At 72.2% G+C, this 57,247-nt stretch carries 51 protein-coding genes (1 of these 51 cut by a window edge); 31 read left to right on the forward strand and 20 right to left on the reverse strand.

Annotated elements, in window-relative coordinates:
* The 9 genes from H0H10_RS05095 to H0H10_RS05135 all read left to right on the forward strand — a co-directional run.
* Nucleotides 1–2,701 (forward strand): ATP-binding protein (locus H0H10_RS05095; RefSeq protein WP_188179605.1); only part of this gene is annotated, 2,701 nt, incomplete at its 5' end.
* 363 nt (nt 2,702–3,064) lie between these two features.
* The gene (locus H0H10_RS05100) at nt 3,065–3,739 is read left to right on the forward strand and encodes a response regulator (RefSeq protein ID WP_188179606.1); all 675 of its coding nucleotides are present in this window, start codon (nt 3,065–3,067) and stop codon (nt 3,737–3,739) included.
* Nucleotides 3,740–3,880: 141 nt separating this feature from the next.
* Nucleotides 3,881–6,634 carry a DNA translocase FtsK gene (locus H0H10_RS05105; protein ID WP_188179607.1) on the forward strand — a complete coding sequence of 918 codons (2,754 nt, stop codon included), beginning with the start codon at nt 3,881–3,883 and terminating at the stop codon, nt 6,632–6,634.
* Nucleotides 6,635–6,900: 266 nt separating this feature from the next.
* Nucleotides 6,901–7,737 carry a helix-turn-helix domain-containing protein gene (locus H0H10_RS05110; protein ID WP_188179608.1) on the forward strand — a complete coding sequence of 279 codons (837 nt, stop codon included), beginning with the start codon at nt 6,901–6,903 and terminating at the stop codon, nt 7,735–7,737.
* Between the two features lie 93 nt (nt 7,738–7,830).
* Nucleotides 7,831–9,303: a 30S ribosomal protein S12 methylthiotransferase RimO gene (gene rimO / locus H0H10_RS05115; protein ID WP_188179609.1), complete on the forward strand. Its 1,473-nt coding sequence runs from the start codon at nt 7,831–7,833 to the stop codon at nt 9,301–9,303.
* Entirely contained in the window at nt 9,300–10,100 is an 801-nt protein-coding gene (gene pgsA, locus H0H10_RS05120) for a CDP-diacylglycerol--glycerol-3-phosphate 3-phosphatidyltransferase (protein ID WP_188179610.1), read from the forward strand. Before rimO ends, pgsA begins: the two co-directional genes overlap by 4 nt.
* Nucleotides 10,097–10,642 carry a CinA family protein gene (locus H0H10_RS05125; RefSeq protein ID WP_188179611.1) on the forward strand — a complete coding sequence of 182 codons (546 nt, stop codon included), beginning with the start codon at nt 10,097–10,099 and terminating at the stop codon, nt 10,640–10,642. The genes pgsA and H0H10_RS05125 overlap by 4 nt, the downstream gene beginning before the upstream one ends.
* A 109-nt stretch (nt 10,643–10,751) precedes the next feature.
* Nucleotides 10,752–11,132: a helix-turn-helix domain-containing protein gene (locus H0H10_RS05130; protein WP_030825954.1), complete on the forward strand. Its 381-nt coding sequence runs from the start codon at nt 10,752–10,754 to the stop codon at nt 11,130–11,132.
* Between the two features lie 219 nt (nt 11,133–11,351).
* Complete coding sequence (locus H0H10_RS05135) at nt 11,352–11,822, forward strand: Dps family protein (RefSeq protein ID WP_188179612.1); 471 nt, start codon at nt 11,352–11,354, stop codon at nt 11,820–11,822.
* A gap of 660 nt (nt 11,823–12,482) precedes the next feature.
* Here H0H10_RS05135 and H0H10_RS05140 read toward each other — a convergent pair.
* The 3 genes from H0H10_RS05140 to H0H10_RS40480 form a co-directional block, all read right to left on the reverse strand.
* The gene (locus H0H10_RS05140) at nt 12,483–13,067 is read right to left on the reverse strand and encodes an NlpC/P60 family protein (protein ID WP_223179399.1); all 585 of its coding nucleotides are present in this window, start codon (nt 13,065–13,067) and stop codon (nt 12,483–12,485) included.
* 81 nt (nt 13,068–13,148) lie between these two features.
* Entirely contained in the window at nt 13,149–13,814 is a 666-nt protein-coding gene (locus tag H0H10_RS05145) for a CHAP domain-containing protein (RefSeq protein WP_188179614.1), read from the reverse strand.
* Between the two features lie 268 nt (nt 13,815–14,082).
* Nucleotides 14,083–17,958, reverse strand: coding sequence for an nSTAND1 domain-containing NTPase (locus H0H10_RS40480; RefSeq protein WP_188179615.1), 3,876 nt, complete (start codon nt 17,956–17,958; stop codon nt 14,083–14,085).
* Nucleotides 17,959–18,121: 163 nt separating this feature from the next.
* On the opposite strand from H0H10_RS40480, the gene H0H10_RS05155 reads away from it, so the two are divergent.
* Together H0H10_RS05155 and H0H10_RS05160 are read left to right on the forward strand one after the other, a co-directional pair.
* Entirely contained in the window at nt 18,122–18,499 is a 378-nt protein-coding gene (locus tag H0H10_RS05155) for an ArsR/SmtB family transcription factor (RefSeq protein WP_188179616.1), read from the forward strand.
* Nucleotides 18,496–18,981 (forward strand): SRPBCC family protein, encoded by a 486-nt coding sequence (locus H0H10_RS05160; protein WP_188179617.1) that lies wholly within the window; start codon nt 18,496–18,498, stop codon nt 18,979–18,981. The genes H0H10_RS05155 and H0H10_RS05160 overlap by 4 nt, the downstream gene beginning before the upstream one ends.
* Nucleotide 18,982: 1 nt before the next feature.
* Here H0H10_RS05160 and H0H10_RS05165 read toward each other — a convergent pair whose 3' ends face one another.
* Together H0H10_RS05165 and H0H10_RS05170 are read right to left on the reverse strand one after the other, a co-directional pair.
* The gene (locus H0H10_RS05165) at nt 18,983–19,825 is read right to left on the reverse strand and encodes an Fpg/Nei family DNA glycosylase (protein WP_188179618.1); all 843 of its coding nucleotides are present in this window, start codon (nt 19,823–19,825) and stop codon (nt 18,983–18,985) included.
* Nucleotides 19,826–19,998: 173 nt separating this feature from the next.
* Entirely contained in the window at nt 19,999–25,008 is a 5,010-nt protein-coding gene (locus H0H10_RS05170; RefSeq protein WP_188179619.1) for an ATP-dependent helicase, read from the reverse strand.
* Between the two features lie 120 nt (nt 25,009–25,128).
* Between H0H10_RS05170 and H0H10_RS05175 the strand changes: the two genes are divergently transcribed.
* Genes H0H10_RS05175 through H0H10_RS05185 form a run of 3 tightly spaced genes read left to right on the forward strand, consistent with a single transcriptional unit; the run spans nt 25,129 to nt 27,028 of the window.
* Entirely contained in the window at nt 25,129–26,085 is a 957-nt protein-coding gene (locus H0H10_RS05175; RefSeq protein WP_188179620.1) for an AraC family transcriptional regulator, read from the forward strand.
* Nucleotides 25,992–26,723 (forward strand): AzlC family ABC transporter permease, encoded by a 732-nt coding sequence (locus tag H0H10_RS05180; RefSeq protein WP_188179621.1) that lies wholly within the window; start codon nt 25,992–25,994, stop codon nt 26,721–26,723. The genes H0H10_RS05175 and H0H10_RS05180 overlap by 94 nt, the downstream gene beginning before the upstream one ends.
* Nucleotides 26,720–27,028 (forward strand): AzlD domain-containing protein, encoded by a 309-nt coding sequence (locus H0H10_RS05185; protein WP_188179622.1) that lies wholly within the window; start codon nt 26,720–26,722, stop codon nt 27,026–27,028. The genes H0H10_RS05180 and H0H10_RS05185 overlap by 4 nt, the downstream gene beginning before the upstream one ends.
* A gap of 11 nt (nt 27,029–27,039) precedes the next feature.
* On the opposite strand, the gene H0H10_RS05190 is transcribed toward H0H10_RS05185, so the two are convergent.
* On the reverse strand, nt 27,040–27,984 hold the full coding sequence (locus H0H10_RS05190) for a prenyltransferase/squalene oxidase repeat-containing protein (RefSeq protein ID WP_188179623.1): 945 nt from the start codon (nt 27,982–27,984) through the stop codon (nt 27,040–27,042).
* A gap of 81 nt (nt 27,985–28,065) precedes the next feature.
* Between H0H10_RS05190 and H0H10_RS05195 the strand changes: the two genes are divergently transcribed.
* Nucleotides 28,066–28,260 (forward strand): DUF3046 domain-containing protein, encoded by a 195-nt coding sequence (locus tag H0H10_RS05195; protein WP_188179624.1) that lies wholly within the window; start codon nt 28,066–28,068, stop codon nt 28,258–28,260.
* 59 nt (nt 28,261–28,319) lie between these two features.
* Nucleotides 28,320–29,588, forward strand: a complete 1,269-nt coding sequence (locus H0H10_RS05200) for an AI-2E family transporter (protein ID WP_188179625.1) — start codon at nt 28,320–28,322, stop codon at nt 29,586–29,588.
* A 39-nt stretch (nt 29,589–29,627) separates the two neighbouring features.
* On the opposite strand, the gene H0H10_RS05205 is transcribed toward H0H10_RS05200, so the two are convergent.
* A complete protein-coding gene (locus H0H10_RS05205) occupies nt 29,628–29,828 on the reverse strand; it encodes a type II toxin-antitoxin system VapB family antitoxin (protein WP_188179626.1) in 201 nt (66 codons plus the stop codon).
* A gap of 269 nt (nt 29,829–30,097) precedes the next feature.
* Here H0H10_RS05205 and recA point away from each other — a divergent pair, with 269 nt between their 5' ends.
* A complete protein-coding gene (gene recA / locus H0H10_RS05210) occupies nt 30,098–31,219 on the forward strand; it encodes a recombinase RecA (protein ID WP_188179627.1) in 1,122 nt (373 codons plus the stop codon).
* Between the two features lie 3 nt (nt 31,220–31,222).
* On the forward strand, nt 31,223–32,077 hold the full coding sequence (recX, locus tag H0H10_RS05215) for a recombination regulator RecX (protein ID WP_188179628.1): 855 nt from the start codon (nt 31,223–31,225) through the stop codon (nt 32,075–32,077).
* A gap of 187 nt (nt 32,078–32,264) precedes the next feature.
* On the opposite strand, the gene H0H10_RS05220 is transcribed toward recX, so the two are convergent.
* From H0H10_RS05220 to H0H10_RS05250, 8 genes are all read right to left on the reverse strand, one after another.
* On the reverse strand, nt 32,265–32,651 hold the full coding sequence (locus tag H0H10_RS05220) for a rhodanese-like domain-containing protein (RefSeq protein ID WP_188179629.1): 387 nt from the start codon (nt 32,649–32,651) through the stop codon (nt 32,265–32,267).
* Nucleotides 32,648–33,199: a cupin domain-containing protein gene (locus H0H10_RS05225; RefSeq protein ID WP_188179630.1), complete on the reverse strand. Its 552-nt coding sequence runs from the start codon at nt 33,197–33,199 to the stop codon at nt 32,648–32,650. The genes H0H10_RS05220 and H0H10_RS05225 overlap by 4 nt, the downstream gene beginning before the upstream one ends.
* Before the next feature lie 76 nt (nt 33,200–33,275).
* The gene (locus H0H10_RS41155) at nt 33,276–33,362 is read right to left on the reverse strand and encodes a putative leader peptide (RefSeq protein WP_311605579.1); all 87 of its coding nucleotides are present in this window, start codon (nt 33,360–33,362) and stop codon (nt 33,276–33,278) included.
* Between the two features lie 106 nt (nt 33,363–33,468).
* Nucleotides 33,469–35,079, reverse strand: a complete 1,611-nt coding sequence (locus tag H0H10_RS05230; RefSeq protein WP_188179631.1) for an FAD-dependent monooxygenase — start codon at nt 35,077–35,079, stop codon at nt 33,469–33,471.
* Between the two features lie 196 nt (nt 35,080–35,275).
* Nucleotides 35,276–36,172 (reverse strand): amino acid ABC transporter permease, encoded by an 897-nt coding sequence (locus tag H0H10_RS05235; protein WP_188179632.1) that lies wholly within the window; start codon nt 36,170–36,172, stop codon nt 35,276–35,278.
* Entirely contained in the window at nt 36,169–36,834 is a 666-nt protein-coding gene (locus tag H0H10_RS05240) for an amino acid ABC transporter permease (RefSeq protein ID WP_188179633.1), read from the reverse strand. Before H0H10_RS05240 ends, H0H10_RS05235 begins: the two co-directional genes overlap by 4 nt.
* A gap of 84 nt (nt 36,835–36,918) precedes the next feature.
* Nucleotides 36,919–37,758 (reverse strand): glutamate ABC transporter substrate-binding protein, encoded by an 840-nt coding sequence (locus H0H10_RS05245; RefSeq protein WP_188179634.1) that lies wholly within the window; start codon nt 37,756–37,758, stop codon nt 36,919–36,921.
* An 88-nt stretch (nt 37,759–37,846) separates the two neighbouring features.
* The gene (locus tag H0H10_RS05250; protein ID WP_188179635.1) at nt 37,847–38,623 is read right to left on the reverse strand and encodes an amino acid ABC transporter ATP-binding protein; all 777 of its coding nucleotides are present in this window, start codon (nt 38,621–38,623) and stop codon (nt 37,847–37,849) included.
* A gap of 288 nt (nt 38,624–38,911) precedes the next feature.
* On the opposite strand from H0H10_RS05250, the gene H0H10_RS05255 reads away from it, so the two are divergent.
* Nucleotides 38,912–39,598: a response regulator transcription factor gene (locus H0H10_RS05255; protein WP_188179636.1), complete on the forward strand. Its 687-nt coding sequence runs from the start codon at nt 38,912–38,914 to the stop codon at nt 39,596–39,598.
* Nucleotides 39,599–39,607: 9 nt separating this feature from the next.
* Nucleotides 39,608–41,035 (forward strand): sensor histidine kinase, encoded by a 1,428-nt coding sequence (locus tag H0H10_RS05260; RefSeq protein WP_188179637.1) that lies wholly within the window; start codon nt 39,608–39,610, stop codon nt 41,033–41,035.
* Here H0H10_RS05260 and H0H10_RS05265 read toward each other — a convergent pair.
* Entirely contained in the window at nt 41,025–42,020 is a 996-nt protein-coding gene (locus tag H0H10_RS05265) for a TAXI family TRAP transporter solute-binding subunit (protein ID WP_188179638.1), read from the reverse strand. The genes H0H10_RS05260 and H0H10_RS05265 overlap by 11 nt on opposite strands.
* 171 nt (nt 42,021–42,191) lie before the next feature.
* Between H0H10_RS05265 and H0H10_RS05270 the strand changes: the two genes are divergently transcribed.
* Nucleotides 42,192–42,599 (forward strand): pyrophosphohydrolase domain-containing protein, encoded by a 408-nt coding sequence (locus tag H0H10_RS05270; RefSeq protein ID WP_188179639.1) that lies wholly within the window; start codon nt 42,192–42,194, stop codon nt 42,597–42,599.
* Between the two features lie 43 nt (nt 42,600–42,642).
* Here the strand turns inward: H0H10_RS05270 and H0H10_RS05275 are convergent, their stop codons facing one another.
* Both H0H10_RS05275 and H0H10_RS05280 read right to left on the reverse strand, forming a co-directional pair.
* Complete coding sequence (locus tag H0H10_RS05275; RefSeq protein WP_188179640.1) at nt 42,643–43,869, reverse strand: cation:proton antiporter; 1,227 nt, start codon at nt 43,867–43,869, stop codon at nt 42,643–42,645.
* Between the two features lie 4 nt (nt 43,870–43,873).
* Nucleotides 43,874–44,359 carry a cation:proton antiporter regulatory subunit gene (locus H0H10_RS05280; RefSeq protein ID WP_188179641.1) on the reverse strand — a complete coding sequence of 162 codons (486 nt, stop codon included), beginning with the start codon at nt 44,357–44,359 and terminating at the stop codon, nt 43,874–43,876.
* Between the two features lie 93 nt (nt 44,360–44,452).
* On the opposite strand from H0H10_RS05280, the gene H0H10_RS05285 reads away from it, so the two are divergent.
* From H0H10_RS05285 to H0H10_RS05300, 4 genes are all read left to right on the forward strand, one after another.
* Complete coding sequence (locus H0H10_RS05285) at nt 44,453–45,505, forward strand: sensor histidine kinase (protein ID WP_188179642.1); 1,053 nt, start codon at nt 44,453–44,455, stop codon at nt 45,503–45,505.
* Nucleotides 45,505–46,164, forward strand: coding sequence for a response regulator (locus H0H10_RS05290; protein ID WP_188179643.1), 660 nt, complete (start codon nt 45,505–45,507; stop codon nt 46,162–46,164). Before H0H10_RS05285 ends, H0H10_RS05290 begins: the two co-directional genes overlap by 1 nt.
* Nucleotides 46,165–46,231: 67 nt before the next feature.
* Complete coding sequence (miaB, locus tag H0H10_RS05295; RefSeq protein WP_188179644.1) at nt 46,232–47,749, forward strand: tRNA (N6-isopentenyl adenosine(37)-C2)-methylthiotransferase MiaB; 1,518 nt, start codon at nt 46,232–46,234, stop codon at nt 47,747–47,749.
* 98 nt (nt 47,750–47,847) lie between these two features.
* Nucleotides 47,848–48,561, forward strand: coding sequence for a class III extradiol dioxygenase subunit B-like domain-containing protein (locus tag H0H10_RS05300; protein WP_188179645.1), 714 nt, complete (start codon nt 47,848–47,850; stop codon nt 48,559–48,561).
* A gap of 185 nt (nt 48,562–48,746) precedes the next feature.
* Here H0H10_RS05300 and H0H10_RS05305 read toward each other — a convergent pair whose 3' ends face one another.
* Together H0H10_RS05305 and H0H10_RS05310 are read right to left on the reverse strand one after the other, a co-directional pair.
* Nucleotides 48,747–49,058 carry an antitoxin gene (locus H0H10_RS05305; RefSeq protein WP_188179646.1) on the reverse strand — a complete coding sequence of 104 codons (312 nt, stop codon included), beginning with the start codon at nt 49,056–49,058 and terminating at the stop codon, nt 48,747–48,749.
* Nucleotides 49,059–49,082: 24 nt separating this feature from the next.
* Nucleotides 49,083–49,361, reverse strand: coding sequence for a hypothetical protein (locus H0H10_RS05310; protein WP_188179647.1), 279 nt, complete (start codon nt 49,359–49,361; stop codon nt 49,083–49,085).
* A gap of 183 nt (nt 49,362–49,544) precedes the next feature.
* Between H0H10_RS05310 and miaA the strand changes: the two genes are divergently transcribed.
* From miaA to hflX, 6 genes are all read left to right on the forward strand, one after another.
* Nucleotides 49,545–50,483 carry a tRNA (adenosine(37)-N6)-dimethylallyltransferase MiaA gene (miaA, locus tag H0H10_RS05315; RefSeq protein WP_188179648.1) on the forward strand — a complete coding sequence of 313 codons (939 nt, stop codon included), beginning with the start codon at nt 49,545–49,547 and terminating at the stop codon, nt 50,481–50,483.
* 107 nt (nt 50,484–50,590) lie between these two features.
* Nucleotides 50,591–51,115: a hypothetical protein gene (locus H0H10_RS05320; RefSeq protein WP_188179687.1), complete on the forward strand. Its 525-nt coding sequence runs from the start codon at nt 50,591–50,593 to the stop codon at nt 51,113–51,115.
* A gap of 92 nt (nt 51,116–51,207) precedes the next feature.
* Nucleotides 51,208–52,077, forward strand: coding sequence for a diaminopimelate epimerase (gene dapF, locus H0H10_RS05325; protein ID WP_188179649.1), 870 nt, complete (start codon nt 51,208–51,210; stop codon nt 52,075–52,077).
* A 213-nt stretch (nt 52,078–52,290) separates the two neighbouring features.
* On the forward strand, nt 52,291–54,459 hold the full coding sequence (locus H0H10_RS05330; protein WP_188179650.1) for a RelA/SpoT family protein: 2,169 nt from the start codon (nt 52,291–52,293) through the stop codon (nt 54,457–54,459).
* Nucleotides 54,460–54,552: 93 nt separating this feature from the next.
* The gene (locus H0H10_RS05335; RefSeq protein ID WP_188179651.1) at nt 54,553–56,073 is read left to right on the forward strand and encodes a M1 family metallopeptidase; all 1,521 of its coding nucleotides are present in this window, start codon (nt 54,553–54,555) and stop codon (nt 56,071–56,073) included.
* Nucleotides 56,074–56,246: 173 nt separating this feature from the next.
* Nucleotides 56,247–57,247, forward strand: partial view of a GTPase HflX gene (gene hflX / locus H0H10_RS05340; protein ID WP_188179652.1) — the 5' portion only. Its footprint extends 493 nt past the window's final position; the window shows 1,001 of its 1,494 coding nt (coding positions 1–1,001); its start codon is at nt 56,247–56,249; the stop codon falls past the right edge of the window.

Below are 57,247 nucleotides of genomic sequence, written 5' to 3' on the forward strand. Positions count from 1 at the left end.
GGTGGCCCGTGAGGTGGGCACGGACGGCATCCTCGGCGGCCAGGCGCACGTACCGGGCGTGGCCGGCACGTGGAAGGACCTCACCGAGTCGGTGAACCAGATGGCGTCCAACCTGACCGGTCAGGTGCGCAACATCGCGATGGTCACGACCGCCATCGCCAAGGGCGATCTGACCAAGAAGATCGACATCGACGCGCGCGGGGAGATCCTGGAGCTGAAGACGACCATCAACACGATGGTCGACCAGCTGTCCTCCTTCGCCGAGGAGGTCACCCGCGTGGCCCGCGAGGTCGGCACCGAGGGACAGCTCGGCGGGCAGGCACGCGTGCGTGACGTCGACGGCACCTGGCGGGACCTGACCGAGTCGGTGAACGAGATGGCCGGGAACCTGACCCGGCAGGTGCGCGCCATCGCGCGCGTGGCGACCGCGGTGACCCGCGGCGACCTGAACCTGAAGATCGACGTGGACGCCTCCGGGGAGATCCAGGAGCTCCAGGACTACATCAACAAGATGATCGCCAACCTGCGCGACACCACGATCGCCAACAAGGAGCAGGACTGGCTCAAGGGCAATCTCGCCCGGATCTCCGCGCTGATGCAGGGCCGGCGCGACCTCCAGGACGTGGCCTCGCTGATCATGAGCGAGCTGACCCCCGTGGTCTCGGCGCAGCACGGCGCGTTCTTCCTCGCCATGCCCCTCGTCGACGGCCAGGAGCCGGCCGCCGCCGACGAGGACCAGTACGAGCTGCGCATGCTCGGGTCGTACGGCTACTCGATGGGCTCCATGCCCACGTCGTTCCGGCCGGGTGAGGCGCTGGTCGGGACGGCCGCCCAGGAGAAGCGCACGATCCTCGTGGAGAACGCGCCGACCGGCTATCTGAAGATCTCCTCCGGGCTCGGGGAGGCCCCGCCGGCCCAGGTGATCGTCCTTCCGGTGCTGTTCGAGGGGAAGGTGCTCGGCGTGATCGAGCTGGCGTCCTTCACCCCGTTCACGCAGATCCAGAAGGACTTCCTCAACCAGATCGCCGAGATGATCGCCACGAGCGTCAACACCATCTCCGTCAACACCAAGACGGAGGTGCTGCTCAAGCAGTCGCAGGAGCTGACCGAGCAACTGCGCGAGCGGTCGGAGGAGTTGGAGCAGCGGCAGAAGGCGCTGCAGTCGTCCAATGCCGAACTGGAGGAGAAGGCCGAGCTGCTGGCGCAGCAGAACCGCGACATCGAGGTGAAGAACACCGAGATCGAGGAGGCGCGGCAGGTCCTGGAGGAGCGCGCCGAGCAGCTCGCCGTGTCGATGCGCTACAAGAGCGAGTTCCTCGCCAACATGTCGCACGAGCTGCGTACGCCGCTCAACTCGCTGCTCATTCTGGCCAAGTTGCTCGCCGACAACGCCGAGGGGAACCTCTCCCCGAAGCAGGTCGAGTTCGCCGAGACCATCCACGGCGCCGGCTCCGACCTGCTCCAGCTCATCAATGACATCCTGGACCTGTCGAAGGTCGAGGCGGGCAAGATGGACGTCTCCCCGACGCGCATCGCGCTCGTCCAGCTCGTCGACTACGTGGAGGCCACGTTCCGGCCGCTGACCGCGGAGAAGGGCCTGGACCTGTCGGTGCGGGTGTCCCCGGAGCTGCCCGCCACGCTGCACACCGACGAGCAGCGGCTGCTGCAGGTGCTGCGCAACCTGCTGTCCAACGCGGTGAAGTTCACCGACTCCGGATCGGTCGAGCTGGTCATCCGGCCCGCCCGCGACGACGTCCCGCAGGCGATCCGGGAGCAGCTGCTGGAGGCGGGTTCGGTGACCGATCCGGACGCGGATCTGATCGCGTTCTCCGTGACCGACACCGGCATCGGGATCGCGGCCAGCAAGATGCGGGTCATCTTCGAGGCGTTCAAGCAGGCCGACGGCACCACCAGCCGCAAGTACGGCGGTACGGGCCTGGGGCTGTCGATCTCGCGGGAGATCGCGCAGCTGCTCGGCGGAGAGATCCACGCGCAGAGCGAACCGGGCCGCGGCTCGACGTTCACCCTGTACCTGCCGCTGCACCTGACCGAGCTGCCGCCGCACGGCTACCAGCAGGCCCTGCCGCCCCTGGAGGCGGGCGAGCTGGTGGCGTCCGCGGCTCCCGAGCTGCCCGGGGTGCCGGAGGCGCAGGCGGAGACGCCGGCCGAGGTGAAGTCGTACCAGGAGACGCAGAACGGCGCCGCCGCGCTCTTCCGGCGCCGCCGCAGGGCCGTGCCCGAGGCCGAGCAGCGGCCCGCGCCGCAGGAGCCGCGGCCGGCCGCCGAGCAGGAGGCGGCGCCGCAGTCGCGCCGCGGCATCCGGTTCGGCGGCGAGAAGGTGCTGATCGTCGACGACGACATCCGCAACGTGTTCGCGCTCACCAGCGTCCTGGAGCAGCACGGCCTGTCCGTGCTCTACGCCGAGAACGGCCGCGAGGGCATCGAGGTGCTGGAGCAGCACGAGGACGTGGCGGTCGTCCTGATGGACATCATGATGCCCGAGATGGACGGATACGCGACGACCACGGCGATCCGCCGGATGCCGCAGTTCGCGGGGCTGCCGATCATCGCCCTGACCGCGAAGGCGATGAAGGGCGACCGGGAGAAGGCGATCGAGTCGGGCGCGTCCGATTATGTGACCAAGCCGGTCGACCCCGACCACCTGCTCACGGTGATGGAGCAGTGGATGCGCGGGGAGTGAGGAGTACGGTCGGACGCGGACGCGGATACGGATACGGATACGGACGCGGCCGGTGCGGCATGCGATCGTGGTGTGTGCGAACGTGGCGGGAACCTTCGGTGTTCACACGGAGTTGCTGACTGAGTGTGCCCGAAGCCGTGTAGAAGTACGGGATTCCGGGAACCTTCTGGTCTCCCGCTGCGTTTCTGCTACGTGCACAGTGACATCGCGGTGACAGGGTGTGGCGACAGGCGGGGTGCGGCTACGATGACCGGCACAAGGACGGGCGGCGCAAGGGAGTCGTCCCCTGGGGCGGCACCCGCCGGTGCTTCCCCAAGTCCTGCGGACAGGGGAGGCCCCACGCCGGGGCGAGGAGGGCGGGCCATGGTGCAGAAGGCCAAGATCCTCCTGGTCGATGACCGGCCGGAGAATCTGCTGGCGCTGGAGGCGATCCTCTCGGCGCTCGATCAGACGCTGGTGCGGGCATCGTCCGGGGAGGAAGCGCTCAAAGCACTGCTCACGGACGACTTCGCGGTCATTCTGCTGGATGTCCAGATGCCGGGAATGGACGGTTTCGAAACCGCCGCGCACATCAAGCGACGGGAGCGGACGCGGGACATCCCGATCATCTTCCTCACCGCGATCAACCACGGACCGCATCACACCTTCCGCGGGTACGCGGCGGGCGCGGTGGACTACATCTCCAAGCCGTTCGACCCGTGGGTGCTGCGCGCGAAGGTCTCGGTCTTCGTCGAGCTCTACATGAAGAACTGCCAGCTGCGGGAGCAGGCGGCTCTGCTGCGGCTCCAGTTGGAGGGCGGCGGCAAGGCCGGCGGCGCTGAGGGCAAGGAGCCGGCCGGGCTGCTCGCCGAGCTGTCGGCGCGGCTGGCGGCCGTGGAGGAGCAGGCCGAGGCACTGTCCAAACAGCTGGGCGACGAGTCGACGGACGCGGCGGCCGTGGCCACGGCGGCTCATCTGGAGCGCAAGCTCACGGGCCTGCGGCGGGCGCTGGACGCCCTGGAGCCGGGCTCCACCGGAGACCAGACCGCGGTGAACTGAGCCGGGCGGCGGAGCGGCCGTGAGGACACGTCAGGGCCCCTGCCGGACGCGTCAGTTCCGGGACCCCCGGACGGACGACACGAACGGGTGAAGCAGTAGCCACACGTGTCGACCGCCGTCTCCACCGGTAACCTCACACCCATGGCCTCACGTCCCTCCGCAGCCAAGAAGCAGCCCGCGAAGAAGACGGCGGCTCCCGCGAAGGCTCCGGCGAAGAAGGCCGCGGCGAAGAAGGCGCCCGCGAAAAAGGCTCCGGCGAAGAAGGCGCCCGCCAAGAAGGCGGCCGCGGCGAAGAAGGCCGCGCCCAAACCGGCCCCCAGCCCCACCGGGGGCGTCTACCGACTCGTACGCGCCCTCTGGCTGGGCCTCGCGCACGCCGTCGGCGCCGTGTTCCGCGGTATAGGCCAGGGCGCGAAGAACCTCGACCCCGCGCACCGCAAGGACGGCGTCGCTCTGCTCCTGCTCGGCGTCGCCCTGATCGTCGCCGCGGGCACCTGGGCCGACCTCAAGGGCCCCGTCGGCGACCTCGTCGAGATCCTCGTGACCGGGGCCTTCGGCAGACTGGACCTGCTGGTGCCGATCCTGGTCGCGGTCATCGCCGTGCGCCTCATCCGGCACCCGGAGAAGCCCGAGGCCAACGGGCGGATCGTGATCGGTCTGTCCGCGCTGGTCATCGGCGTCCTCGGCCAGGTCCACATCGCCTGCGGCTCGCCCGCCCGCAGCGGCGGCATGCAGGCCATAAGGGACGCCGGCGGACTGGTCGGCTGGGGGGCGGCGACCCCGCTGTCGGCCACGATGACCGACGTCCTGGCCGTGCCGCTGCTCGTGCTGCTCACCGTCTTCGGGCTGCTGGTCGTCACCGCCACTCCGGTCAACGCCATCCCGCAGCGGCTGCGGCAGCTCGGAGTGCGGCTCGGCCTCGTCCGCGACCCGGCGGCGGACGAGCCGGGTGAGGACGACGAGCGGTACGAGCAGCAGTGGCGCGAGGCGCTGCCCGCGCGCTCCCGTAGGCGAGGCGGACCGGACCCGGAGCCGTACGACCCCGACGGCGCGGAGCAGGAGGCGCTCGCCCGGCGTCGCGGCCGGCCCCGGCGGTCCGCCGTGCCCCAGCCCGACATGAACCGGCCGATGGACGCCGTGGACGTGGCCGCCGCGGCCGCCGCCGCGCTGGACGGCGCCGTGCTGCACGGCATGCCGCCGTCGCCGCTGGTCGCCGACCTCACCCAGGGCGTGAGCGTGGGTGACCGCGAGCCGACGACGCCGACGCCCGTCCCGGCGGCGCGGCCCCGGCCGGGCAAGCCCAAGCAGGACGAGCTGCCCGGGGACAGGCCCACGCCAGCGGTCCCCGACCTCACCAAGACCCCGCCCGCCGAGGAGCGCGAGCTGCCGCCGCGCGCCGAGCAGCTTCAGCTGTCCGGCGACATCACCTACTCCCTGCCGTCCCTCGACCTGCTCACGCGCGGCGGCCCCGGCAAGGCCCGCAGCGCCGCCAACGACGCCATCGTCGACTCGCTCACCACGGTCTTCACCGAGTTCAAGGTCGACGCCCGCGTCACCGGCTTCACCCGCGGGCCGACGGTCACGCGCTACGAGGTGGAACTCGGGCCCGCCGTGAAGGTCGAGCGGATCACCGCGCTGACCAAGAACATCGCGTACGCCGTCGCCAGCCCGGACGTGCGGATCATCAGCCCGATCCCCGGCAAGTCCGCGGTCGGCATCGAGATCCCCAACACCGACCGGGAGATGGTCAACCTCGGTGACGTGCTGCGGCTCGCGGAGTCCGCGGAGGACGACGACCCGATGCTGGTCGCCTTCGGCAAGGACGTCGAGGGCGGCTACGTCATGCACTCGCTGGCGAAGATGCCGCACATGCTGGTCGCCGGCGCCACCGGCTCCGGAAAGTCGTCCTGCATCAACTGCCTGATCACCTCGATCATGATGCGGGCGACCCCCGAGGACGTCCGGATGATCCTGGTCGACCCCAAGCGCGTCGAGCTGACCGCCTACGAGGGCATCCCGCACCTGATCACGCCGATCATCACCAACCCGAAGCGGGCCGCCGAGGCCCTGCAGTGGGTCGTGCGCGAGATGGACCTCCGCTACGACGACCTCGCGGCCTACGGCTACCGGCACATCGACGACTTCAACCGCGCGGTGCGCGAGGGCAAGGTCAAGCCGCCCGAGGGCAGCGAGCGCGAGCTGCAGCCCTACCCGTACCTGCTGGTGATCGTCGACGAGCTGGCCGACCTGATGATGGTCGCCCCGCGTGACGTCGAGGACGCGATCGTGCGCATCACGCAGCTCGCGCGGGCGGCCGGCATCCACCTGGTCCTCGCCACCCAGCGGCCGTCCGTGGACGTCGTCACCGGCCTGATCAAGGCGAACGTGCCCTCCCGGCTGGCCTTCGCCACGTCCTCGCTGGCCGACTCCCGGGTCATCCTCGACCAGCCCGGCGCCGAGAAGCTGATCGGCAAGGGCGACGGCCTCTTCCTGCCGATGGGCGCGAACAAGCCGACCCGCATGCAGGGCGCGTTCGTGACCGAGGAGGAGGTCGCGGTCGTCGTCCAGCACTGCAAGGACCAGATGGCGCCCGTCTTCCGGGACGACGTCGTCGTCGGCACCAAGCAGAAGAAGGAGATCGACGAGGACATCGGCGACGACCTCGACCTGCTGTGCCAGGCGGCCGAGCTGGTCGTCTCCACGCAGTTCGGGTCGACCTCCATGCTCCAGCGCAAGCTGCGCGTCGGCTTCGCCAAGGCGGGGCGTCTGATGGACCTCATGGAGTCGCGGAACATCGTCGGACCGAGCGAGGGCTCGAAGGCGCGTGATGTTCTTGTGAAGCCCGACGAGCTGGACGGCGTGCTCGCGGTGATCCGGGGGGAGTCTGAAGGGTAGGGAAGGACGGTACGCGGGGATCGCCTCGTTGGGCGAGCGGGGGCGGCCGGGTGGCCGACCGTGACTCACCCGTAAGGGATCATTGAGCAACCGTTTCCCCTAGACGCACGTCAAGTTGAGGGAAGCGACAAAGAGGTAGCGCACCATCGGGATGCCGGGCCATTCCGATGGCGTACAAAGTGCCACCGCCCGGTTGCCCCACCCGTTTGCACCACCCCTAGACTGAACGTCCAGCACAGGCGGCTATACGCTCGAAAGGCGCCCCCGTGTCCAACGGCAACTCCCCCGAAGACGAGCGTCCGTTCGAAGACGTTTCCGAGGAAGCCCGCCCCTCCATCGGCCGTGCCCTGCAGCAGGCGCGTATCGCCGCCGGGCTGACCGTCGACGACATCAGTACCGCCACCCGTGTCCGTATCGCCATCGTGCACGCCATCGAGGCGGACGACTTCTCGCCCTGCGGCGGGGACGTCTACGCCCGCGGGCACCTCCGGACCCTGGCCAGGGCCGTCGGGCTCGATCCGGCCGAGCTGCTCGCCCAGTACGACGCCGAGCACGGCGGACGCCCCGCCCCCACTCCCGCGGCACCGCTCTTCGAGGCGGAACGCATCCGTCCGGAGCGGCGCGGGCCGAACTGGACCGCCGCCATGGTCGCCGCGATCGTGGCCGTGATCGGCTTCGTCGGGTTCACCGTCTTCAAGGGTGACGACGGCGGCTCCGAGGCGCAGGTCGCCGAGGGCTCCCAGCCGACCGCCGGTACGTCCGCCTCGCCGAGCCCCACGGCCAAGAAGCCGGCCGACCCGAAGCCGGAACCGACCGACAGCGCCATCGCCGCCGTGCCCGCGGACAAGGTGACCGTCCAGGTCAGCGCCACCGACGGCCGCAGCTGGATCTCCGCGAAGGACCACAACGGCCGGCTGCTGTTCGACGGGCTGCTCAAGCAGGGCGAGTCCAAGACCTTCCAGGACAACGAGAAGGTCAACCTCGTCCTGGGCGACGCCGGCGCGATCCAGCTGTACGTGAACGGCAAGAAGATCGACGACGACTTCCAGCCGGGCGCCGTGGAACGCCTGACGTACACGAAGGGCGACCCGCAGGCCGGATAAAAGGCCCCGAAGGGGCGAGCGCTCACGGGGTTGGCCAAGATCGGCCAACCCCGTCGACGTGGGGTGTCGGCGGGACGAAGTAGTCTTGAGCCCATGCCTGAACGCCGTACCGTCGCACTCGTCACCCTTGGCTGCGCCCGTAACGAGGTGGACTCCGAGGAGCTCGCAGGCCGTTTGGAGGCGGACGGCTGGCAGCTCGTGGAGGACGCCGAGGAAGCGGACGTCGCCGTCGTGAACACGTGCGGCTTCGTCGAGGCCGCCAAGAAGGACTCCGTCGACGCCCTCCTGGAGGCCAACGACCTCAAGGGCCACGGCAGAACGCAGGCCGTCGTGGCCGTGGGCTGCATGGCCGAGCGGTACGGCAAGGAGCTCGCCGAGGCCCTCCCCGAGGCCGACGGCGTGCTCGGCTTCGACGACTACGCCGACATCTCCGACCGGCTCCAGACCATCCTCAATGGCGGCATCCACGCCCCCCACACCCCGCGTGACCGGCGCAAGCTGCTGCCGATCAGCCCCGCCGAGCGGCAGGAGTCCGCCGCTTCGGTCGCGCTGCCGGGGCACGGCCCGACCGACCTCCCGGAGGGCGTCGCCCCCGCCTCGGGACCGCGCGCCCCCCTGCGCCGCCGCCTCGACGGCTCCCCGGTCGCCTCGGTGAAGCTCGCCTCCGGCTGCGACCGGCGCTGCTCCTTCTGCGCCATCCCCTCCTTCCGCGGCTCCTTCATCTCGCGCCGCCCGAGCGACGTGCTGAACGAGACGCGGTGGCTGGCCGAGCAGGGCGTGAAGGAGATCATGCTGGTCTCCGAGAACAACACCTCCTACGGCAAGGACCTCGGCGACATCCGCCTGCTGGAGTCGCTGCTGCCCGAGCTCGCCGACGTCGACGGCATCGAGCGCGTGCGCGTCAGCTACCTGCAGCCGGCCGAGATGCGCCCCGGACTGATCGACGTACTGACCTCGACCCCGAAGGTCGCCCCGTACTTCGACCTCTCCTTCCAGCACTCTGCGCCGGACGTGCTGCGCGCCATGCGCCGCTTCGGGGACACCGACCGCTTCCTGGAGCTGCTCGACACCATCCGGAGCAAGGCGCCCGAGGCCGGTGTCCGCTCCAACTTCATCGTGGGCTTCCCCGGCGAGTCCGAGGCCGACCTCGCCGAGCTGGAGCGGTTCCTCAACCACGCGCGGCTCGACGCCATCGGCGTCTTCGGCTACTCCGACGAGGAGGGCACCGAGGCGGCGACGTACGAGAACAAGCTCGACGAGGACGTCGTCGCCGAGCGGCTGGCACGTGTGTCCCGGCTGGCCGAGGAACTGGTCTCGCAGCGGGCCGAGGAGCGCGTCGGCTCGACCGTCCGGGTGCTCGTGGAGTCCGTCGACGAGGAGGAGGGCGTGTACGGCCGTGCGGCGCACCAGGCCCCGGAGACGGACGGGCAGGTGCTGCTCACGAGCGGCGAAGGTTTGAGTGTCGGTCGTATGGTCGACGCGAAGGTGGTGGGCACGGAAGGTGTCGACCTGGTGGCCGAGCCGCTGCGGGGCTCGCTCGGATGGAGTGAGGAGGCGGACAGATGACGGGAGTCCCGGCGTCCGCGGCGGGAGGCTCCTCCGGCGCGCGGCCGGCCGGTTCCCGTGCGGCATCGGGCGCCGCCAAGGGAGCGGCGGAGCGCACGGCCGCGGCCTCCGCCTCCGACGGCGCCGCCGAGCGCGGTTCCGTGGAGCGCGGGACCGGCGAGGGCGGTGGCGCGGGGCGGGGCGGGAAGATCGCGGCCGCCGCCGTCAACCAGGCCAGTGTCTGGAACGTCGCCAATCTGCTGACGATGCTCCGCCTCATCCTCGTCCCGGCGTTCGTCGCGCTGATGCTCGGCAACGGCGGCTACGACCCGGCCTGGCGCTCGTTCGCCTGGGCGGCCTTCGCCATCGCCATGATCACCGACCTCTTCGACGGTCATCTGGCCCGCACCTACAACCTCGTCACCGACTTCGGGAAGATCGCCGACCCCATAGCCGACAAGGCGATCATGGGGGCGGCGCTGATCTGTCTGTCCGCGCTGGGCGACCTGCCGTGGTGGGTGACGGCCGTCATCCTCGGCCGGGAACTCGGCATCACCCTGCTGCGTTTTCTCGTCATTCGGTACGGAGTCATCCCCGCGAGCCGTGGCGGCAAGCTCAAGACCCTCACCCAGGGCGTGGCCGTCGGCATGTACGTGCTGGCGCTGACGGGGCCCCTGGCGACGCTGAGGTTCTGGGTGATGGCCGTGGCGGTCGTCCTGACCGTCGTGACCGGGCTGGACTACGTGAGACAGGCCATTGTGCTGCGCAGGCAGGGAATCGCCGAGCGCCGCGCGGCGTTGAAGGAGATGGAAGTTTGAGTTCCACGGCCGCCGACGTGGTGCGACTACTCACGGTGAAGGGCGAGACCCTCGCGGTCGCCGAGTCGCTGACCGGTGGCCTGGTGGCGGCACAGCTCACGGCCGTCCCCGGGGCGTCGAAGGCGTTCCGCGGGTCCGTCACCGCCTACGCCACGGAACTCAAGCGGCAGCTGCTCGGTGTCGACGCCGCGCTGCTCGCCGCACGCGGTGCGGTGGATCCGCAGGTCGCGGCCCAGATGGCGGCCGGAGTGCGGAAGGCGCTGGGCGCCGACTGGGGCATCGCGACGACGGGTGTCGCCGGCCCCGAACCACAGGACGGGCAGCCCGTCGGGACGGTCTTCGTGGCCGTCGACGGACCTCCCGCAGCGGTCTCCGGTTCCGCCTCTGGCGGAAAAGTGGAGGCCCTGCGGTTGAACGGCGACCGTGCGGAAATTCGTATGGAGAGTGTACGGAGCGTACTCGCACTCCTCTTGGAGGAGCTTGCGGGCGAACAGACCGGGAATGAGCGGGCACAGGATACGGAACAGAACGGGGGGTTTTGATGTTTACAGCCCTGAGTGAACACGACATCGCTCCCCGCACGGCCGCAGCGCGAGGCGGTACGGTGGGGCGTGAAGGATGCGGTTACGCGGTCCGAGGAGGGAGCCACCGATGATTCTGCTCCGTCGCCTGCTGGGTGACGTGCTGCGTCGGCAGCGCCAACGCCAGGGCCGTACTCTGCGCGAAGTCTCCTCGTCCGCCCGAGTCTCACTCGGCTATCTCTCCGAGGTGGAGCGGGGGCAGAAGGAGGCTTCCTCCGAACTGCTCTCCGCCATCTGCGACGCGCTGGACGTACGGATGTCCGAACTCATGCGGGAAGTGAGCGACGAACTCGCCCTCGCGGAGCTGGCCCAGTCGGCTGCGGCCACCCCCAGCGAATCCGTGCCCACGCCGGTGCGTCCGATGCTGGGTTCCGTGTCGGTGACCGGTGTGCCACCGGAGCGGGTGACCATCAAGGCGCCGGCGGAGGCAGTGGACGTCGTCGCCGCCTGAGCGAGCGTGTGCACGCAGGCGTACGCGTGTGAAGCACGCGAGGCACCGAGAAGGTGCGTGAGGCCCCGGCTGGGGCTTCTCCGGGAGACCGGAGGGGCACGGTCGGGGTTTTTGCGTGTGCGCGGTGTCCGTCATGGTGCGTACACCCGGTTTGCCGGTCCGTGGTGCTGCGGTCATCGTGGAGGGACATGGCCGGGGGACGAACCGACGGAGGCGTGGATGTACGTCGTGAAGAGCCCGTTGTCCGACGTGAACCTGCAGACGGTGTCCGAGGCGCTGCAGGGCGCCCTCGTCGACCTGGTGGACCTCGCCCTGGTGGCCAAGCAGATCCACTGGAACGTGGTGGGGCCGCGCTTCCGTTCCGTGCATCTCCAGCTCGACGAGGTCGTGGAGACCGCCCGTGCGCACTCCGACACCGTGGCCGAACGGGCCTCGGCACTGGGGGTGTCGCCGGACGGGCGGGCCGCGACGGTCGCCGTCGGCAGCGGCATCGGGGTGACGCCCGAGGGATGGGTGGACGACAGCGCCGCCGTACAGACCCTCGTCGACGCGCTGGGCGCGGTGATCGCCCGGATGCGGGAGCGGATCGCGGCGACCGGGGAGCCCGACCCCGTGAGCCAGGACATCTTCATCCAGGTCACGGCGGACCTGGAGAAGCAGCGCTGGATGTTTCAGGCGGCGAACGGGTGAGGCCGGCGCGGAACGGCTGTTCGCCGTGACCTTCGGTGCGCCCCTCGGGCGGGGAGCGGCCGTATGACGCCGGGCCGGAGGTGTGGTCCATGCCGGGGCGGATAGTGCGCCGGGGGGCCGCACTGGGGCTGGGTGTGCTGTGGTGGTGGGCCGTGCTGCGGCTGGCGCTGGCGCCCGGCGCGGGCATGGCCGAGGCGGGGGTCGCTGCCGGGGGATGGGGACTGAGTGTGCTGCCGGTGCACTGTGTGCCGAAGGGGCGGGCGGCGGGCGCCGTGGGCAGGGGGCGGTGGCGCAGGGCACTGCGACCGACGGCGGACCCCGCTGCCGGGTCCGCCGCGCGTTCGGGAGCGGGGGCCGGTGCCCCTCCAGAAGCAGGGTCCGGTGCCCCTCCGGAAGCGGGGGCCGGATCGTCCAGGTGACCGGACTGGACCGTTCCGCCGAGAGCCGTCACCTCGTCGTGGTGCGGCGAGCGGTGGCCCGGGCCCGCGGGCGGACCCCGCGCATCCAGTCCGGGTCGTCGATCTGCCAGCCGCAGACCTTGCCCGTGCCGTTGTCCCCCAGTCTCGTCTTACCTTCTTGCCGGGCAGGGCGGCGCACGCCCTGCCCGGGCGGTGTGAACGCCGAGGTGCCGGCCCCGGCCGGAGGGGTGTGCCGGACGGTTCAGTCGCCGTACTGGACCGGGCGGTAGGCCTTGTACTGGCTGCCCGACTTCAGGCCGTAGGTCAGCGAGCGGTGGTCGGTGCCGTGGCGGCCGCGCTGCTCGTAGGCGGTGTAGGAGGTGTGGGCCGCGTTGTTCCACTTCTCGAAGATCACGACGTGGCGGGAGTTGCCGTCGCCGATGGCGTCGATGACCAGGTCACCGGGCTTGAGCTGATTCATGGCGATCGGACGGGTGAGGCTGCGCGTCTTGGCCAGGGCCACGGTGTTGGGGCCCGGCTTGGCGAGGCGCAGTGCCATGGAGACGTAGCCGGAACAGTCCTGCCGGTAGCCGTCCTTCCAGGTCTTGGACTGGCTGTAGGGCACCTGGCGGCCGCCGTTGGCGGTGAGCCAGGTGCGGGCGCGCTGCAGCGTCTGCTGGCGCGTGCTCTTGGCCGCCGCCGGCGACGCCTTCTCGGCCGGGGCCGCCTGCGTGAGCACGGCGGGGCGCGGAGCGGTGTGCGGCTGCGCCTGGGCGGGGACGGCGATGGCGCCGCCGGCGAGGACGGCGGTGGCGACGAGTGTGGTCACAGCGGTGGTCCTGGACATAGGTGTCCTCATCTCCTGTTTCTGGTGAGGGTGTTCGGAAGAAGTCGCCGGCGTACGCCGGCGGAGGCCCGTGTGCGGCCTCTAACCCGGGGTGGTGAAGCCCCGGAAGTCCTTGGCGGCCAGATGGGGGCCGGGGAAGCGGGAGTTGGTCCGGTCGGTCCACTGGTGGAAGCGGCGCGTCACGCTGTCGCCTCCGGGCCCGGTGTCGCCCTCGACGGTGATGACGGTTCCGCCGCGCACGGCCACGACCACCGCCACATGTCCTGACCGCTCGTCATCCGTGTCGCTCCACACCAGGACGTCGCCGGGCTGCGGGCGGGTGCGGGGGTCGTACGGGTGGAAGCGGCTGCCCACGCCGGTGCGCCACCGCCGTGCGCTCTGGTGACCGGACGGCAGTCCCCGCTTGTTCCACATGGCCGCGGCGAAGTGGCCCGACCAGGGCCGGCCGTTGAAGTCGTTGTAGGCGTTGAGGTTCTTGCCGCCGAGGTGGTTGTGGTCCCCGCGGGGCTTGCTGAGGTACGTCGTACCGTTCCTGGTGAGCCGGTACGGCGTGGGCTTCGTCAGCGCCCGGTTGGCGCGGGCCACGATGCGCCGGCGCCGGTCGGGCGGCGACAGCACCGCGGTCGCGCGGTCCGTCGTCCGGTCCGTCGTGGCGGGGGTGCCGGCCACGGCTCGGGCGGCTGCCGCGCTCTGGGCGAGGAGGGCGGCGGCGGTGAGGAGCGTGAGACGCCGGGTGGGTTCGGACAAGGTGTCTGGTCCTCGTTTCTTCGGCCCGTCGGGAGCACGCGGGCCGGGCGGTCCGGGAGAGATCGGGTGATGCGAGTCTCACCACCGGCAACCACCGCGGAACAGTGTTTTCCGTTTACCTCCGGGGCAGGGGTGCGGGTAAACCCCCTGCGGCCAGGGCGGATACGCGTGTGAGTGATGGCGTCGGCGAGCGCCGCCGCCCCCCGGCGTCGGGGCCGGACGTCGGCGGAGGGGCGCCCGGCCCGCGTGCAGCCCCGCGTGACGAGGGTCAGCGGCAGCCGGGCTCGTACGGGATGCCCGGCAGGGCCTGCTTCCAGGCCGCCGGGCCGGCCGTGCCGACGGCCCGGCACAGCCGCCGGAACACCTTCTCGGTGTCGAGGCTCCACCAGCGGACGGTCGCGTCCTCCGAGACGGAGACGACCGGCCCGTCGTCCCCGAGGAACGCCGCTGCGCTGACCGGGGCCCGGTGGCCGGTCAGGGTCAGCAGGAGGCGGCCGGTGGAGGTGTCCCAGATCCGCACCGTGTCGTCCCGGCCGGTGGTGACCAGGCGTGTGCCCGACGGGTTGAAGGAGACCGACGTGACGGCCTGGGTGTGACCGGTCAGCTCGCGGGGCCGTCCGCCGCGACGGGGGGCGTCCCACAGCTTCACGCTGTGGTCGCGGCCGGCCGTGGCCAGGACGCCCTGCGGGCTGACGGCCAGCCCGAGGATGTTGTCCTGGTGGTCGGTGAACGTCCGCAGGCGGCGGGAGCCGGTGAAGCTCCAGATGCGCACCTCGCGGTCCAGGGCCCCGGTGGCGAGTGTGTCCCGGTCGAGGAAGAGGACCCGGTAGACCGCCTCGGAGTGGCCGGTCAGCATGGGCAGCGCGGTCGGCTCGCCCGTGCCTTCCCGGGGAAGTTCCCAGAGGCCGACCGTGTGGTCCTCGCTGGACGACGCCAGGGTGAGGCGGTCGCCCGGACGGAAGGACAGCGAGGTGACCGGACGGTCGTGGGCCTTCCACCGGCTGACGGTCCGTCGCGGGTCGGCGGTGCGCCAGACGGTGATCCGGCCGTCGTCGTCCGCACCGGCGAAGAACGTGCCATCGTGGCTGAACGCCACCGCGCGCACCGGCTTGTCGGAGACGTCCGAGGCGTCGAAGCGGCGCGAGGTGCGCCGGGCGGTGTCGACCAGCCGGACGCTGCCGTCCTCGCCCGCGACGGCCAGGAGCGAACGGTCCGGGGACGGCGCGGCGTCCCGCCAGGGCACGCTCCTGTGGAGAACGCCGAGCGCGGCCTCCGGCGTCCACAGACGCACCGTGCCGTCGGCGCCACCGGTGGCGATCATCCGGCCGTCAGGGGAGTAGGCGACGCCGAAGACGGGGCCGTGGTGGCTGCGCAGTGTGGCGACCCGGCGGCGGGCGGCCAGGTCCCACAGGCCCGCGGTGTCGTCCTCGCTGGCCGCCGCCAGGTACCGGCCGTCGGGGGAGAGGGCCAGACCGACCACGGAGTCCTTCAGGCCCGTGAGGGTGGTTTCCCGGCTCCGGCTCCCGACGTCCCAGACCCCGACGTCGCCGAACCACTCACCGGCGATCAGACGGCGTCCGTCCGGGGTGAAGGCCAGCGCCCAGATGTCCTCCCCGGCGCGGTTGTGCAGGACGCGCTGCCGGCCGGACGCGAGATCCACCAGCCGCATGGCGCCCCTCCGGCCGGCCACCGCCGCCGTCCTGCCGTCCCGCGTCAGCGCGACCGAGTAGAGGGGAACGCCCGTCGCCACGGCCCGGGCCACGCGGCGGTCCGAGCCATCGAAGCGGGTCACCCGCAGGACGCCGTCCTCCGCGACGGACAGCACGACCCGCCCGTCGTCCGACACGGCCACCCCCGTGACCCGCTCGCGGTGGGTGGTGGAAAGCCTGACGGGACGGCCCCCGAGCCCTTCCATCGACGTGACGACGCCGGACTGGTTGCCCCACACGACCCTGCCGTTCTCCCGTGCCACGGCCAGTGCGCGGACGGCGGAGGAGTCGGGGATCTCGCGGACCTGACGCCGCTTGCGCACGTCCCAGATCCGCAGTACGTCGTCCATCCCGCCCGACAGGACGTGGTCACGGTCCGGCGACCAGGCCACCGTCCGGACACGCCCGTCGTGTCCGGGAAGCCGTCCGGCGTAGGGGTCGGCCTGTGAACTGAGGACGGCGCTCTCCGAGTCCGGCGTCCGGGCCTGCCGCCAGGCTCCGGCCGCCAGCAGCAGGGAGGCCTCCGAGTGCTCGGCGATCAGCGGGCCGGCCCGGTAGGCCAGCATCTCCTTGAGGTGGGCCGTGCGCTGCTCGGACATCGCCTTGAAACCCAGGTGGACGGCCACGCCGGTACTGATCAGCGCCAGGACCAGCAGGACGGCGAGCACGGCCAGCAGTTGGTACAGACGGCGGGTCCGGCGCTGCTCACGGTCCTGCTCGGCGCGCTCCTGCGCGACGGCGGCGTCCAGGAAGGCGCGTTCGAGGTCACCGACCACCGCCAGCGGGTGCTCGGCCGCCTCCCGGGCGGCGATCAGGCGATTGCCCCGCGGCAGGAACGCCGGATCGTCGCCCTCCGCCGCCCACTGCCGGGCCGTCGCGCTCAGCTGCTGCCAGGCGCGCAGAGCCACCGCGTCGGCCGCGAACCACTCCCGCAGCCGGGGCCATGCCCGCAGCACCGCTTCGTGCGCCAGCGTCACCCCGTTCTCGTCGGCGGTCAGCAACCGGGCGCGGGTGAACTCCTCCACGACCTCGGCGGCGGTGCCGGCGGCCTCGGCGGACCCGCCGGAGAGCTCCGCGCGCGTCGCGTGCCGACGGCACGCCCGGCCTTCCTCGTCGACCCGGACCAGACGCAGCAGAACCGCCCGGGCCGCCCGGCGCTGCGCCGGGGACAGCCGTCCGTAGGCGCGCTCGGCGGTGGCCGCGACCGACCCGGCGATGCCGCCGGCCCGCTGGTAGGTCTCCACGGTGAGCAGCTGTCCGCTGCGTTCCTGCCAGGTGGCGAGCAGCGCGTGGGAGCACAGGGGCAGGGCGCCGGGTTCGCAGCCACCCGGTCCGGCCGTGCCGGTTCCGGCGTCGGGGCCGCCCCCGTCGGTCCGCTCCGCCGTCTCCGCGCCCAGGTCACGGAGGACCAGTTCCACCAGGCCGGCTTCGACCTCCAGGCCGGCCACCTCGGCCGGGCGGAGCACCGCCTCGCGCAGCTCCTCGGCACGCATCGGCTCCAGCGGCAGCTGACCGTCCCGGAGCGCCGCCGCGAGTTCGGGGTGGGCCAGGCAGGAGCCGTAGAAATCCGCCCGCATGCCCAGGACGACCAGGGCCGCGGCCCGCTCACCGGCTCCCGGCCCGGCCTCCGGGGGCGCCGACAGCGCCTGCAGCACACGGACGAACGACGTCCGCTCGGCCTCGTCCGAGCAGAGCGTGAACACCTCCTCGAACTGGTCCACGATCAGCAGCACGCGGGCCGCCGGACCCGGTGGGCCCGCGTCCACCACGTCCCGCACGGCCCGCGCGAGGGCGCGCGGCCCCTCTTCCAGCGCGGCCTCCAGAAGGCCCTGGTCCACGCCGAGCGTCTGCGCCGCGAGGGTGAGGAGCGTCCGCACCGGGCGCTCACCGGGTGCCATGGTGAGCGCCGGCCACCGGTGGGCGTCGGGCATCGCCGGCACGCCTCGGTACAGGGCCGGCAGCATGCCCGCCCGCAGCAGCGACGACTTGCCGGTGCCGGAGGCGGCCACCACCATCACCGGCCCCGCGTCCAGGCGTTCCGTCAGGAGGCGGACCAGCGCCGTCGTCGCGCGCTCCCGGCCGAAGAACCGTCGCGCGTCCTCCACGCCGTACGGGGCCAGGCCCCGGTAGGGAGGCCGTTCGCAGGCCCTTCGTCCGCGCTGGTCCGGGAGCGACACCGCCACCAGCCGGGTCAGCGCGCCGGCGGTCTCCAGTACTTCGTCGCAGCGGGCCGCCACCGCGGGCGACAAGGGCTTGTTCCCGTTCTCCACCTGGGACAGGTAGCCCTTGGTGTAGTGGATCCGGGCCGCCAGTTTCCCCAGTGAGAGCCCTCGTTCCACTCGCAGCCTCCGCAGCTCCTGCCCGGGGCGGGGTGCGGGGTGCGGGGATGTGCCGTCGTCGGGGACGTCGTCGTTCTCGTGGCTTCGCGTGATCACGCCCTGTCTAAGGCATCTGCGCTTGGCAAAGTCGCTTCCGGCGGGGCGAAGCAGCCGTTCGGGTGACATGGCGAGGGTTTCGTGCGGAGTGAAGGGCGCGTGTGCGGTGGTTGGGCGCCGTCGTGCTTTACAGCGGAGTGCCGACGGACTAACGTACAACCAAATGGTTGTAGATGGGGTTGCTGCCGACGACAGTGTGGACCGTCTGTTCCACGCCCTGGCCGATGCGACTCGGCGGGACATCCTGCGCCGCTGCGTGCGGGGCGAGCTGTCCGTGTCGAGACTGGCCGAGGCCTATCCGATGAGCTTCGCCGCGGTGCAGAAACACGTCGCGGTGCTGGAGCGGGCCGGCCTGGTGGTCAAAGAGCGCCGCGGACGGGAACAGCTCGTGCGTACCGACCCCGGTGCCGTGGACCGGGCCCGCCAGGCCCTCGACGAGCTCGGGACGGCCTGGCGCGGGCGTGTGGAGCGGATGTCCCGTCTGCTCGCCCAGGAGGCCGACCCCGACGTCAACCACCCGACGGAAGGACAGGACCGATGAGCGTCACCAGTTTGGACAAGGACGTCGACAACCTGACTCTCACCCTGATCGCCGACTTCGCCGCCCCGGTCGAGAAGGTGTGGCAGCTGTGGGCCGACCCGCGGCAGCTGGAGCGGTGGTGGGGACCGCCGACGTTCCCGGCGACCGTGGAGCGGCACGAGCTGACCCCCGGCGGGGACGTCACCTACTTCATGACCGGACCGGAGGGCGAGAAGCACCGGGGCTGGTGGCGGGTCACGTCGGTCGACGCGCCGACGTCCCTGGAGTTCACCGACGGGTTCGCCGACCAGGACGGCGCGCCGAGCGCCGACATGCCGACGACCACGACACGGGTACGGCTCACCGAGCGCGACGGCGGCACCCGCATGGAGATGCGCTCGGTCTTCGACTCCCTGGAACAGATGGAGCAGCTGACGAAGATGGGCATGGAGGAGGGGCTGCGGGAGGCGGTCGGCCAGATGGATGCCCTGCTCGTCGCCTGAGTCATCCTCTCTTGTGGTGCCGCCCGGTGCCGGCCGTTCCGTGCGGTTGCGGCGCCGGGCCGGCCTGGCAGGCGGGGCACCAGTACGTGGGGCGCTCGCGGGAGCCGTCGCCCTGGTCGGCCACCCGGACGGGCGTGCCGCAGCGCGGACACGGCCTGGGTGCGCGGCCGTACACGAACAGGTCCGGTCCGCGGTGCCCGCCCGTCGTTCTGCGGACCGGGCGGTCGCGGTTGGCCGCCAGGAGTCTGTGGGCGAGCGCGGGGATCCTCGCGGCGTGCGCGGCGGGAAGCCGGCCCACGGGGAGCCATGGGGTGACGCCCAGCAGGAAACAGAGCTCGCTCTTGTAGACGTTGCCGATGCCGGCGAGATTGCGCTGGTCGAGGAGGGCCTCGCCGAGGGGGCGGGCGGGGTCCTGGAGGAGGTTGGCCAGGGCCCGGTCCGGGTCCCAGTCCGGGCCGAGCAGGTCCGGGCCGAGGTGGCCCACGGCGCGTTGCTCGTCGGTGGTGCGGAGGAGTTCCAGGACGGGGAGTCGGTAGCCGACGGCCGTGCGGTCGGCGGTGCCCAGGACGACGCGGATCTGGTGGGCCGGGCCGCCGCTCCAGCGCTGCCCCTCGGCGTACACCTTCCAGGAGCCCTCCATCTGCAGGTGCGAGTGGACCGTCAGACCGCCTTCGACGCGGGTCAGCAGATGTTTGCCGCGCGGGGTGACGTCCAGGACCGCCCGGCCGGTGAGGTCGGTCAGCGCGTACTTGGGCACGCGGAAGTCGCTGCGGATCAGCACCTTGCCCGCCAGGGCGTCGTGCAGCCGCTTGGCGGCCTGCCAGACCGTGTCTCCTTCGGGCATGGGTCAAGGGTGACATGGTGCCGGACTGTGGTGCGGGGACCGTGCTGTGGCGTGGGGGTTGATGCTGTGGGTGCCGGGTGCCGGGTGCCGGGTGCCGGGTGCCGGGTGCCGGGTGCCGGGTGCCGGGTGCCGGGTGCCGGGTGCGGTTGTGGTGCCGTGCGCCGGGCGCCGGTTCACGCACGTATGCGCAGGCCGCGCGGGGTGGCGATGAAGCCCGCTTCCTCCAGGAGGGTCCCGAAGGGTGACGTCAGGGCAGCGGCGCCGTTGACCCGTTCCACCGTGACCGTGCCGAGGGAACCCGCGCGGGCCGCCGCGGCCAGCGCCTCGGTGGCCGCCCGCAGGCGGAGGTCGTCGGTGGGCAGGCCGTCCGGGTCGGAGGGCCAGGCCAGCAGCGTCTTGCCGCCGCGCTCCATGTAGAGCGCCGGCTCACCGTCGACGAGCACCACCAGAGAGCCGGCCTTGCGGCCCGGCTTGTGCGTGGCGCCGGCCGGGGGATCCGGCCAGCCGAGAGCCGCGCCGTACGCGTTCGCCGGGTCCGCCGCGGCCAGGACGACGGCACGGGACGCGGGCGAGGTGCGGGTCCGGCGGCCTGGGAAACCTGTGTCCCCGGGGAAACCGGTGTCGTACGACCCCTGCGGGAAACCGGAACCGCCGTACGCGCCACCGCCTCGTGGGCCGCCGGCGCCCGGGTCGGCGTAGTCGCGGGGGGAGATGTAGTCGCCCCGGGACGGCCGGCCGAAGTCACCGGGGCGGACGTGGGCCGCACCGGAGGTGCCGGGGTCCGCGTGGCCGCCCGAGGGGAAGCCGTCGGGAGCGAGGCCGTCCGGAGGGAAGTCGGCGAACGGGAGATCGTCGGCCGGGAGGCCGCCGGACGGCAGGCCCGGTGAGCCGAAGCCCCCGGGACGGCCGTCCCCGAGGCCCTGACCGGGCAGGCCGTCGCCGCGCTCCCGGGCGTTCGCTACCGCGCGCAGCCGGTCCACGGCGCCGTCCATCGCGAACTGCGCCGCGCCGAGGCCCTCCACCACGTAGCCGCGCCGGGCCTGCCCGCTGTCTTCGAAGGCGGACAGGATGCGGTACACCGCGGAGAAGCCGCCCTCGACGCCTTCCGCGGCCACGGTGCCGCGGGTCACCACGCCGTGCCGGTCGAGGAGGGTGCGGGCCAGGGCGTGGGCGCGCACCGTGGGGTCGCTCTCGTGCGCGGGGAGCAGGGACCAGCGGCCCGCGACGGTCGGGGGGCCGCTGCGGGAGGCGGGGCGTGCGGCGGCCGTCAGTGAGCCGTAGCGGCCGCGCGGTACCGCCCGCTTGGCGCGATGGGCCGTGGAGCCGGCGGTGCGTCCGGAGCCCAGCAGGGAACGCAGGGGCGCGAGCGTGTCGTTCGTCAGCCGCCCGGACCAGGCCAGGTCCCACAGGGCGTCCGCCAGTTGCGGATCGGTGGCCTCGGGGTGGGTGGTGGCGCGGACCTGGTCGGCGATCTGACGGAAGAACAGGCCGTAGCCGCCCGAGAGCGCGTCGAGGACGGACTGGTGCAGGGCGGTCGGCTCCAGCGGGTGCGGGGGCGGCAGGAGCAGCGGGGCCGCATCGGCCAGGTAGAGGGAGACCCAGCCGTCCTTTCCGGGGAGGGAACCCGCCCCGGCCCACACCACCTCCCCGGCGGCGGTGAGTTCGTCGAGCATCGCGGGGGTGTAGTTCGCCACCCGGGACGGCAGGACCAGCTTCTCCAGGGCGGACGCGGGCACGGAGGCGCCCTGCAACTGTTCGATGGCGCGCACGAGTCCGTCGATGCCGCGCAGTGCGTGACCCTTGCCGATGTGCTGCCACTGGGGGAGGAACTGTCCCAGCGCGGCCGGCGGCACCGGCTCCAGCTCGTGCCGCAGCGCGGCGAGGGAACGGCGACGCAGCCGGCGCAGTACCGTCGCGTCGCACCACTCCTGGCCGATCCCGGCCGGATGGAACTCGCCCTGGACGACCCTGCCCGCCGCCGCCAGCCGCTGCAGGGCGCCGTCGGTGACCGCCACACCCAGGCCGAAGCGGGAGGCCGCCGTCACCGACGTGAACGGTCCGTGCGTGCGGGCGTAGCGGGCGAGGAGGTCGCCGAGGGGGTCCTTGACCGGCTCGGTGAAGGCCTCGGGCACGCCGACGGGCAGTGCCGTGCCCAGCGCGTCGCGCAGCCGGCCCGCGTCCTCGACCGCCGCCCAGTGGTCGGCGCCGGCGATGCGCACCTTGATCGCGCGGCGCGCGGCGGCCAGCTCCGGGGCCCACTGCGCCTCCGCACCCCGCTCGGCCAGCTCCGCGTCCGTGAGCGGGCCGAGCAGCCGCAGCAGGTCCGCGACGCCCTCCACGTCCTTGACGCGGCGGTCCTCGGTGAGCCACTGCAGCTCGCGCTCCAGCTCGGTCAGCACGTCGGCGTCGAGCAGTTCGCGCAGCTCCGCCTGGCCGAGCAGTTCGGCCAGCAGCCGCGAGTCCAGGGACAGGGCGGCGGCGCGGCGCTCGGCGAGCGGCGAGTCGCCCTCGTACAGGAACTGGGCGACGTAACCGAACAGCAGGGAGCGGGCGAAGGGGGACGGCTCGGGGGTGGTGACCTCGACCAGGCGCACCTTGCGGGACTCCAGGTCGCCCATCAGCTCGACCAGGCCGGGGACGTCGAAGACGTCCTGGAGGCACTCGCGGACCGCCTCCAGGACGATCGGGAACGAGCCGTACTCGCTCGCCACCTCCAGCAGCTGCGCGGCGCGCTGACGCTGCTGCCACAGCGGGGTGCGCTTGCCCGGGTTGCGGCGCGGCAGCAGCAGCGCGCGGGCGGCGCACTCGCGGAAACGGGACGCGAACAGGGCCGAACCGCCGACCTGGTCGGTGACGACCCGGTCGACCTCGCCCCGGTCGAAGACGACGTCGGCCGCGCCGACGGGCGCCTGCTCGGCGTCGTACTCCGTGCCCGGCTTCATGGGGTCCTGGTCGAGCAGGTCCAGGCCCATCAGGTCGGCGTCCGGCAGGCGCAGCACGATGCCGTCGTCGGCGTGCATGACCTGGGCGTCCATGCCGTACCGCTCGGACAGGCGGGCGCCGAGCGCGAGCGCCCAGGGGGCGTGGACCTGGGCACCGAAGGGGGAGTGGACCACGACCCGCCAGTCGCCGAGCTCGTCACGGAAGCGCTCCACGACGATGGTGCGGTCGTCGGGGACGTGGCCGCAGGCCTCGCGCTGCTCGTCGAGGTACGACAGGACGTTGTCCGCGGCCCAGGCGTCCAGGCCCGCGGTGAGCAGGCGCAGACGGGCGTCCTCCTTGGGGAGGGAGCCCACCTCGCGCAGGAACGCGCCCAGCGCACGGCCGAGTTCGAGGGGGCGGCCCAGCTGGTCGCCCTTCCAGAACGGGAGCCTGCCCGGGACGCCCGGGGCGGGGGAGACCAGGACCCGGTCGCGCGTGATGTCCTCGATCCGCCAGGAGCTGGTGCCGAGCGTGAAGACGTCCCCCACCCGGGACTCGTAGACCATCTCCTCGTCCAGCTCGCCGACCCGGCCGCCGCCCTTCTTCGGGTCGGCTCCGGCGAGGAAGACGCCGAAGAGACCGCGGTCGGGGATCGTGCCGCCAGAGGTGACGGCGAGGCGCTGCGCGCCCGGGCGGCCGGTGACCGTGCCCGCGACCCGGTCCCACACCACGCGCGGGCGCAGCTCGGCGAAGGCGTCGGACGGGTAGCGGCCCGCGAGCATGTCCAGGACGGCCGTGAAGGCCGACTCGGGAAGCGAGGCGAAGGGGGCGGCGCGGCGGACCGCGGCGAGGAGGTCGTCGACCTGCCACGTGTCCATCGCGGTCATCGCGACGAGCTGCTGTGCCAGGACGTCCAGCGGGTTCGCGGGGATCTTGAGGGCCTCGATGGCGCCGCTGCGCATCCGCTCGGTGACCACCGCCGCCTGGACCAGGTCGCCGCGGTACTTCGGGAAGACCACGCCCGTGGAGACCGCGCCGACCTGGTGTCCCGCGCGGCCGACGCGCTGGAGGCCGGAGGCGACGGAGGGCGGGGACTCGACCTGGACGACGAGGTCGACGGCGCCCATGTCGATGCCCAGCTCCAGGCTGGACGTGGCGACCACGGCGGGCAGGCGGCCGGCCTTCAGGTCCTCCTCGACGAGGGCGCGCTGCTCCTTGGAGACCGAGCCGTGGTGGGCGCGGGCGATCACGGGCGGCGCACCGTGGGCGGCCCCCGAACCGCCCATGAGCTGGGCGGGGGAGTGGTGCTCGTCCAGCGGCTCACCGGTCGCCCGCTCGTAGGCGATCTCGTTGAGCCTGTTGCACAGGCGTTCCGCGAGGCGGCGGGAGTTGGCGAAGACGATCGTCGAGCGGTGCGACTGGACGAGGTCGGTGATCCGCTCCTCGACGTGCGGCCAGATCGACGGGCGCTCCGCGCCGTCGTTGCCGTCGGCGACCGGTGAGCCGCCCAGCTCCCCCAGGTCCTCGACCGGGACGACGACGGAGAGGTCGAACTCCTTTCCCGATTCCGGCTGGACGATCTCCACCTTCCGGCGGGGGGAGAGGAACCGTGCGACCTCGTCGACCGGGCGGACCGTCGCCGACAGGCCGATGCGCCGGGCCGGCTTCGGCAGCAGCTCGTCGAGGCGCTCCAAGGACAGCGCGAGGTGGGCGCCGCGCTTGGTGCCCGCGACCGCGTGCACCTCGTCCAGGATCACCGTCTCGACGCCGGTCAGCGCATCGCGCGTGGCCGACGTCAGCATCAGGAACAGGGACTCCGGGGTCGTGATCAGGATGTCCGGGGGGCGGGTCGACAGGGCGCGGCGCTCGCCGGCCGGCGTGTCACCGGAGCGGATGCCGACCCTGACCTCGGGCTCGGGCAGGCCCAGGCGTACGGACTCCTGGCGGATGCCGGTCAGGGGGCTGCGCAGATTGCGCTCGACGTCGACGGCCAGGGCCTTGAGCGGGGAGATGTACAGGACCCGGCAGCGCTTCTTCGGGTCGGCGGGCGGAGGCGTCGAGGCCAGCTGGTCCAGGGCGGCGAGGAACGCGGCCAGCGTCTTGCCGGAGCCGGTCGGGGCGACCACCAGAACGTCCGACCCCGCGCCGATGGCCTGCCACGCGCCCGCCTGGGCGGCGGTGGGCGCGGAAAAGGCCCCCGTGAACCAACCGCGGGTCGCGGGGGAGAAGCCCTCCAGGGCTCGGTGTGCGGAGCTGACCATGGATCCATCGTGCACCCGAGCACTGACAATCGCTCTGAGCTGGGCGGACGCGACCGAAGGGGTGTCCGGAGCGGCGGGGCCCGCGCCCGGGCCTACGGCCGTGGGCGGACAATGGGGGGCATGGCGGGAACGGGTGAGCGGGCGCGGCACTGGCGGTACGCGGAGCTGCCCGGCGTCGACCTGCTGCGGGCGCGGTACATACGGAAGACCTTCGTACGGCACACGCACGAGCACTTCGTCATCGCGGCCATCGCGGACGGCGTGGAGGTCTTCCACCACGGCGGCAGCGACCAGTACGCGGGGGCCGGCGCGCTCGCGCTGGTCAACCCGGACACCCCGCACACGGGCCGGGCCGGAGTACCGGAGGGATGGCGGTACGGGGCCGTCTACCCCTCACCCGAGGTGGTGGCCGGTATCGCGGCCGAGACGACCACACTGCGCGGCACTCCCGGGTTCGTCAGGCCGGTCCTCGACGATCCGTACACCGTCGAACTGGTGCACAGGGTGCTGCGGGCCACCGACGAGGGCAACGCGCTCGCCGCCGACACACTGCTCAGAGTGGCCGTGACCCGGTTGCTGAGGCTGAACGGCGGGCCGCTGCCGAGGCGGGAGGTGCGGACGGCGGGCGCCCGGATCGCGGCACGTGCGCGTGCCGTGCTGGAGGACCGGATGGCCGATCCGCCGAGCCTGCAGACGCTGGCCGAGGACCTCGGCACCAGCCCCTTCGCGTTGCTGCGTGCCTTCCGGGAGGCCCACGGGATGCCGCCCCACACCTGGCTGACGGACGCCCGCGTGCGCCGGGCGAGGCGGCTGCTCGACGCCGGGACCACACCGGCCGAGGCCGCCGCCGCCGTGGGGTTCACCGACCAGCCGCACCTCAACCGGCACTTCAGCCGGATCGTGGGCGTGCCTCCGGGGGCGTACCAGCGGGAGCGCAAGAACGTACAAGACGTGCGGCGAGGGCTTCACCTACCGTCCGACGCGTGGCAGAACAGACAGCAGTCCCGGACACCAACGCCCCGGGGAAGCCGGACGCCGCCGCCGTACGGGACGCCCTCGGAGTCGGGGTCGCCGTAGGCCTGTCCGGCTTCGCCTTCGGCGTGACCTCGGCCGGCAGCGGACTCACGTTGCTCCAGACGTGCGCGCTCAGCCTCCTGGTGTTCACCGGGGCGTCCCAGTTCGCGCTCGTCGGGGCGCTCGCCGCCGGCGGCAACCCGTTCACGGCCGCGGCGGGGGCCTTCTTCCTGGGCGTGCGCAACGCCTTCTACGGGCTGCGGCTGTCGCAGCTGCTGGCCCTCCCGCGCGCGGTGCGGCCGCTCGCCGCCCAGTGGGTCATCGACGAGACGGCCGCCGTGGCCCTCGCGCAGCCCACCCGGCGCACCGTCCGGATCGGCTTCACCGTCACCGGGCTCAGCCTGTACGTGCTGTGGAACCTGACCACGCTGCTCGGCGCGCTGGGTGCGGAGGCCATCGGAGACACCGACGCCTGGGGCCTCGACGCGGCCGGCCCCGCGGTCTTCCTGGCCTTGCTCGCGCCGATGCTGAAGACCTCCACGGAGCGCGCGGTCGCCGGTCTGGCCGTGGTGCTGGGGCTCGGCCTGCTGCCCGTCCTGCCCGCCGGTGTGCCGGTCCTGGTGGCCGCGCTGGCGGCGCCGGCCGTCCTGTGGGCGGAGGGGCGCCGCAGGGGCGGTACCGCACGGAAGGAGGAGCGGTGAACACCTGGATCGCGATCGGCGTGACCGCGCTCGGCTGCTACGCCGTCAAGCTGGCCGGGCTGCTCGTGCCCGCCGGTGCCCTGGAGAAACCGCTGGTCAGGCGACTGGCCGCCTTGCTGCCCGTGGCCCTGCTCGCCGCGCTCACCGCCCAGCAGACCTTCGCCGACGGGACCGCGCTCGTGCTGGACGCGAGGGCCGCGGGACTCGGCGCCGCGGCCGTGGCGCTGGTGCTGCGGGCGCCGTTCCTCCTCGTCGTCGCCGCGGCCGTCGTGGTGACCGCGGGCGTGCGGGCCATGGGCGGGTGAGGCGGCCGGGCTCAGCCGACGGACCGGCCGTACGCCCGGAGCGTGAGCAGGGCGTCGAGCGTCGCCCTCGGACGTGCCTCCAGGGTGGGGGCCGGTGCCCAGCGGCGCCGGCGGACGGGCCAGCCGCCGTCGTCCTCCTGCTGCGTGGCGAGGAAGTCCAGGGAGCGGGCCATCTCGTCGTCCGTGAACCACGCGCGCGCGAGGGAGTGCGTCGTCCTCGCGTAGTCGTGCGGGAAGTGATGTTCGCCGGGGGCATGGCCCGGGGCGACCGGGTACGCGTCGCGGTCGTCGGGGTCCAGCACCGCCAGGCGCCGTTCGCGCACCAGACGGCCGAGCCGGTCGGCGGCGGCCTCCGCGCGCGGGCGGTCGGGTACGGAGTCCAGGAAGGTCACCGCGGCCTGGACCTCGTACGGGTGGGAGGCGCGCAGCGACTCGACGGCCCGCCAGCAGAAGTCCGTGGCCCGGAACAGCCAGGCGTGCCACACCTCGTTGCGGTGCAGCAGGCCGACCACCGGCCCGGTGGCCAGGAGCTCACCCGGAGGGTCGTCCACGACCTGGACGAAGGGGGCGACCGGGTGTCCGTGCCGGCTGGGACGGATCACCGGCAGGGCCCCGTCCGGTGTGGAGACGGAGGTCAGATAGCGGCACAGGTGCTCCACGCGCTGCCCGCCGCACCGCCCGACGGCGTCCAGGACGTGCAGGGCGTGCGCGGTGTGCAGCGGCTGGCTGACCGGGCCGCGCAGATCGGGCTCCAGGGCGTGACCGTACCCGCCGTCCTCGTTGCGATAGGCGTCGAGCGCGGTCTCCACCGGTCCGGCGTCGCCTCCCCGGAAGTGGTGCGCGAAGAGGCGCTGCTCCAGCACGCGCGCGGTGAGCCAGACGAAGTGCTCCGCGCGCGCGAGCGGGGAGCGCGCCGGGGGCGTCGGAGGGAGTGGGGAAGCTCCTGTTTCGGCCATGCGTCAGACCGTAGGGCCGAGAACGGTCTCGCCACCCGGTCCCCGCTCACCCGCCACCCTCAGGGGCGGGATACTGGAGTCATGCGGTTGACGGTCTTCTGGCAGCGGATGGCGGATCACTTCGGTCCGGCCTACGCCGACACCTTTGCGCGCGACCACGTGATGTCCGAGCTCGGCGGGCGCACGGTGTACCAGGCCCTGGACGCCGGATGGGACGCCAAGGACGTGTGGCGTGTGGTCTGCACCGTCATGAACGTGCCACAGGAGCAGCGCTGACAGGTCACGAAGATCGCGGGGCGGGGTCCGCTGTCGGTGGCGTGGGCGAGACTTGGTCCGTGGCACGCACTGACGAGACCGGGCAGGAAGCCCGGCACGCATCCCCTCCGGGCACGACGCCGCCCCTCCGGCCCCCGGCCGAGGGCAACGCCGGGCCCGGTGCCCGCATGCCACGCTGGCTGCCCCGGGCCATCGTGCTCGCCCTCACGCTCTACGCCGTGTTCCAGCTGGGCAGCTGGGCCTTCCACCAGCTCACCGGCCTGCTGATCAACATCCTCATCGCGTTCTTCCTGGCCCTCGCCATCGAGCCCGCGGTCAGCTGGATGTCCGCGCGCGGCATGCGCAGGGGACTGGCCACCTTCCTCGTCTTCCTCGCCGTGCTGATCGCCGCCGCGGGCTTCGTCACACTGCTCGGCTCCATGCTCGCGGGCCAGATCGTCAAGATGGTCGAGGACTTCCCGGACTACCTCGACTCCGTCATCAACTGGATCAACGGCCACTTCCACACCGACCTGAGACGGGTCGACATCCAGGAGGGCCTGCTGCGCTCCGACTGGCTGCGCAACTACGTGCAGAACAGCGCCACGGGCGTGCTGGACGTGTCCGCCCAGGTCCTCGGCGGTCTCTTCCAGCTGCTGACGGTCATGCTGTTCTCGTTCTACTTCGCCGCCGACGGTCCCCGGCTGCGCCGCGCGCTCTGCTCCGTCCTGCCGCCCGCCCGGCAGGCCGAGGTCCTGCGCGCGTGGGAGATCGCCGTGGACAAGACCGGCGGCTACCTGTACTCGCGCGGGCTGATGGCGCTGATCTCCGGCATAGCGCACTTCATCCTGCTGGAGGTCCTGGAGGTGCCCTACGCGCCCGCGCTCGCGGTGTGGGTGGGCCTGGTGTCGCAGTTCATCCCCACCATCGGCACCTATCTCGCCGGCGCCCTGCCCATGCTGATCGCCTTCACGGTCAACCCCTGGTACGCGCTGTGGGTGCTGATCTTCGTGGTGGTCTACCAGCAGTTCGAGAACTACGTGCTGCAGCCCAAGCTGACGTCCAAGACCGTGAACATCCATCCCGCGGTCGCCTTCGGCTCGGTCATCGCGGGCACCGCACTCCTCGGCGCCGTCGGCGCGCTGATCGCCATCCCGGCGGTCGCCACGCTCCAGGCGTTCCTCGGGGCGTACGTGAAGCGGTACGACGTCACGGACGACCCCCGGGTCCACGGGCACCGGGACCGCGGTCAGGAGGCCGGCCCGTTCACGCGCGTGCGGAGACTGTGGGCGCGCCGGCCGGGGGCGGCGCCGGCGGGTGCGGACGGCCCGGAAGAGGGCTCCTCCTGAGCGCCGGGCCGGCGCGCGGATGCGACCGGCGACAGCGGATCAGCCCTGTGGGTCCTGCGGCCGGGCGTCGACCTCGCGCAGGCTCAGGTCCTTGAGCTCGGTGCGGGTCTCGGTGCGGTGGCCGCGGGCAATGTAGTCGCGGACCACCGCCTCGACGGCGTCCTGCGGCGAACCGATGCCGGCCAGAACCATGACTTCCACCACCAGTTCGGCGTCGAGACTGATGTTGACCTTGGCCACGTTGCCCCCCTCGTCGTGTCGCGTCCGCACTCTAGCCGCAGGACGGGCGTCGTACGCTCGGAGGTGCCGCGTGGTGCGCTTGACACAAAAATCGAACATCCATTCTCATGGATGCTCCGGCGTGGCTCGTGACGGGCGATTCGACTGGGTTTGGATGGAGAAGTGCCCGAGTTATCCACAGGCCGGACCCGCATCGGGGCGCATTGTCAGTGGCAGGCATTAGCGTCTTTGACGTGAAGCGATCGAATCAAGCAAACCGGGTGGAACCCATGGCAGGAACCGACCGCGAGAAGGCCCTGGACGCCGCGCTCGCACAGATTGAACGGCAATTCGGCAAGGGCGCGGTCATGCGCATGGGCGAGCGGTCGAAGGAGCCCATCGAGGTCATCTCGACCGGGTCGACCGCGCTCGACGTGGCCCTCGGCGTGGGCGGCCTGCCGCGCGGCCGAGTCGTGGAGATCTACGGCCCGGAGTCCTCGGGTAAGACGACCCTGACCCTGCACGCGGTGGCGAACGCGCAGAAGGCCGGCGGCCAGGTCGCGTTCGTGGACGCGGAGCACGCCCTCGACCCCGAGTACGCGAAGAAGCTCGGCGTCGACATCGACAACCTGATCCTCTCCCAGCCGGACAACGGCGAGCAGGCTCTGGAGATCGTGGACATGCTGGTCCGCTCCGGCGCCCTCGACCTCATCGTCATCGACTCCGTCGCCGCGCTCGTCCCGCGCGCGGAGATCGAGGGTGAGATGGGCGACAGCCACGTCGGTCTGCAGGCCCGGCTGATGAGCCAGGCCCTGCGGAAGATCACCAGTGCGCTCAACCAGTCCAAGACCACCGCGATCTTCATCAACCAGCTCCGCGAGAAGATCGGCGTGATGTTCGGCTCCCCGGAGACCACGACGGGTGGCCGCGCGCTGAAGTTCTACGCCTCCGTGCGCATCGACATCCGCCGCATCGAGACGCTGAAGGACGGCACGGAGGCGGTCGGCAACCGCACCCGTTGCAAGGTCGTCAAGAACAAGGTCGCGCCGCCCTTCAAGCAGGCCGAGTTCGACATCCTCTACGGCCAGGGCATCAGCCGCGAGGGCGGCCTGATCGACATGGGCGTGGAGCACGGCTTCGTCCGCAAGGCCGGCGCCTGGTACACGTACGAGGGCGACCAGCTCGGCCAGGGCAAGGAGAACGCGCGCAACTTCCTGAAGGACAACCCCGACCTCGCCAACGAGATCGAGAAGAAGATCAAGGAGAAGCTGGGCGTGGGCGTGCGTCCCGAGGAGCCGGCCGCCGAGCCGGGCGCCGACGCAGCGGCCTCCGCGGCCCCGGCCGACGCCGCCACGGTGCCCGCCCCCACGGCCAAGACCACCAAGTCCAAGGCCGCGGCAGCCAAGAGCTGATCCGTGACACGACGAACCGACTGGGCCGAGTACGCCGCCCACCCGGAGGTCGCTTCGCGCGCGCGTGAGCGGGGGAGACCGGGCGACAGAAGCTCCGCCGGGACGGGGGACGGCGAGTACGGGGCGGAGACGTCCCCGTACGAGGGCGTACTCGCCGGCCCGGACGGCGGCCACGACCCCTTCGGACCGTACGGCGCAGGCTCGCCCGATGACGGTGGGCCGCGCAGAGCAGGCGGCGGACGGGCCGCCCGCGGGACGGGCGGCCCGCGCGGGCGCCGTCGGCGCGAGCGTGAGGAGCCGCCGACCGAGGACGGAGGCGCCACTTCCTCGTCGAGGGCCGAGAAGGAGGAGCCTCCGCGGGACCCGGTCGAGCAGGCGCGGGCGATCTGCCTGCGCCTGCTCACCGGGACACCGCGCACGCGGAAGCAGCTCGCCGACGCCCTGCGCAAGCGGGAGATCCCGGACGAGGCCGCCGAGGAGGTGCTGTCCCGGTTCGAGGAGGTCGGCCTGATCAACGACAGCGCCTTCGCGGACGCCTGGGTGGAGTCCCGGCACCACGGCCGCGGGCTGGCCCGGCGCGCCCTCGCCCGGGAGCTGCGGACCAAGGGCGTCGACGCCATGCTCATCGACGCCGCCGTGTCCCAGCTCGACTCCGAGCAGGAAGAGGCGACGGCGCGTGAACTCGTCGCCCGCAAGCTGCGCTCCACCCGTGGCCTCGACCGGGACAAGCGGCTGCGCCGCCTCGCGGGCATGCTGGCCCGCAAGGGTTACTCCGAGGGCATGGCCCTGCGGGTGGTCCGGCAGGCGCTGGAGGAGGAGGGCGAGGACACGGAGTTCCTCGACGACGAGGGCTTCTGACCCGACGCACGCGGCACCGCCTCACGCGTCGGCGTCTTGGCCGAGAAGATCGCCAAGACGCCGATCCGGCTCGTCACGAAGGGCAACGCGGACACGGCGCCGCTGTACTGTCCCTCCGCCAGCTTCTGACCCCGCTGCCGCCGGTCCGCCCGCCACAGGCGCGTGCAGCACGCGTGCCGCACGCGCGCTAAGCCACCGGAAGCCCCGCTGCCCGCCACGCCTGGAAGCCGCCGACCAGGTCGGTGGCCCGGTACAGGCCCAGGCGGTGCAGGGACTCGGCCGCCAGGCTGGACGCGTAACCCTCGTTGCAGACCACGACGACCCGCAGATCCAGGCCCGTGGCCTCGGGAACACGGTGGCTGCCGCGCGGATCGAGGCGCCACTCCAGTTCGTTCCGCTCGATCACCAGGGCGCCCGGGATCAGACCGTCCGCCTCGCGCAGGGCGGCGTACCGGATGTCCACCAGCAGTGCCTCGCCGGCCTCGGAGGCGTCGTACGCCGCGCGCGGCTCGATCCGCTCGTAGCCCCGGCGCACCCGTTCCAGCAGCGCGTCGATTCCGGTCGGCCCGCTCACTGCCAGTCCTCCGGGCGCTCGACCTGCTCCAGGCGCAGCACCTGTCCGCTGCGGCTGTAGCGGCGGATCTGCGGCAGGGGCGGGTAGTAGGCGTGGACGGAGATCGCGTGCCGGTCGGGGGACTCGTTGAGCACCTCGTGCACGTGGTGCCGGCCGAAGGCGCGCCCCTGCCCGGCCGGCAGCCGGCGTTGCCGGTCCACGCCGTCGCTGAGCTCCAGGGTCTTCCAGCCGTCGGTGGGCAGCCGGGCGGCGAGCGAGAGCTCCGTGAGCTCGCCCGCCGCGGCCACGAAGGCGCCGACGGAGTCGGCGTGGTCGTGCCAGCCGGTGCCCGTGCCGGGCGGCCAGCCGATCAGCCACGCCTCGCTGCCGCCGGGACCCGCCAGCCGCACCCAGGTGCGGCCCTCGGGATCGAGCGGGAGGGAGGCGATCAGCTCGGTGTCGGCGGCCGTGCGCCGCACGAAGTCGAGGAGCTCCGCCTGGGTGGGGCCGGAAACGCCGGCGGACGCGGGGACGGGAGCGGGGGCAGGAGCAGGGGAGGAGACAGACACGGGTACCGTCCTGGGGGAGTTCGCGAGAGGCGCGCGGCAGCGCCAGAGCGGCGCGCGCCGAAGAAGGTGGGCGAATTCAGCAGGACGGCCGACACACGCAGCCCGCATAGCGGACGAGGTCCATATGGACCCTCCGCCACAGGCGCACATCGGTGTCGGTCACGATCCGGAGTACACCATGACGGGATGGACCGGTCAACTCAACGTCACCATGCGGACGGGCGACGGGCGACGGGCGACGGGCGACGGGCGACGGTGACGGCGGCCGGTCAGCGGGTGCCGACCGGTGCCCCGGCTTCCGCCGCCGCCGCCTCGGCGGCTCCGCCCAGTGCCGTCTCGGCCGCCGCGTACAGGTCGGCCGGGCGCACCCCGTTCAACGCCGTGACCAGGCGGCCGTCGGGTCGCACCAGCAGGACGGTGTGGGCGCCGGCGCCCGGGTAACTCTCGGTGACCAGCAGCTCGGCGTGACAGGGCAGCGCGGTCACCGCCGCCGCCAGCCGGGGCATGATGCCGGCGGTCACCCAGTGTTTCCGCTCCCAGACCCCCGTCCCCGGCGCGACCAGCACCACCAGCAGAGCCGCGCGTCCGAGCCGGTCGTGCAGCCGCACGAACGTGCCGTCCTCCGCCGTGACCCGGACGTCGGTGACGAGCGCCCCGGGCGGCGTGCCGACGACGACCTCTCCGTCGAGGTGCGCAGGCACGAGCGGCGAATCGGTGTACGCCCCCGGCGCACCGAGTGCCCCACGCCCCAGATGGCCGTCGGCGAGCAGCGCGTCATGACCGCGGGACGAGCCGGGGACGTAGGAGCGCAGGCCACCGCCGCCGCGGAGCAGCGGCAGTACCTGGTCGGCGGCGCGCAGCCGGGTCGCGACGGCCGCGCGCCGCTCCTCCTGGTAGCTGTCGAGCAGCGCCTCGTGGGGCCCCTGGTGCCAGGCCAGGGCCAGCTTCCAGGCGAGGTTGTCGACGTCCCGCAGCCCCTCGTCGAGGCCCTGTGTGCCCAGCGCGCCGAGCAGGTGCGCCGCGTCCCCGGCGAGGAACACGCGACCCGCCCGCCAGCGCCGGGCCAGGCGGTGGTGGATCGTGTGGACGCCGGTGTCGAGGAGTTCGTACGCCGGTGACGCCCCGCCGGCCCAGCCGGCCAGGGTCTCGCGGATCCGTGTCACCAGCATCTCGGGGGTGACCAGGTCCTTGCCCGGCGGCAGCAGCCAGTCCAGGCGCCACAGGCCGTCCGGCAAGGGGCGGCCGACGATCTCACCGGCCGACGGACCGGACGTCCGCCACGGGGGCGACCGGTGGAGCAACGCCTCGTCGGTCCACGGGAGTTCCGTGCGCAGTGCGGCGACGGCGTACCGTTCCACCGCCGTACGGCCGGGGAAGCGGATGTCCTGGAGCTTGCGGACGGTCGAGCGGGGGCCGTCGCAGCCGACCAGGTGACTGCCGCGCCACCAGGTGCCGTTGGGGCCGCGGGTGTGGGCGGTGACGCCGGAGGGCTCCTGCTCGATGGCGTCCAGGCGGCTGTCCACGGCGACCTGGACGAGCGGGTCGCCGGCCAGGGCGGCGCGCAGGGCGCCGGTCAGCACGTGCTGGGCGATGTGCAGGGGGGCGGGGTCGGCGGCGTCGTCGAACGCGACCTCGCGCATCACCTGCTTGCGCCGCATCGACCGCCAACCGGCCCAACGGAAACCGCCCGTCAGGGGCGCACCGGTCAGCCGTTCGACGAGCGCGACGGTGTCCTCGCGCAGGACGACGGTGCGGGCGGGGCGGGGCTCGTCCCTGCCCGGGCTCTCGTCGAGGACGACACAGGGCACCTCCTGACGCGCCAGCGCCAGGGCGAGCGTGAGCCCGACGGGCCCCGCTCCGACGATGATCACCGGATCCACGGCGAGGCGCCCCCTGCCCGCGGTGTCGTCCCGTGGGACACAGGTGAACAGGAAGTTGGAGCAGGGTGCACGATCACAGAACGTATGCAACCCATTGCCGCTGTTTGCGTCAAGTGACGGAGGCAGTGGCGATCACGCCACTGCCTCCATGATGGTCATACGAGTTGACCGAGTGTCAGACGGGTCGGAACTGACGTCAGACTCCGCCGCCGGCTCCGGTCCCCGCCGCGCCGGCGACCTGAGCGTCGTCCACCTTGAGCACCGCACCGGTCGACTTCTTGCCCCGCCGCAGCCGGCGCTCCAGCCAGCTCGCGAAGGACGTGAGGGCGAAGTTGAGCGCGATGTAGATCACGGCGACCACGGTGAAGCTGGCGATGACGTTGGCGCCGTAGTAGCCGCTCATCGTGTTGGCGGACGCGAGCAGTTCCGGGAAGGTGAGGACGGCGCCGCCGAGTGCGGTGTCCTTCAGGATGACGACCAGCTGGCTGACGATGGCCGGCAGCATCGCGGTGACCGCCTGCGGCAGCAGGACGAGGCGCATCAGCTGGTTCTTGCGCAGGCCGATCGCCATGGCCGCCTCGGCCTGGCCCTTGGGCAGGGACAGGATCCCGGCCCGGACGATCTCGGCGAGGACGGAGGCGTTGTACAGCACCAGACCGGTGACGACCGCGTACAGCGGACGGTCGTCCGAGCTGACGTTCGTGTACTCGGCGAACAGCGCCAGACCGAAGATCATCAGCACCAGCACGGGGATGGCCCGGAAGAACTCCACCACGACCGCGGCCGGGACGCGGACCCAGACGTGGTCCGAGAGCCGGGCGATGCCGAGCGCGGCGCCGAGCGGCAGCGCGATGACCATCGCCAGCGCGGCGGCCTTCAGGGTGTTCTCCAGGCCGGGCCAGATGTACGTCGTCCAGGCCTCGGAGCCGGTGAAGAACGGCTTCCACAGGGCCCACTCCAGCTGGCCCTTGTCCTTGAGGGTGCTGAACACCCACCACAACAGGACCGCGAGGGCGGCCAGGAAGACCACCGTGAAGACGACGTTCCGCCGCTTGGCGCGGGGACCCTGCGCGTCGTAGAGAACGGAGCTCATCGCTTCACCGCCACCTTCTTGCCCACCCAGCCGAGGATCAGGCCGGTCGGCAGCGTAAGAACCACGAAACCGAACGCGATGACCGCGGAGATCAGCAGCAGCTGGGCCTCGTTCTCGATCATCTCCTTCATCAGCAGCGCCGCCTCGGCGACACCGATGGCGGCGGCCACCGTGGTGTTCTTGATGAGCGCGATCAGCACGTTCGCCAGCGGGACGACCGACGAACGGAACGCCTGCGGCAGCACCACCAGGCTCAGCACCTGACCGAAGCTGAGCCCGATCGCGCGGGCCGCCTCCGCCTGCCCGACCGGCACCGTGTTGATGCCGGAGCGCAGCGCCTCGCACACGAAGGCGGAGGTGTAGAGAATCAGACCCAGGACGGCGAGCCGGAAGTTGATCGTCTCGAAATCGCTTGCGCCGAGGGTGATGCCCAGCGACTGGTTCAGGCCCAGCGACGTGAACAGGATGATGACGGTCAGCGGGATGTTCCGCACGATGTTCACGTACGCGGTCCCGAAACCGCGCATCAGCGGCACCGGGCCGACGCGCATGGCGGCCAGCAGGGTGCCCCAGATCAGGGAGCCGACGGCGGAGAGCACAGCGAGCTGCACCGTCGTCCAGAAGGCCCCCAGCAGGTCGTAGTCTTCAAGAAAGTCGAACACGATCTCCCGCGCTTCCGCGTGTAGGGATGCCCGCCCCGGTGCGCCGCCCCTTCCGGAGGGCGGCGCACCCTGTCAGGCGCGGCCTCAGCTCTTGATGTCGCCGATCTTCGGCGCGGGCTCGTTCTTGTAGTTGGCCGGACCGAGGTTCGCGTCCACGGCCTTCTGCCAGGAGCCGTCGGCGACCATGGCCTCCAGCGCCTCGTTGATCTTGTTCTTGAGGTCGCTGCCCTTCTTGACGCCGATGCCGTAGTTCTCGTTGGTCAGCTTGAAGCCGCCGAGCTTGAACTTGCCCTTGAACTGCGACTGGGAGGCGTAACCGGCGAGGATCGAGTCGTCGGTGGTCAGCGCGTCGATGGCGCCGTTCTGCAGGCCGGGCAGGCAGGCGGAGTACGTCGGGTACGGCTGCAGCTGGGCCTTGGGCGCCAGCTTGTCCTTGACGTTCTGCGCCGAGGTCGAACCGGTGACCGAGCACAGCTTCGCGTTGTTCAGGTCCTCCGGCGACTTGATCTTGTTGTCGTCGGCACGGATCAGCACGTCCTGGTGGGCCAGCAGGTACGGGCCGGCGAAGTCGACCTTCTCCTGGCGCTCCGGGGTGATCGAGTAGGTGGCGGCGATGAAGTCGACGTCACCGCGCTGCAGCATGGTCTCGCGGTCGGCGCTCTTCGACTCCTTCCACTCGATCTGGTCCTCGGTGTAACCGAGCTTCTTGGCGACGTACGTGGCGACGTCCACGTCGAAGCCGGCGTAGCCCTGCGGGGTCTTCTGGCCGAGGCCCGGCTGGTCGAACTTGATGCCGATGGTGATCTTCTTGTTGTCACCACCGGAGGAGCCGCTGTCGTTGCCGTCGTCGGAGCCGCACGCGGTGGCGGTGAGGGCGAGGGCGAAGACCGTGGCCGAGGCGGCGGTGACCTTGCGGAGCTTCATGGTGGACATCCTTTGGCTGTGATCGGACGATCAGAGGTGTGCCGTCAAAGGGCGGGTGACGCAGTCGTCGGAGCGCGCCGGGCGGGCGTCAGTGGTGCAGGATCTTCGACAGGAAGTCCTTGGCGCGGTCGCTGCGCGGATTGCTGAAGAACTGGTCCGGCGCGGCCTGCTCGACGATCCGGCCGTCCGCCATGAACACCACCCGGTTGGCGGCCGACCGGGCGAACCCCATCTCGTGCGTGACGACGATCATGGTCATGCCGTCACGGGCGAGCTGCTGCATGACCTCCAGGACCTCGTTGATCATCTCCGGGTCGAGGGCCGACGTCGGCTCGTCGAAGAGCATGACCTTCGGGTCCATGGCCAGGGCCCGGGCGATGGCGACGCGCTGCTGCTGACCGCCGGAGAGCTGGGCGGGGTACTTGTCCGCTTGGGCGCCCACGCCGACCCGGTCGAGCAGGGAGCGCGCCTTCTCCTCGGCCTTCTTCTTCTCGACCTTGCGGACCTTGATCTGCCCCAGCGTCACGTTCTCGAGCACGGTCTTGTGCGCGAAGAGGTTGAAGGACTGGAAGACCATGCCGACGTCGGCGCGCAGCCGGGCCAGCTCCTTGCCCTCCTCGGGCAGAGGCCTGCCGTCGATCGCGATCGTGCCGGAGTCGATGGTCTCCAGCCGGTTGATGGTGCGGCACAGGGTGGACTTACCGGACCCGGAGGGCCCGATCACCACGACGACCTCGCCGCGGGCGATCGTCAGATCGATGTCCTGGAGCACGTGCAACGCGCCGAAGTGCTTGTTGACGCTCTTCAGGACGACCAGTTCTCCGGTCGCGGCCACATCTTCCTTGGCCACCGATACTTCGGTCATCGCTCTCAGGCTCCGTCCTCCTCGGTTTCGGAGGACAGTAGTAACCCCATACGACCTGCGTCTCTATATCTGAGGGGAATCTGAGCATCACGATCCGATAGCAATCGGACACCTGTCGTAGCAGTTACGAGCAGGGCTCATATCGGCCGGGTAACTTCGAGCGGTTCGCAACCGGAACCCTCTTGACGCCGTCCCCCTCCATCGGCGTGACTGCACTGGGTGCACGCGCGCGTGTACGCGTTTTCTACACATCCTGATCGTACGGCCGATGAACCGAAGGGGGCCCGGATGAGACTGTTGCTGGTCGAGGACGACAACCACGTCGCCGCCGCCCTGTCCGCGGTCCTGGCACGGCACGGCTTCGACGTCACCCACGCGCGCAGCGGCGAGGAGGCGCTCCAGGCACTGGTCCCCGAGGGTGAGGGCTTCGGCGTCGTCCTCCTCGACCTCGGCCTGCCCGACCAGGACGGCTACGAGGTCTGCGGCAAGATCCGCAAGCGCACCAGCACCCCGGTGATCATGGTCACCGCCCGCTCCGACGTCCGCTCCCGCATCCACGGCCTCAACCTCGGCGCCGACGACTACGTGGTCAAGCCGTACGACACCGGGGAGCTGCTGGCCCGGATCCACGCCGTCAGCCGGCGCTCCGCCCACGAGGACGCCCCGGGCGCCGCCGAGACGACCCTGCGCCTCGGCCCCGTGCGCATCGAACTGCCGACCCGCCAGGTGACCGTCGACGGTACGGTCGTCCCGCTCACCCGCAAGGAGTTCGACCTGTTGGCCCTGCTGGCGCAGCGCCCCGGGGTCGTCTTCCGCCGGGAGCAGATCATCAGCGAGGTCTGGCGCACCAGCTGGGAGGGCACCGGACGCACCCTGGAGGTGCACGTCGCCTCCCTGCGCGCCAAGCTGCGCCTGCCCGCGCTCATCGAGACCGTACGCGGCGTCGGCTACCGCCTCGTCGCCCCCACCGCGTAGCGGGGCCGGGTGCGCACTCGCCTGCTCCCGCTGCTCATCGTCCTGCTGGCGGCCGTGCTGCTGGCGCTCGGCGTCCCGCTCGCCGTCAGCGTCGCCCGCGCCGAGCAGCAGAAGGTGGTCGTCGACCGCATCGACGACACGGCGCGCTTCGCGGCGCTCGCGCAGTTCGTCACCGACGCGCCCGGCGGATCGCGCACCACGTCCACGGACGAGCGCCTGGAGACCCTCCAGGCCGAGCTGACCAGCTACTACGAGGTGTACGGCATCCAGGCGGGCGTCTTCTACCGCAGCCACATCCCCATGGCCAACGCCCCGACGACCTGGTTCCTCCCGCAGACGGGCGAGGTCCGCGCCGCCTTCGACGAGGCGCTGCTCAGCCGCCGCAGCCACGACCCGCAGCAGGTGTGGCCCTGGGAGCGGGGCCGGCTCGTGGTCGCCTCGCCGGTCATCCGGGACGGTGACGTCGTCGCGGTCGTCGTCACCGACTCGCCCACCGACTCGATGCGCTCGCGCACCCTGAACGGCTGGCTGCTCATCGGCACCGGCGAGATCGCCGCGATGCTGCTCGCCGTCGGGGCCGCGCTCCGGCTGACCGGCTGGGTGCTCCGGCCCGTACGGGTCCTGGACGCCACCACCCACGACATCGCCACGGGACGGCTCAAGTCCCGGGTCGCCCCGGCCGGGGGACCGCCGGAACTCAGGCGCCTGGCCCGCTCGTTCAACGAGATGGCGGACCACGTCGAGGACGTGCTGGAGCAGCAGCGCGCCTTCGTCGCCGACGCCTCGCACCAACTGCGCAACCCCCTGTCGGCGCTGCTGCTGCGCATCGAACTGCTCGCCCTGGAACTGCCCGAGGGCAACGAGGAGATCGCCTCCGTCCAGGCCGAGGGCAGGCGCCTGGCCCGGGTCCTGGACGACCTGCTCGACCTGGCGCTGGCCGAGCACAGCGACGCCGACCTGAAGGTCACCGACATCGGCGCGCTGACCGCCGAGAGGGTGGCGGCCTGGGCGCCGACCGCCGAGGCCAAGGGCGTGCGGCTGGTGGCGGACTGCCCGCCGACCACGGGCTGGGCCGACCCGGTGGCGCTCTCCAGCGCCCTGGACGCGGTCATCGACAACGCCGTGAAGTTCACGCCCGCGGACGAGACCGTCGAGGTCACGGTCGCCTCCACCGGCGACACCGCCACCGTCGTCGTCAGCGACCACGGTCCCGGCCTGACCGACGAGGAACTGGGCCGCGTCGGCGACCGCTTCTGGCGCAGCGGACGGCACCAGAACGTCAAGGGCTCGGGTCTCGGCCTGTCGATCTGCCGGGCACTGCTCGCGGCGGGGGACGGCTCGATCTCCTTCGGCCACCACGAGCCGCACGGGCTGACGGTGACCGTGACCGTCCCGAGGACGGGACGTGTGCCGTCGCCGGCGGGCCCTACGGCTTGACCGACCGGTAGTAGCGCCGGGCGCCCTCGTGCAGCTCCAGGGGGTCGGTGTAGATGGCCGTGCGCAGGTCGACCAGCTGGGCGGAGTGGACGTGCGCGCCGATGCCGTCGCGGCTGTCGAGGACGGTCCGGGTCAGCCACTCGGTGAGCCGCGGATCCATGTCCGCGCGGGTCATCAGCAGGTTGGCCACGGCCAGCGTCGGCACCGTGGCACCGTTCTGGACGGTCGGATAGGCCGACTCCGGGATGTTGGTGGCCCGGTAGTAGCGGGTCGCACCGCCCTGGTCGTGCAGCTCGGCGACGAGATCCTCGCTTATCGGTACGAACCGGAAGGCGGAGGTCTCGGCTATCCGCCTCAGCCCGTCCGTCGGCAGCCCGCCCGACCAGAAGAACGCGTCGATCCCGTGCCCCAGCCGCTCCGGCCCGGTGTCGATGCCGTCCGACCGGGGAGTGATGTCCGTCTCCGGATCGATGCCCGCGGCCTTCAGCAGCCGGGTGGCTATCAGCCGTACGCCCGAGTTGGGCAGCCCGATGGCCACGCGCTTGCCCCGCAGATCGGCGACGGACTGGATGTCCGAGTCGGAGGGGACGACGAGCTGCACGTAGTCGTCGTAGAGCCGGGCGACCCCCCGCAGCCGGTCGGCGCCGGGGCGGTCGAGGAGCTTGTACGTCTCCACCGCGTCGGCCGCCGCGATCGTGAAGTCGGCCTCGCCGCTCGCCACACGCTCGACGTTCTCCTGCGAGCCCGCGCTGGTCATCAGCCGAACCTTCAGGCCCGGCATGTCCTTGCGCAGCTCGGCGCGCAGCAGCTCGCCGTACTTCTGGTAGACCCCCGCGCGCGTGCCCGTGCTGAACGTGATCGTCCCGCTCGGCGGATCATCGCCCAGGGGCAGCAGCCACCACAGCAGCAGCCCGAGGACGACGACTGCGGCGCCGGCGCCTTCGACGGCCCGGCGCCTGCCGATTCGGGAGAACAGCTTGGACATGGCCGCGATCCTGCCAGTCCGTGTCCCGCGCTGACCAGGACCGGGCTCACAGGACCGGGCTCGCAGGCCCGGGCTTGCAGGCCGGCGGTGCGGGCACCGCCGGCGCGGGGGCGATTGTCGGAGGGCTCACCGCAGGGCCGGTTGTCAGACGCTCTCGTTACAGTCGTCGGCATGAGCACTTCGCCCGCCGACCTCGTCCGCGCCTTCCACCTCGCCTTCGGGCTGGACGCCCGCACCACCCCGACCGAGGTCCCGCCGGAGCTCGCGGCCCAGAGAGGCAGGCTGCTCGCCGAGGAGGCCGCGGAGGTCGCCGAGGTGTCGGTGACGGGCCCCCTCGACCGGCTCGCGCACGAACTGGCCGACGTGGTCTACGTCGCGTACGGCACCGCTCTCGTCCACGGCATCGACCTCGACGCGGTGATCGCCGAGGTCCACCGCTCCAACATGACCAAGCTGGGCCCCGACGGCACGGTCGCCCGCAGAGCCGACGGCAAGGTCCTCAAGGGCGAGCACTACCAGGCGCCGGACGTGACGGGCGTACTGCGCCGGCAGGGCTGGAGGCCGGACGCCGCCGCCTGAGCCCCGAGCGCCCGGCGCCGCCGTCCGGCTCGTCCGGCCGGCCTCAGTCGCCGACCGACGCCTCCGCCGCCCGCGGCGCGCCCTCGGGAGTGCCGCCGGGCCGGTCGGGGTCGCCGGGCCGGCGGAACAGACGCATCGCCAGCGGTTCGGTGAAGCGGGCGGTGAGGGGGCCGAGAATCACCAGGATGAGGACGTACGCCGTGGCCAGCGGGCCCAGCGACGGCTCGATACCGGCCGAGACCGCGAGCCCCGCGATCACGATCGAGAACTCGCCGCGCGCCACCAGCGCACCGCCCGCGCGCCAGCGGCCCTTGACGGAGATCCCCGCGCGCCGGGCCGCCCAGTAACCGGTGACGATCTTCGTCACGGCGGTGAGCAGCGCCAGCGCGAGCGCGGGCAGCAGCACCGGCGGGATGCTCGCCGGGTCGGTGTGCAGACCGAAGAAGACGAAGAAGACGGCGGCGAACAGGTCGCGCAGCGGGCTCAGCAGCGTGTGAGCGCCCTCGGCGACCTCCCCGGACAGGGCGATGCCCACCAGGAACGCCCCCACCGCGGCCGAGACCTGCAGCTGCTGCGCCACACCGGCCACCAGGATCGTCAGGCCGAGCACCACCAGCAGCAGCTTCTCCGGGTCGTCACTGGAGACGAAGCGCGAGATGAGCCGGCCGTAGCGCACCGCCACGAACAGCACCAGTCCCGCCGCCGCCAGCGCGATCGCCAGCGTGATGCTCCCGGTCATCAGGCCGGCGCCGGCCACCAGGGCCGTGACGATGGGCAGGTACACCGCCATCGCCAGGTCCTCCAGCACCAGGACGCTCAGGATGACCGGCGTCTCCCGGTTGCCGACCCGGCCGAGGTCGCCGAGGACCTTGGCGATGACGCCGGACGACGAGATCCACGTCACGCCGGCCAGCACGACGGCGGCCACCGGGCCCCAGCCCAGCAGGAGCGCCGCGATCGCGCCCGGCAGGGCGTTGAGCGCGCAGTCGACCAGGCCGGCCGGATAGTGGGCCTTCAGGTTCGTCACCAGATCGCCGGCCGTGTACTCCAGGCCCAGCATCAGCAGCAGCAGGATGACGCCTATCTCGGCGCCGGTCGCGACGAACTCCTCGCTCGCCCCGAGCGGCAGCAGACCGCCCTCGCCGAACGCCAGCCCGGCCAGGAGGTACAGCGGGATCGGGGAGATCCGGAAGCGGCCGGCGAACCGGCCGAGCAGGCCGAGGCCGAGGATGATGGAACCGAACTCGATCAGCAGGACCGCGGAGTGCACCGGCTCACTCCCGCCCGAGTATCGCCGCGGCCGCGTCCACGCCCTCACGGGTGCCGATGACGATCAGGGTGTCGCCACCCGCGAGGCGGAAGTCCGGGGCGGGCGAGGGGATCGCCTCCGCCCGGCGCAGCACCGCCACGACGGAGGCGCCCGTGTCGGTCCGCATCCTGGTGTCGCCCAGCACCCGCCCGTTCCAGCGGGAGGTGGCGGAGACCTCGATCCGTTCGGCGACCAGACCCAGGTCGGTGGTGTAGAGCAGGTTGGCGCTGTGGTGGGAGGGCTTCAGCGCGTCGATCAGCGCGCCCGCCTCCGGGCCGGTCAGCTTCAGGGAGTGGGCGCAGGAGTCGGGGTCGTCGGCCCGGTACACGTTCACCGTGCGGGCGCCGTCACGGTGGGCCACCACCGACAGGTGCCGGTGCTCCCGGGTCACCAGGTCGTACTGCACCCCGATACCCGGCAGCGGCGTCGCCCTCAGGCGTGGAGCGGACACGTGTCTTCCCCTCGTTCGTCTTGCATGACTTGCTGCACGTGCGTGACGCGCGCACGGCGCCGCCATGCTGTCATCCGCACGTACCGTGGCGATATGGGTGTCGTGACGGATATACGCAGCCGGGCCGGGGCGGGGAGACTGACGGCCGCGGTGTCGTGGACGAGGGCCGGGAGGGCGGGGAGGAGCGGAAAGAGGACCGTGTCGCTGTTCTGGCGGATCTTCTCGCTCAACGCCGCGGGCCTCGTCGCGGCCACCGCGCTGCTGCTGGGACCGGTCACCGTCTCCACCCCCGTCCTGCCGGGCGAGGCGCTGGTCCTGCTCGGGGGTCTCGCGGCACTGCTGGCCGGCAACGCGCTCGTCCTGCGCATCGGGCTCACCCCGCTGCACCGGCTGGGCCGGGCCATGGCCACCGCCGACCTGCTGCGGCCCGGCGCCCGCCCGGCGGTCTCCGGACCGGCGGAGGCCGCCGAGCTGATCGCGACGTACAACACGATGCTCGACCGGCTCCAGGCCGAGCGCACCGCCGGCGCGGGCCGCGCCCTGCACGCCCAGGAGCGCGAACGCCACCGCATCGCCCGGGAACTGCACGACGAGGTCGGCCAGACCCTCACCGCCGTCCTCCTCCAGCTCAAGCGCGTGGCCGACCGCGTGCCCGGAGAACTGCGCGAGGACGTCGCCCTGGCGCAGGAGGCCACCCGGGCCGGACTCGACGAGATCCGCCGCATCGCCCGCCGCCTGCGCCCCGGCGTCCTGGAGGAACTGGGCCTCGCCAGCGCCCTGCGCGCACTGGCCGCCGAGTACACCCACCACGGACTGACCGTCCGCCACCAGGTCTCCGGCGACCTGCCCCCGCTCAGCCCGGAGGCGGAACTCGTGATCTACCGGGTCGCCCAGGAGGGCCTGACCAACACCGCCCGCCACGCCGCCGCCGACCGCGCCGACCTCAGCCTCCGCCCCGCGCCCGGCGGCGTCGAACTCCTCGTCCGCGACAACGGCACCGGCCTGGGCGGGGCACCGGAGGGCGCCGGTATCCGCGGCATGCGCGAACGCGCCCTGCTGATCGGTGCCGAGATCCACATCGAACCCGCCCCCGGACGGGGCACCGGCATACGTCTGCGTGTCCCCGTCCCGACCGGAGCCACCTGATGTCCGCACGGCCCCCCATCCGCGTCCTGCTCGCCGACGACCACACCCTCGTACGCCGGGGAGTGCGCCTGATACTCGACGGCGAACCCGACCTCACGGTCGTCGCCGAGGCGGGGGACGGCGCCGAGGCGGTCGCCGCCGCCCGGGCCACCGAGGCCGACCTGGCCGTCCTGGACATCGCGATGCCCCGCATGACCGGACTCCAGGCGGCCCGCGAACTCTCCCGCCGGCTGCCCGGCCTGCGCATCCTCATCCTGACGATGTACGACAACGAGCAGTACTTCTTCGAGGCACTGAAGGCCGGTGCCTGCGGATACGTCCTGAAGTCCGTCGCCGACCGGGACCTGGTCGAGGCGTGCCGGGCGGCCATGCGCGACGAGACGTTCATCTATCCGGGCGCCGAACGCGCCCTCGTCCGCTCCTACCTGGACCGGCTGCACAGCGGCGGCGGCCTGCCCGAGCGGCCCATCACCGAGCGCGAGGAGGAGATCCTCAAGCTCGTCGCCGAGGGCCACACCTCCAAGGAGATCGGCGAGCTGCTGTTCATCAGCGCCAAGACGGTGGAGCGCCACCGTGCCAACCTCCTGCAGAAACTCGGCGTCCGCGACCGTCTGGAACTGACCCGGTACGCGATCCGCGCGGGCCTCATCGAGCCCTGACCTGCCAGGACGCCGGTTGTCCACAGGCGGCCCGGGCCACTGCCGCCGACCGCCTACCCTTATTGCCATGAGCAGCATCGACCGGAGCCAGTCAGTGGGCGGCACGCGCACGTACGAGGTACGCACCTACGGGTGCCAGATGAACGTCCACGACTCCGAGCGATTGTCCGGTCTGCTGGAGGACGCGGGCTACGTCCGCGCCCCGGAGGGCTCCGACGGCGAGGCGGACGTCGTCGTCTTCAACACCTGCGCCGTGCGGGAGAACGCCGACAACAAGCTCTACGGCAACCTCGGCCACCTCGCCCCGAAGAAGGCGCGCCGGCCCGGCATGCAGATCGCGGTCGGCGGCTGCCTGGCGCAGAAGGACCGCGACACCATCGTGAAGCGGGCGCCCTGGGTGGACGTCGTCTTCGGCACGCACAACATCGGCAAGCTCCCGGTGCTCCTGGAGCGCGCCCGCGTGCAGGAGGAAGCGCAGGTCGAGATCGCCGAGTCCCTGGAGGCGTTCCCGTCCACGCTGCCGACCCGCCGCGAGAGCGCGTACGCGGCCTGGGTCTCCATCTCCGTCGGCTGCAACAACACCTGCACCTTCTGCATCGTCCCGGCGCTGCGCGGCAAGGAGAAGGACCGCCGTCCCGGCGACATCCTCGCCGAGGTCGAGGCCCTCGTCGCCGAGGGCGTCTCCGAGATCACCCTGCTCGGGCAGAACGTGAACGCGTACGGCTCCGACATCGGTGACCGCGAGGCCTTCAGCAAGCTGCTGCGCGCCTGCGGCAGGATCGACGGCCTGGAGCGCGTCCGCTTCACCTCCCCGCATCCGCGGGACTTCACCGACGACGTCATCGCGGCCATGGCCGAGACGCCGAACGTGATGCCGCAGCTGCACATGCCGCTCCAGTCCGGCTCGGACCCGGTCCTGAAGGCGATGCGCCGCTCCTACCGGCAGGAGCGCTACCTCGGGATCATCGAGAAGGTGCGGGCCGCCATCCCGCATGCGGCGATCACCACCGACATCATCGTGGGCTTCCCCGGCGAGACCGAGGAGGACTTCGAGCAGACCCTGCACGTGGTCCGCGAGGCCCGCTTCGCCCAGGCGTTCACCTTCCAGTACTCGAAGCGGCCCGGCACCCCGGCCGCCGAGATGGACAACCAGATCCCCAAGCAGGTCGTCCAGGAGCGCTACGAGCGTCTGGTCGCCCTCCAGGAGGAGATCTCCTGGGAGGAGAACAAGAAGCAGATCGGCCGCACCCTGGAGCTGATGGTCGCCGAGGGCGAGGGCCGCAAGGACGGCACCACCCACCGCCTGTCCGGCCGTGCCCCCGACAACCGTCTGGTGCACTTCACCAAGCCCGAGCAGGAGGTCCGCCCCGGCGACGTGGTGACGGTCGAGGTCACCTACGCCGCCCCGCACCACCTCCTCGCCGAGGGCCCGGTGCTCGACGTGCGCCGCACGCGCGCGGGCGACGCCTGGGAGAAGCGCAACGCGGCCGAGCAGGCGAAGCCCGCCGGCGTCATGCTGGGCCTGCCGAAGATCGGCGTCCCCGAGCCGCTGCCGGTCGCGGCGAGCGGCTGCGGCTGCGACTGACGGGAGGGACGCCCCGGTGCGGTGACGACCGGTGCGGTGACGGCCGGTTCGGCGCCCGGTGACCGCCCCACCGGTCGTCCGGGGTTACCCTGCCGATCATGCTTGTCGCCGCCGCAGTCTGTCCCTGCCCGCCGCTCCTCGTGCCGGAGGTCGCCGCGGGTGCCGCTCCCGAACTGGACGCCGCGCGTGCCGCGTGCACGGACGCGCTGGGCGTGCTCGCCGCCGCCCGGCCCGATCTGCTCGTGGCCGTGGGACCCGCCCGTGGTGCGGGGCCCGAGAGCTACCCGCAGGGCACGCGGGGCTCGTTCCGCGGCTTCGGCGTGGACCTCGACGTGTCCCTGGGCCCGGACGACGGGACGGGAGCGGGCCGGGAGCTTCCGTACGGGCTGGCCGTGGGTGCCTGGCTGCTGCGACGGACCGGTTGGTCCGACGCCCCGGTCGAGGGACTCGGTGTGGGGGACTCCCTCACGGCCGGGCGGTGCCTCGGCATCGGACGGGACGTCGCCGCGCGGGCCGGGCGGGTGGCGATGCTGGTCCTGGGCGACGCCAGCGCATGCCGCACGCTCAAGGCCCCCGGCTACCTCGACGAGCGGGCCGAACCCTTCGACAGGCAGGTCGGGCGGGCGCTCGGCACGGCGGACACGGCCGCCCTCGCGGCACTGGACACCGGCCTGGCCCGCGAACTGAAGGTGTCCGGCCGGGCGCCCTGGCAGGTTCTCGCGGGAGCGGCCGAGGGCACGGCCCTCGGCGGCGCGGTGCTGTACGAGGACGCGCCGTACGGAGTGGGTTACGTCGTCGCCGCCTGGTCGTAGGGAACCGGGCGCTCCGCGGTCACGGCGAGCGGGCGACGGCAGACGTCGGAGCGGCGGACGGCCCCGAGGCGGATGTGCTCCGGGGCCGTCCGCCGCTCCGACGGCGCATCAGGTGCGGACCGCGGACGCGCGGGCTCGCGGGCGCGCCCGCGAGCGGTGCCGGGACGCCGGCGGCGGGCCGCCGGTCAGGACGTCGGCGGCGGGCCGGCCGGCGGCGTGGTGTCCGGAGGGGTGGTGCCGGGAGGCGTGGCGCCCGGCGTGCCCCCGCCGCCCTCCGTCCCGCGGGTGTCCTTGTGCGCGAGACGGTCCACGGCGCCCTTCGCCTTTCCCGTGCCCGCCTGGATCCGGTCGCTGTACTTTCCCTTGGTCTTCTCGTCGACCGTCTTCGCCACCCTGTCGAGGCCGTGCTGGACCTTGTCCCCGTGCTGCTGCGCGAGGTCCGAGACCTTGCCCTTCGCCGGTCCCAGCTTGGCCTTCAAGTTGTCCATGAGACCCATGGTTCACCTTCCCTCGCGGGGCAGTTACGTGCGGGCGCCCTTGTCGGTCTCGTTGTCGACGGCCTCCTCGGCGGACTGCTGCTTGGGGATCTCGACACTCTCCGAGCCGGCGCTCCCGGAGCCGGCGGGCTCGGCCGTCTCCGCCTCCGCCGTCTCCTCGGCTGAGCTGCCGGCCGGTTCCCCGGCTGCTTCCGCCTTCTCCTCCGCCGTGCCTGCCGTGGCCGCCGCGTCGGCTCGCGTCTGCGTGGCCGACGCCTCCTCCGTGGTCCTCGACCTCCGAAGAAACCGTGCAAAAACGCCCATATCAACTCCATACGTTACTCGTGCGGGCGAAATCCCGCGGCATCCTGTGCGTCCGTTTGCGTGGCCCGGGAGCGGCGCGCCGGTGATCCAGGGGCGGGAACCTCGCAACGGGCAACGACCCCGGCTCCGCACCGTCACGTAACTCGTTCGGGGGCACGGCGAGAGGTTTGCGAAACTGGTGCGGTGAGCAGCGCACCCCCCATCCCTCGCGTCATCGCCGTCGTCGGACCGACTGCGGCCGGAAAGTCCGATCTGGGCGTATTCCTGGCCCAGCGGCTGGGCGGTGAGGTCGTCAACGCCGATTCCATGCAGCTCTACCGTGGGATGGACATCGGGACCGCCAAGCTGACGCCCGAGGAGCGCGGCGGCGTCCCGCACCACCTGCTCGACATCTGGGACGTGACCGTCACCGCCTCCGTCGCCGAGTACCAGCGGCTGGCCCGGGAGCGGATCGACGCCCTGCTCGCCGACGGCCGGTGGCCCATCCTGGTCGGCGGCTCCGGGCTCTACGTCCGTGGGGCCGTGGACAACCTGGAGTTCCCCGGCACCGACCCCGAGGTCAGGGCCCGGCTGGAGGCGGAGCTCGCACTGCGCGGCTCCGGCGCGCTGCACGCCCGGCTGGCCGCCGCCGACCCGGAGGCCGCGCGGGCGATCCTGCCCAGCAACGGCCGCAGGATCGTCCGGGCCCTGGAGGTGATCGAGATCACCGGCAAGCCCTTCACCGCCAACCTGCCCGGCCACGACTCCGTCTACGACACCGTGCAGATCGGCGTGGACGTGGCCCGCCCCGAACTGGACGAGCGCATCGCCCGCCGGGTCGACCGGATGTGGGAGGAGGGCCTCGTGGAGGAGGTGCGCGCACTGGAGGCGCAGGGGTTGCGCGAGGGGCGTACGGCGTCGCGAGCGCTGGGCTACCAGCAGGTGCTCGCGGCCTTCGCCGGCGAGTGCACGCTGGACGAGGCGCGGGCCGAGACCGTCCGTGCCACCAAACGCTTCGCGCGCCGCCAGGATTCATGGTTCAGGCGCGATCCCCGGGTGCACTGGTTGAGTGGGGCCGCGGCGGACCGCGGGGAACTTCCGCGGCTGGCCCTGTCGTTGGTCGAACGACCGGTTACAGCCTGATCACGTGATGGCATCGGGACACCCCGACCGTCATCCCGGCCATCGGCGCCGTGCCATCATCGAGCTTCGATCGACCGAGTGAGTCCTAGTTGGGAGGGCGCGTGGCGATGGAGGCCGGCCCTCGCGACACCGCACCAAGCACCGAGCACGCCGCCGCCGACCACGGCGGCACGGAGCCGGGCCGGGCCCGTCTGAGCCCCGACGGCCCCCACGGAGCCGACGGCCGGGACGGGACACCGGACGGTGTGGCCGCCGACGGCCCCGAACCCGAGGAGATGTACGCGGGCGGGGACGAGGTCGAGGTCGAGCTCCGCCCGCAGCGCCGGCTGCGGATCTGGCAGCTCGCCCCCATCGTGTGCCTGGCCTCGGTCGGCTCCCTGATGTTCGCCTTCCCGCTCGCCTTCGACTTCGGCGACAGCGGCGCCGTGATCGCGATGCTGGGCCTGCTGATCAGCTCCTGCGCGGCCGGCTGGGGCATGATGGCCGCCCGCCGCGTCGGCTACACCTGGCCGGGCCTGCCGCAGCGCGGCTCCGGCCGGCGCGCCGACTGGCGGGTCATCCTCGCCTACGCCCTGGCGGTCGCCTGCATCGTCGTCCTGGCCGTGTGGCGCGTGGCCCGCCTGCGGGGCTGACGCCCGCCGTCCCGCCCCCCGGTGAGGTGAGCCCGCGCACCCGGGACGGGAGACCGCGCCGTCCTGTCGTAGCCACCCCGTACGATCGAGGAATGAGCACGCGGATCGCCTTCCTCAAGGGTCACGGAACCGAGAACGACTTCGTGATCGTCCCGGACCCCGAGAACGCCATCGACCTGCCCCCGGCCGCCGTCGCCGCCCTGTGCGACCGCCGGGCGGGCATCGGCGGTGACGGACTGCTGCACGTGGTGCGGTCCGCGGCGCACCCCGAGGCCAAGGACATGGCGGCCGAGGCGGAGTGGTTCATGGACTACCGCAATGCCGACGGCTCGGTCGCGGAGATGTGCGGCAACGGCGTGCGGGTCTTCGCTCGCTACCTCCAGCGCGCCGGATTCGCCGACGAGGGCGACCTCGCCGTGGCCACGCGCGGGGGCGTGAAGAGCGTGCACATCGCCAAGGACGGGGCCATCACGGTCGGCATGGGCCGGGCGCTGCTCCCCGAGACGGACGTCACGGTGAGCGTCGGCGAGCGCAGCTGGCCCGCGCGGAACGTGAACATGGGCAACCCGCACGCCGTGGCCTTCGTGGCCGACCTCGACCACGCCGGCGACCTGCTCTCCCCGCCGCCGTACCAGCCGGCCGCCGCGTACCCGGACGGGGTGAACGTCGAGTTCGTGGTCGACCGCGGCCCCCGGCACGTCGCGATGCGGGTCCACGAACGCGGCTCGGGGGAGACCCGTTCGTGCGGCACGGGCGCGTGCGCCGTCGCCGTCGCCACCGCCCGCCGGGACGGCGCCGACCCGGCCGTCACCGGAACCCCGGCGACGTACACCGTCGACGTGCCGGGCGGCACCCTTGTGATCACCGAGCGTCCCGACGGCGAGATCGAGATGACGGGCCCCGCGGTCATCGTCGCGGAGGGCGAGCTCGACGCGGAGTGGCTGGCCGGGACCGTGGCCTGAACCACAGCCCGGTCCGGGACACTGCGTGCGAAAACACAAACCCTCGGACCTTCGCTCGAATGGGTGATCCGTTTCACGCCCGGCGAGAGGCGGTCGGATGCACGTGCTGGGCTCGATAGCATCAAGCACCGGCCCGGACGGGGGACCGACGCATCCCCTGAGCCGTGTCCGCCCTGGGAGCCCCGTCCGCCGGTCCAGCAGCCGGAGGTGCCCATGAACGCGGAGGCCACGAACCCTGCGAGCCCCGGCCCGGTCGCGCCCGCGGTCGGAGCCGTCGCCCCGACGGCGTCCCGCAGGAAGGCCCGGCCCCGCATCGACCTGCGCCGCCTGGGCCGGGCGGCGCTGCTCGGCCCCGCCGCCCGCGACCGGCTCCCCGACGCCATCGGCCACGTCGTCGAGGCCCACCGCGCCCACCATCCCGACGCCGACCTCGAACCGCTGCGCCGCGCCTATCTGCTGGCCGAGTCCTCGCACCGCGGCCAGATGCGCAAGAGCGGCGAGCCGTACATCACCCACCCGCTCGCCGTCACCCTGATCCTCGCCGAACTCGGCGCCGAGACCACGACCCTGACCGCCTCTCTCCTCCACGACACCGTCGAGGACACCGACGTGACGCTGGATCAGGTCGGCGAGCAGTTCGGCGCCGAGGTCCGCTACCTCGTCGACGGCGTCACCAAACTGGAGAAGGTCGACTACGGCGCCGCCGCCGAGCCCGAGACCTTCCGCAAGATGCTCGTCGCCACCGGCAACGACGTCCGCGTGATGTCGATCAAACTCGCCGACCGGCTGCACAACATGCGCACCCTCGGCGTCATGCGCCGGGAGAAACAGGAGCGCATCGCCAAGGTCACCAGGGACGTCCTCATCCCCCTCGCCGAACGGCTCGGCGTCCAGGCGCTCAAGACCGAACTGGAGGACCTGGTCTTCGCGGTCCTGCACCCCGAGGAGTACGAGCGCACACGGGAACTGATCGCCGAGAACGCCTCCCGCGCGGACGACCCGCTCGCCGGGGCTGCGGACGAGATGCGCAAGGTGCTGCGCGAGGCCGGCATCCCGGCCGAAGTCCTCACCCGGCCCCGCCACTTCGTGTCCGTGCACCGCGTCTCCCGCAAACGCGGCCGGCTCGGCGGCGCCGACTTCGGCCGACTCCTGGTGCTCGTGCAGGAGGACGCCGACTGCTACGCCGTACTGGGCGAACTGCACACCTGCATGACGCCGGTGGTCTCGGAGTTCAAGGACTTCATCGCCGTCCCCAAGTTCAACCTGTACCAGTCGCTGCACACGGCCGTCGCCCGCGCCGACGGACAGGTCGTCGAGGTCCTCATCCGCACCCACCGGATGCACAAGGTCGCCGAGGCCGGGGTCGTCGCGCTCGGCAACCCCTACGCGCCTCCCGCGGAGGAACAGACCGCGAGCGACGGCGAGCGCGCCGACCCGACCCGGCCCGGCTGGCTCTCCCGCCTCCTCGACTGGCAGCGGGGCGCGCCCGACCCCGACACCTTCTGGTCCACCCTCCGCGAGGACCTCGCCCAGGACCGCGAGATCACCGTCTTCCGGCCCGACGGCGGCACCCTGGGCCTGCCCGAGGGCGCCACCTGCGTGGACGCCGCGTACGCGCAGTACGGCGAGGACGCGCACGCGTGCATCGGCGCCCGCGTCAACGGTCGCCTGGCGACGCTGAGCACGGTGCTGCGGGACGGCGACAGCGTGCAGCTCCTGATGGGGCAGGACCCCGCCTCCGAGCCGTCACGGGAGTGGCTGGAGCACGCGCACACTCCCGCCGCCCGGATCGCCATCCAGCGCTGGCTCGCCGCCCACCCGGAGCACGAGGACCCCACGGAGGACGCGGAGCGCACGGGGACCGGCCGGCCCGCCGACGGAGGTCCCCTCGTACGTCGTACCGCCGAGCCGCAGGCCAACCGCCCGGCCACGCCCGACGTCCTCGTCGACCTGCCCGGCGCCACCGCGCGGCTGGCCCGCTGCTGCACCCCCGTACCCCCCGACGAGGTCACCGGCTTCGCCGTGCGCGGGGGAGTGGTCACCGTCCACCGCGCGGAGTGCGCCGTGGTCGCGCGCATGAAGAGCGGAGGGCGTACGGAGATCGGCGTGCGCTGGGGCGACACCACCGAGTGCCGGGTCACGCTGCTCGCCGAATCGTTCGTCCGCCCGCATCTCCTGGCCGACCTCACCGAGGCCATGGCCCTCGAAGGCGCCGAGATCGTCTCCGCCACCGTCGAACCCCCGGACCGGCAGCGCGTACGCCACACCTACACCGTCCAGCTCCCGGACGCGGCCCACCTGCCCGCCCTCATGCGCGCCATGCGCAACGTCGCCGGCGTGTACGACGTGAACCGGGCCCAGTCGCGGGCGTCCAGCGCCTGACCCCGGACCGGCCGCAGGCCAATCGACGTACCCGCCGGTGCGCGGGGCGCGCGTCGCCGCCGCGGCGCACGCGCGCGCTGATAGCCGTGGGGCATGCTGCACACCCCCCACACCCCGACATCCCGCCCGCGTGCCGGGAGCCGCCGTCGGCTCAGGACGGCGGCACTGCTCGCCTCGGCCGTCTCCGCCTCCCTGGTCGCCGCGAGCACCCCGCCGGCCCCGCTGGGCATCGGCGACCGCCTCTTCCCGTACCTGGGGAACCCCGGGTACGACGTGGCGGCGTACGACCTCTCCTTCACCTACTCCGGCAGGAACAGCGAGCCGCTGAAGGCCGTCACCACCATCGACGCCCGGACGACCGCCGCACTCGACCGCTTCAACCTCGACTTCACCCACGGCAAGGTCGACTCCGTCGAGGTCGACGGCGAGCCCGCCTCCTTCATGCCGGCCGGCGAGGACCTCGTGGTCACACCCGGGGACGCGCTGGAGGCAGGGGAGCGGATGCGCGTCACCGTGCGGCACAGCAGCGACCCCGTGGCGCCGAAGGGGCGCGAGGGCGGCTGGGTGCGCACCGCCGACGGCCTCGTGATGGCCAACCAGGCCGACGCAGCCCACCTGGTCTTCCCCTGCAACGACCACCCCTCCGACAAGGCGCTCTTCACCATCCGGGTCACCGCCCCCGACGGTCACACCGCCGTCGCGAACGGTCTGCCGGCCGGCGTCGACCGGACCCGCGGGGCGACCACCTGGACGTACCGGACCAGACACCCCATGGCCACCGAGCTGGCCCAGGTGTCCATCGGCCGCTCCACGGTGCTGCACCGCACCGGCCCGCACCGACTGCCCGTACGGGACGTCGTGCCGACGAAGCACCGCGCGGCCCTCGAACCCTGGCTGAAGAAGACGCCGGGCCAGATCACCTGGATGGAGGACAAGGTCGGGCGCTACCCCTTCGAGACCTACGGCCTGCTCATGGCCGACGCCACCACCGGCTTCGAACTCGAGACCCAGACGCTTCCCCTCTTCGAGAAGGAGTTCTTCACCGAGCCCGCCCACCCGAAGTGGTACATCGAGTCGATCATGGTGCACGAACTGGCCCACCAGTGGTTCGGCGACAGCGTCAGTCCGCGCAGCTGGTCCGACCTGTGGCTCAACGAGGGACACGCCACCTGGTACGAGGCCCTTTACGCCCAGGAGAAGGCGGACAAGTCGCTCCAGGCGCGGATGAAGGACGCCTACGGGGCCTCCGACGGGTGGCGTGCGACGGGAGGACCGCCGGCCGCCCCCAAGGTCCCGGAGTCCGGCAGCAAGATCGGCATCTTCCGGCCCAACGTCTACGACGGAGCCGCGCTCGTGCTCTACGCCCTGCGCCAGGAGATCGGCCGCCCCGCCTTCGAGCGCCTCGAACGGGCCTGGGTGACCCGGTACCGGGACCGCGCTGCGACCACGGCGGATTTCGTACGCCTCGCCTCCGAGATCTCCGGCCGCGACCTGCACGGTTTCCTCCACGCCTGGCTGTACGACGAGAAGACCCCGCCGATGCCCGGCCATCCGCACTGGAAGCCGTCCGCGGCCGACCGGAAGCACGCCGAAGCCGGCCGGAAGCACGCTTAACACGCCGGAAGCACGCCGAACGGCCGCAGCGCGCCGAATAAGCCGATGCCGAGACGTGCCGTTCCGTGCGACCATCCTCGGGACGGCACGGCACGGGAGCCGGGAATCTCCCCGGCCGCTCGTGCGTTGTGCTCAGTGCCGCAGTATTCGTTTTCCAGCTACGTAAGGATCCAATGACCTCCTCTTCTTCCCCTTCCCAGGACACCAAGCGTCTTGCGCGCGCCTACCCCGAGGGCCTTCGGGCCGATGCCCTGATGGAAGAGGACGTCGCCTGGAGCCACGAGATCGACCCGGAGTGGGACGGCGAGCAGTTCGACCGCTCCGACCGCGCGGCTCTGCGCCGGGTGGCGGGCCTCTCCACAGAGCTCGAGGACGTCACCGAGGTCGAGTACCGCCAGCTCCGTCTGGAGCGGGTCGTCCTCGTCGGCGTATGGACCTCGGGCACGGTGCAGGACGCCGAGAACTCCCTCGCCGAGCTCGCCGCCCTCGCCGAGACGGCGGGTGCGCTCGTGCTCGACGGTGTCATCCAGCGCCGCGACAAGCCCGACGCCGCCACCTACATCGGGTCCGGCAAGGCCGAGGAGCTGCGGGACATCGTCCTCGACACGGGCGCGGACACCGTCATCTGCGACGGTGAGCTCAGCCCGGGCCAGCTGATCCACCTCGAGGACGTCGTCAAGGTCAAGGTCATCGACCGTACGGCCCTGATCCTGGACATCTTCGCCCAGCACGCCAAGTCCCGGGAGGGCAAGGCGCAGGTCGCGCTCGCGCAGATGCAGTACATGCTGCCGAGGCTCCGGGGCTGGGGTCAGTCGCTGTCCCGGCAGATGGGCGGCGGCAAGGGCGGCGGCCTCGCGACCCGTGGTCCCGGTGAGACCAAGATCGAGACGGACCGGCGCCGGATCCGCGAGAAGATGGCGAAGATGCGCCGGGAGATCGCGGAGATGAAGACCGGCCGCGAGATCAAGCGCCAGGAGCGCAAGCGCCACAAGGTGCCGTCCGTCGCCATCGCGGGCTACACCAACGCGGGCAAGTCCTCGCTGCTCAACCGCCTCACGGGCGCGGGTGTGCTCGTCGAGAACGCCCTGTTCGCGACCCTCGACCCGACCGTGCGCCGGGCCGAGACCCCGAGCGGACGGCTGTACACGCTGGCGGACACCGTCGGCTTCGTCCG

The sequence above is a fragment of the Streptomyces griseicoloratus genome (assembly GCF_014534645.1).
Taxonomy (GTDB): Bacteria; Actinomycetota; Actinomycetes; order Streptomycetales; family Streptomycetaceae; genus Streptomyces; species Streptomyces griseicoloratus.

Excerpts from the sequence above, each read along its gene's own strand:
- H0H10_RS05100 (WP_188179606.1), top strand. The coding sequence starts at position 3,065 with ATGGTGCAGAAGGCCAAGATCCTCCTGGTCGATGACCGGCCGGAGAAT.
- H0H10_RS05105 (WP_188179607.1), top strand. The coding sequence starts at position 3,881 with ATGGCCTCACGTCCCTCCGCAGCCAAGAAGCAGCCCGCGAAGAAGACG.
- rimO (WP_188179609.1), top strand. The coding sequence starts at position 7,831 with ATGCCTGAACGCCGTACCGTCGCACTCGTCACCCTTGGCTGCGCCCGT.
- pgsA (WP_188179610.1), top strand. The coding sequence starts at position 9,300 with ATGACGGGAGTCCCGGCGTCCGCGGCGGGAGGCTCCTCCGGCGCGCGG.
- H0H10_RS05130 (WP_030825954.1), top strand. The coding sequence starts at position 10,752 with ATGATTCTGCTCCGTCGCCTGCTGGGTGACGTGCTGCGTCGGCAGCGC.
- H0H10_RS05135 (WP_188179612.1), top strand. The coding sequence starts at position 11,352 with ATGTACGTCGTGAAGAGCCCGTTGTCCGACGTGAACCTGCAGACGGTG.
- H0H10_RS05140 (WP_223179399.1), bottom strand. The coding sequence starts at position 13,067 with ATGTCCAGGACCACCGCTGTGACCACACTCGTCGCCACCGCCGTCCTC.
- H0H10_RS05155 (WP_188179616.1), top strand. The coding sequence starts at position 18,122 with ATGGTTGTAGATGGGGTTGCTGCCGACGACAGTGTGGACCGTCTGTTC.
- H0H10_RS05160 (WP_188179617.1), top strand. The coding sequence starts at position 18,496 with ATGAGCGTCACCAGTTTGGACAAGGACGTCGACAACCTGACTCTCACC.
- H0H10_RS05165 (WP_188179618.1), bottom strand. The coding sequence starts at position 19,825 with ATGCCCGAAGGAGACACGGTCTGGCAGGCCGCCAAGCGGCTGCACGAC.
- H0H10_RS05170 (WP_188179619.1), bottom strand. The coding sequence starts at position 25,008 with ATGGTCAGCTCCGCACACCGAGCCCTGGAGGGCTTCTCCCCCGCGACC.
- H0H10_RS05175 (WP_188179620.1), top strand. The coding sequence starts at position 25,129 with ATGGCGGGAACGGGTGAGCGGGCGCGGCACTGGCGGTACGCGGAGCTG.
- H0H10_RS05190 (WP_188179623.1), bottom strand. The coding sequence starts at position 27,984 with ATGGCCGAAACAGGAGCTTCCCCACTCCCTCCGACGCCCCCGGCGCGC.
- H0H10_RS05195 (WP_188179624.1), top strand. The coding sequence starts at position 28,066 with ATGCGGTTGACGGTCTTCTGGCAGCGGATGGCGGATCACTTCGGTCCG.
- recA (WP_188179627.1), top strand. The coding sequence starts at position 30,098 with ATGGCAGGAACCGACCGCGAGAAGGCCCTGGACGCCGCGCTCGCACAG.
- H0H10_RS05235 (WP_188179632.1), bottom strand. The coding sequence starts at position 36,172 with ATGAGCTCCGTTCTCTACGACGCGCAGGGTCCCCGCGCCAAGCGGCGG.
- H0H10_RS05245 (WP_188179634.1), bottom strand. The coding sequence starts at position 37,758 with ATGAAGCTCCGCAAGGTCACCGCCGCCTCGGCCACGGTCTTCGCCCTC.
- H0H10_RS05250 (WP_188179635.1), bottom strand. The coding sequence starts at position 38,623 with ATGACCGAAGTATCGGTGGCCAAGGAAGATGTGGCCGCGACCGGAGAA.
- H0H10_RS05255 (WP_188179636.1), top strand. The coding sequence starts at position 38,912 with ATGAGACTGTTGCTGGTCGAGGACGACAACCACGTCGCCGCCGCCCTG.
- H0H10_RS05265 (WP_188179638.1), bottom strand. The coding sequence starts at position 42,020 with ATGTCCAAGCTGTTCTCCCGAATCGGCAGGCGCCGGGCCGTCGAAGGC.
- H0H10_RS05270 (WP_188179639.1), top strand. The coding sequence starts at position 42,192 with ATGAGCACTTCGCCCGCCGACCTCGTCCGCGCCTTCCACCTCGCCTTC.
- H0H10_RS05285 (WP_188179642.1), top strand. The coding sequence starts at position 44,453 with ATGGGTGTCGTGACGGATATACGCAGCCGGGCCGGGGCGGGGAGACTG.
- H0H10_RS05290 (WP_188179643.1), top strand. The coding sequence starts at position 45,505 with ATGTCCGCACGGCCCCCCATCCGCGTCCTGCTCGCCGACGACCACACC.
- miaB (WP_188179644.1), top strand. The coding sequence starts at position 46,232 with ATGAGCAGCATCGACCGGAGCCAGTCAGTGGGCGGCACGCGCACGTAC.
- H0H10_RS05300 (WP_188179645.1), top strand. The coding sequence starts at position 47,848 with ATGCTTGTCGCCGCCGCAGTCTGTCCCTGCCCGCCGCTCCTCGTGCCG.
- H0H10_RS05305 (WP_188179646.1), bottom strand. The coding sequence starts at position 49,058 with ATGGGTCTCATGGACAACTTGAAGGCCAAGCTGGGACCGGCGAAGGGC.
- H0H10_RS05310 (WP_188179647.1), bottom strand. The coding sequence starts at position 49,361 with ATGGGCGTTTTTGCACGGTTTCTTCGGAGGTCGAGGACCACGGAGGAG.
- H0H10_RS05320 (WP_188179687.1), top strand. The coding sequence starts at position 50,591 with ATGGAGGCCGGCCCTCGCGACACCGCACCAAGCACCGAGCACGCCGCC.
- dapF (WP_188179649.1), top strand. The coding sequence starts at position 51,208 with ATGAGCACGCGGATCGCCTTCCTCAAGGGTCACGGAACCGAGAACGAC.
- H0H10_RS05330 (WP_188179650.1), top strand. The coding sequence starts at position 52,291 with ATGAACGCGGAGGCCACGAACCCTGCGAGCCCCGGCCCGGTCGCGCCC.
- H0H10_RS05335 (WP_188179651.1), top strand. The coding sequence starts at position 54,553 with ATGCTGCACACCCCCCACACCCCGACATCCCGCCCGCGTGCCGGGAGC.